Source organism: Oceanospirillum sanctuarii (genome assembly GCF_002150805.1).
GTDB classification, from domain to species: Bacteria; Pseudomonadota; Gammaproteobacteria; order Pseudomonadales; family Halomonadaceae; genus Oceanospirillum; species Oceanospirillum sanctuarii.
Window position 1 is genome coordinate 57,672 of the sequence record NZ_MTBA01000014.1, and the last position, 57,671, is coordinate 115,342.

At 51.9% G+C, this 57,671-nt stretch carries 42 protein-coding genes (2 of these 42 cut by a window edge); 28 read left to right on the forward strand and 14 right to left on the reverse strand.

The window, feature by feature from the left end; translation table 11 throughout:
- Together BV405_RS17000 and BV405_RS17005 are read left to right on the forward strand one after the other, a co-directional pair.
- Positions 1–1,013 carry the 3' portion of a Na+/H+ antiporter NhaC family protein gene (locus BV405_RS17000; protein ID WP_086482086.1) on the forward strand. 490 nt of this gene lie to the left of the window's left edge, so the window shows 1,013 of its 1,503 coding nt (coding positions 491–1,503); its start codon lies off the left edge, out of view; the stop codon is at positions 1,011–1,013.
- A gap of 311 nt (positions 1,014–1,324) precedes the next feature.
- The gene (locus BV405_RS17005; protein WP_086482087.1) at positions 1,325–2,284 is read left to right on the forward strand and encodes a DMT family transporter; all 960 of its coding nucleotides are present in this window, start codon (positions 1,325–1,327) and stop codon (positions 2,282–2,284) included.
- 146 nt (positions 2,285–2,430) lie between these two features.
- Here BV405_RS17005 and BV405_RS18050 read toward each other — a convergent pair whose 3' ends face one another.
- Both BV405_RS18050 and BV405_RS17015 read right to left on the reverse strand, forming a co-directional pair.
- A complete protein-coding gene (locus BV405_RS18050) occupies positions 2,431–4,437 on the reverse strand; it encodes a methyl-accepting chemotaxis protein (protein ID WP_086482088.1) in 2,007 nt (668 codons plus the stop codon).
- 161 nt (positions 4,438–4,598) lie between these two features.
- Positions 4,599–5,105, reverse strand: coding sequence for a cysteine hydrolase family protein (locus BV405_RS17015; protein WP_086482089.1), 507 nt, complete (start codon positions 5,103–5,105; stop codon positions 4,599–4,601).
- Positions 5,106–5,300: 195 nt separating this feature from the next.
- On the opposite strand from BV405_RS17015, the gene BV405_RS17020 reads away from it, so the two are divergent.
- Entirely contained in the window at positions 5,301–6,236 is a 936-nt protein-coding gene (locus BV405_RS17020) for a GlxA family transcriptional regulator (protein WP_245832367.1), read from the forward strand.
- A 24-nt stretch (positions 6,237–6,260) separates the two neighbouring features.
- Here BV405_RS17020 and BV405_RS17025 read toward each other — a convergent pair whose 3' ends face one another.
- From BV405_RS17025 to BV405_RS17040, 4 genes are all read right to left on the reverse strand, one after another.
- Positions 6,261–6,788 carry a hypothetical protein gene (locus BV405_RS17025; RefSeq protein WP_086482090.1) on the reverse strand — a complete coding sequence of 176 codons (528 nt, stop codon included), beginning with the start codon at positions 6,786–6,788 and terminating at the stop codon, positions 6,261–6,263.
- A 184-nt stretch (positions 6,789–6,972) separates the two neighbouring features.
- On the reverse strand, positions 6,973–7,779 hold the full coding sequence (locus tag BV405_RS17030) for a LuxR C-terminal-related transcriptional regulator (protein ID WP_086482091.1): 807 nt from the start codon (positions 7,777–7,779) through the stop codon (positions 6,973–6,975).
- Between the two features lie 222 nt (positions 7,780–8,001).
- The gene (locus BV405_RS17035) at positions 8,002–9,378 is read right to left on the reverse strand and encodes an aspartate aminotransferase family protein (protein WP_086482092.1); all 1,377 of its coding nucleotides are present in this window, start codon (positions 9,376–9,378) and stop codon (positions 8,002–8,004) included.
- Between the two features lie 611 nt (positions 9,379–9,989).
- A complete protein-coding gene (locus BV405_RS17040; protein WP_086482093.1) occupies positions 9,990–10,706 on the reverse strand; it encodes a GntR family transcriptional regulator in 717 nt (238 codons plus the stop codon).
- 428 nt (positions 10,707–11,134) lie between these two features.
- Here BV405_RS17040 and BV405_RS17045 point away from each other — a divergent pair, with 428 nt between their 5' ends.
- From BV405_RS17045 to BV405_RS17085, 9 genes are all read left to right on the forward strand, one after another.
- Positions 11,135–12,508 (forward strand): glutamine synthetase family protein, encoded by a 1,374-nt coding sequence (locus BV405_RS17045; RefSeq protein ID WP_086482094.1) that lies wholly within the window; start codon positions 11,135–11,137, stop codon positions 12,506–12,508.
- A 211-nt stretch (positions 12,509–12,719) separates the two neighbouring features.
- Positions 12,720–13,811 carry a polyamine ABC transporter substrate-binding protein gene (locus BV405_RS17050; RefSeq protein WP_086482095.1) on the forward strand — a complete coding sequence of 364 codons (1,092 nt, stop codon included), beginning with the start codon at positions 12,720–12,722 and terminating at the stop codon, positions 13,809–13,811.
- Positions 13,812–13,882: 71 nt separating this feature from the next.
- On the forward strand, positions 13,883–15,049 hold the full coding sequence (locus tag BV405_RS17055) for an ABC transporter ATP-binding protein (RefSeq protein ID WP_086482096.1): 1,167 nt from the start codon (positions 13,883–13,885) through the stop codon (positions 15,047–15,049).
- On the forward strand, positions 15,046–15,999 hold the full coding sequence (locus BV405_RS17060; protein WP_086482097.1) for an ABC transporter permease subunit: 954 nt from the start codon (positions 15,046–15,048) through the stop codon (positions 15,997–15,999). Before BV405_RS17055 ends, BV405_RS17060 begins: the two co-directional genes overlap by 4 nt.
- Positions 15,999–16,817 (forward strand): ABC transporter permease subunit, encoded by an 819-nt coding sequence (locus BV405_RS17065; RefSeq protein WP_086482098.1) that lies wholly within the window; start codon positions 15,999–16,001, stop codon positions 16,815–16,817. Before BV405_RS17060 ends, BV405_RS17065 begins: the two co-directional genes overlap by 1 nt.
- Positions 16,818–17,086: 269 nt before the next feature.
- A complete protein-coding gene (locus BV405_RS17070; protein ID WP_086482099.1) occupies positions 17,087–17,815 on the forward strand; it encodes a glutamine amidotransferase-related protein in 729 nt (242 codons plus the stop codon).
- A 177-nt stretch (positions 17,816–17,992) separates the two neighbouring features.
- Positions 17,993–20,029, forward strand: coding sequence for a methyl-accepting chemotaxis protein (locus tag BV405_RS17075; RefSeq protein WP_086482100.1), 2,037 nt, complete (start codon positions 17,993–17,995; stop codon positions 20,027–20,029).
- An 85-nt stretch (positions 20,030–20,114) separates the two neighbouring features.
- Positions 20,115–20,852, forward strand: a complete 738-nt coding sequence (locus tag BV405_RS17080) for a type 1 glutamine amidotransferase (RefSeq protein WP_217895696.1) — start codon at positions 20,115–20,117, stop codon at positions 20,850–20,852.
- 230 nt (positions 20,853–21,082) lie between these two features.
- Positions 21,083–22,495: an aldehyde dehydrogenase family protein gene (locus BV405_RS17085; RefSeq protein ID WP_245832369.1), complete on the forward strand. Its 1,413-nt coding sequence runs from the start codon at positions 21,083–21,085 to the stop codon at positions 22,493–22,495.
- Between the two features lie 115 nt (positions 22,496–22,610).
- Here the strand turns inward: BV405_RS17085 and BV405_RS17090 are convergent, their stop codons facing one another.
- From BV405_RS17090 to torR, 3 genes are all read right to left on the reverse strand, one after another.
- Entirely contained in the window at positions 22,611–23,033 is a 423-nt protein-coding gene (locus BV405_RS17090; RefSeq protein WP_086482101.1) for a hypothetical protein, read from the reverse strand.
- A gap of 105 nt (positions 23,034–23,138) precedes the next feature.
- A complete protein-coding gene (locus BV405_RS17095; RefSeq protein WP_086482102.1) occupies positions 23,139–29,747 on the reverse strand; it encodes an AAA family ATPase in 6,609 nt (2,202 codons plus the stop codon).
- A 3-nt stretch (positions 29,748–29,750) separates the two neighbouring features.
- Complete coding sequence (torR, locus tag BV405_RS17100) at positions 29,751–30,503, reverse strand: two-component system response regulator TorR (RefSeq protein WP_086482103.1); 753 nt, start codon at positions 30,501–30,503, stop codon at positions 29,751–29,753.
- Positions 30,504–30,837: 334 nt separating this feature from the next.
- Here torR and peaA point away from each other — a divergent pair, with 334 nt between their 5' ends.
- The 7 genes from peaA to qhpG all read left to right on the forward strand — a co-directional run bounded on the left by peaA (position 30,838) and on the right by qhpG (position 39,510).
- The gene (peaA, locus tag BV405_RS17105) at positions 30,838–32,436 is read left to right on the forward strand and encodes a quinohemoprotein amine dehydrogenase subunit alpha (RefSeq protein ID WP_245832370.1); all 1,599 of its coding nucleotides are present in this window, start codon (positions 30,838–30,840) and stop codon (positions 32,434–32,436) included.
- 83 nt (positions 32,437–32,519) lie between these two features.
- Entirely contained in the window at positions 32,520–33,953 is a 1,434-nt protein-coding gene (peaB, locus tag BV405_RS17110; protein WP_086482104.1) for a quinohemoprotein amine dehydrogenase maturation protein, read from the forward strand.
- Complete coding sequence (qhpC, locus tag BV405_RS17115) at positions 33,950–34,270, forward strand: quinohemoprotein amine dehydrogenase subunit gamma (protein ID WP_086482105.1); 321 nt, start codon at positions 33,950–33,952, stop codon at positions 34,268–34,270. The genes peaB and qhpC overlap by 4 nt, the downstream gene beginning before the upstream one ends.
- A gap of 47 nt (positions 34,271–34,317) precedes the next feature.
- On the forward strand, positions 34,318–35,487 hold the full coding sequence (peaD, locus tag BV405_RS17120) for a quinohemoprotein amine dehydrogenase subunit beta (protein ID WP_086482138.1): 1,170 nt from the start codon (positions 34,318–34,320) through the stop codon (positions 35,485–35,487).
- A 132-nt stretch (positions 35,488–35,619) separates the two neighbouring features.
- Positions 35,620–37,401, forward strand: a complete 1,782-nt coding sequence (locus BV405_RS17125; RefSeq protein ID WP_086482106.1) for an ABC transporter ATP-binding protein — start codon at positions 35,620–35,622, stop codon at positions 37,399–37,401.
- Positions 37,394–38,134 carry a subtilisin-like serine protease QhpE gene (qhpE, locus tag BV405_RS17130; RefSeq protein ID WP_245832372.1) on the forward strand — a complete coding sequence of 247 codons (741 nt, stop codon included), beginning with the start codon at positions 37,394–37,396 and terminating at the stop codon, positions 38,132–38,134. Before BV405_RS17125 ends, qhpE begins: the two co-directional genes overlap by 8 nt.
- A gap of 2 nt (positions 38,135–38,136) precedes the next feature.
- Positions 38,137–39,510: a flavin-dependent monooxygenase QhpG gene (gene qhpG / locus BV405_RS17135; protein WP_086482108.1), complete on the forward strand. Its 1,374-nt coding sequence runs from the start codon at positions 38,137–38,139 to the stop codon at positions 39,508–39,510.
- Positions 39,511–39,601: 91 nt separating this feature from the next.
- Here the strand turns inward: qhpG and BV405_RS17140 are convergent, their stop codons facing one another.
- Positions 39,602–40,324: a hypothetical protein gene (locus tag BV405_RS17140; protein ID WP_086482109.1), complete on the reverse strand. Its 723-nt coding sequence runs from the start codon at positions 40,322–40,324 to the stop codon at positions 39,602–39,604.
- A 503-nt stretch (positions 40,325–40,827) separates the two neighbouring features.
- Here BV405_RS17140 and BV405_RS17145 point away from each other — a divergent pair.
- Complete coding sequence (locus BV405_RS17145; RefSeq protein WP_176330209.1) at positions 40,828–42,873, forward strand: methyl-accepting chemotaxis protein; 2,046 nt, start codon at positions 40,828–40,830, stop codon at positions 42,871–42,873.
- A gap of 186 nt (positions 42,874–43,059) precedes the next feature.
- On the opposite strand, the gene BV405_RS17150 is transcribed toward BV405_RS17145, so the two are convergent.
- Together BV405_RS17150 and BV405_RS17155 are read right to left on the reverse strand one after the other, a co-directional pair.
- Positions 43,060–44,175 (reverse strand): polyamine ABC transporter substrate-binding protein, encoded by a 1,116-nt coding sequence (locus BV405_RS17150; RefSeq protein WP_217895697.1) that lies wholly within the window; start codon positions 44,173–44,175, stop codon positions 43,060–43,062.
- A gap of 312 nt (positions 44,176–44,487) precedes the next feature.
- Positions 44,488–45,834 carry a glutamine synthetase family protein gene (locus tag BV405_RS17155; protein ID WP_086482111.1) on the reverse strand — a complete coding sequence of 449 codons (1,347 nt, stop codon included), beginning with the start codon at positions 45,832–45,834 and terminating at the stop codon, positions 44,488–44,490.
- 586 nt (positions 45,835–46,420) lie between these two features.
- Between BV405_RS17155 and BV405_RS17160 the strand changes: the two genes are divergently transcribed.
- From BV405_RS17160 to BV405_RS17180, 5 genes are all read left to right on the forward strand, one after another.
- The gene (locus BV405_RS17160) at positions 46,421–47,719 is read left to right on the forward strand and encodes an NAD(P)/FAD-dependent oxidoreductase (protein WP_086482140.1); all 1,299 of its coding nucleotides are present in this window, start codon (positions 46,421–46,423) and stop codon (positions 47,717–47,719) included.
- 211 nt (positions 47,720–47,930) lie between these two features.
- Complete coding sequence (locus BV405_RS17165) at positions 47,931–48,614, forward strand: TetR/AcrR family transcriptional regulator (RefSeq protein ID WP_086482112.1); 684 nt, start codon at positions 47,931–47,933, stop codon at positions 48,612–48,614.
- A gap of 137 nt (positions 48,615–48,751) precedes the next feature.
- Positions 48,752–49,147 (forward strand): cupin domain-containing protein, encoded by a 396-nt coding sequence (locus tag BV405_RS17170; RefSeq protein ID WP_086482113.1) that lies wholly within the window; start codon positions 48,752–48,754, stop codon positions 49,145–49,147.
- A gap of 309 nt (positions 49,148–49,456) precedes the next feature.
- Complete coding sequence (locus BV405_RS17175) at positions 49,457–53,281, forward strand: ATP-binding protein (protein WP_176330210.1); 3,825 nt, start codon at positions 49,457–49,459, stop codon at positions 53,279–53,281.
- 30 nt (positions 53,282–53,311) lie between these two features.
- Positions 53,312–54,406 carry a response regulator gene (locus BV405_RS17180; RefSeq protein ID WP_086482115.1) on the forward strand — a complete coding sequence of 365 codons (1,095 nt, stop codon included), beginning with the start codon at positions 53,312–53,314 and terminating at the stop codon, positions 54,404–54,406.
- A 198-nt stretch (positions 54,407–54,604) separates the two neighbouring features.
- Here the strand turns inward: BV405_RS17180 and BV405_RS17185 are convergent, their stop codons facing one another.
- A complete protein-coding gene (locus tag BV405_RS17185; RefSeq protein WP_086482116.1) occupies positions 54,605–55,753 on the reverse strand; it encodes a Na/Pi symporter in 1,149 nt (382 codons plus the stop codon).
- 306 nt (positions 55,754–56,059) lie between these two features.
- Here BV405_RS17185 and BV405_RS17190 point away from each other — a divergent pair, with 306 nt between their 5' ends.
- The 3 genes from BV405_RS17190 to BV405_RS18060 are packed head-to-tail and all read left to right on the forward strand — an operon-like array spanning position 56,060 to position 57,251.
- Positions 56,060–56,608, forward strand: a complete 549-nt coding sequence (locus tag BV405_RS17190; RefSeq protein ID WP_176330211.1) for a TetR/AcrR family transcriptional regulator — start codon at positions 56,060–56,062, stop codon at positions 56,606–56,608.
- A 51-nt stretch (positions 56,609–56,659) separates the two neighbouring features.
- Positions 56,660–56,992 (forward strand): DUF2867 domain-containing protein, encoded by a 333-nt coding sequence (locus BV405_RS18055; RefSeq protein ID WP_086482118.1) that lies wholly within the window; start codon positions 56,660–56,662, stop codon positions 56,990–56,992.
- Positions 56,993–57,020: 28 nt separating this feature from the next.
- On the forward strand, positions 57,021–57,251 hold the full coding sequence (locus BV405_RS18060) for a DUF2867 domain-containing protein (RefSeq protein ID WP_086482119.1): 231 nt from the start codon (positions 57,021–57,023) through the stop codon (positions 57,249–57,251).
- Positions 57,252–57,287: 36 nt separating this feature from the next.
- Here BV405_RS18060 and BV405_RS17205 read toward each other — a convergent pair whose 3' ends face one another.
- Positions 57,288–57,671, reverse strand: the 3' end of a protein-coding gene (locus BV405_RS17205; RefSeq protein ID WP_086482120.1) for an MBL fold metallo-hydrolase. 618 nt of this gene lie beyond the right edge of the window; 384 of the gene's 1,002 nt are visible here — the last part of the coding sequence; its start codon lies beyond the right edge, outside the window; it ends in the stop codon at positions 57,288–57,290.

Consider the following 57,671-nt stretch of genomic DNA (forward strand, 5'->3'; position numbering starts at 1 on the left):
ATCTGAACTCTCTGGCGGTTTCCTCTTCCATGAAGAGTCTGACGGACCGCTACAAAATCTCCCGCGAAAAACTGGCCTTCCTGGTGGACTCCACCGCTGCTCCTGTTTGTATTCTGGTTCCTATCTCCACCTGGGCGGTTTATTTCGCTGCGCTGCTGGAAGAGAACGGTGCTGCCGCTGATGGCAAAGGCATGTCTCTGTACATGGAAGCGATCCCATACATGGCTTATGGCTGGGTTGCTCTGCTGGTGGTTTTCCTGGTGGCTTCCGGTCTGCTGGGCGATCTGGGCGCGATGAAAGACGCTGAAGCCCGTGCTCAGAACGGTCAGCCTGTTCCTGAGGGTATCGAACAGGACGGTTTTGATACTGCTCACGTTAAAGCGGTTAAGCCGATTGTGGGTCTGTTCAACTTTATGGCTCCGATGGCGGTTCTGGTCGCGGCAAGTGTTTACTACGAGATCGACCTGCTGCTGGGTGCTCTGGTGGCATCTACCTTTACTATCGTTCTGTACTACTGGCAGAACCTGATGAATTTCACCCAGCTGGTGGAATCCATGGTGGATGGTTTCCGCGTCATGCTGCACCCGATCGCAACTGTTTGTGCGGGCTTTATGCTGAAAGAAGTGAATGATCAGCTGGGCATGACCACCTACATCATCGAAGCTCTGTCTCCGATTCTGACACCTGAGCTGATGCCTGCTCTGATCTTTGCTGCGATGGCTGCGGTTGTATTCTCCACCGGTTCCAGCTGGGGCGTGTACATCATCACCTTGCCAATTGTTGTACCTATGGCGATGACCATGGATGTAAATATGGCGCTGGTGGTGGGTGCTCTGCTGTCCTCTTCTGCTTTTGGTAGCCACGCCTGTTTCTTCAGTGATTCTACTGTGCTGTCTGCGCAGGGTTCCGGCTGTACCCCAATGCAGCACGCGATTACACAGATCCCTTACACCGTGATCGGTGCGGTTCTGTCCTTTATCAGCTTCATCATTCTGGGGTTCTGGTTGGCTTAAGCGCTTGATCAATAGCGAACGGCTAACAGGAATACCGGGCGCGTAACCCACTGCAATGCCTCACTGAGGCGGTTGCGCCAGCCCCTTAACCCGGCTGAAAAAGCACAAAGAAACCCCTGATCCGGCAACGGATCGGGGGTTTTTCGGGTTAAAGGGTTTCATCACGGGAGGGCATAAAGCGCCTCCCGCTATAACTCAAAAAGGCTTAGCACGACTTTATTTGCACTGATGTTTATAGCGGCATTTCGTGTAAGGAGCCCGTGCGGAGATAGGCCGTGAGCTGCAAGAGCTCATCAATAAGGAAGATAATAATGACAATACGTTCGCCGAAACTGGCGTTTTTTCTGGTCTTTATGATCAGTTTTATCTGGGGAACCGAGTTTGTACTGATCGATCTGGCGGTCGCCGAAGTACCGACTCATACCTTTAACGCGGTTCGCTTTGCGATTGCTGCGCTGTCACTGGTGCCTCTCTTGTATTTCAGCAAGGAGAAGGTGCGTCCTGATCAGATTAAAAAACTGCTGCTGACCGCTCCGGTATTGGGAGCCATGCTCTTTATCGGCTTCTATGCACAAACCGAAGGTCTGCGTTTTACCACGGTATCCAATGCGGGCTTTATTACCGCGTTAAGCGTGCCCCTTGTGCCTGTACTGGGTTTTCTGATCTTCCGTCAGAAAGTCCGTCTGATGGTGGGGCTGGGGGTTGCTCTGGCGACTCTGGGGCTTTATCTGCTGACCATGGGCGGCTCAGCCTATGTCTTTAACAAGGGCGATCTGCTGGTGCTGATTTGTGCCTTTGGCTTTGCGGCTCATATTGTGCTGACCGGCCGTTGGGTTGGCGGTATGCCGGTGATTACGCTAAGTATTATCCAGCTGTTGGCGGTATCGCTTTACAGCGTAATCGGTGCCGCCATTGGTGAGCACCCGATCTTCTATTACGCCGGAACCGAGCCAATCACGGGTTGGGAGCTGTTTAGTAAACCCATCGTAATTGTTGCCATTCTGGTCGCATCCACGCTGGGTACTGCCTATGCCGTTTGGGCGCAGTCTGCTTGTCAGAAACTCCTGCCGCCGCACAAGGTTGCACTGGTATTCGCACTGGAACCGATTTTTGCTCATATCACCGCCTGGATTGTTCTGAGTGAGCATCTGGGAATCATGGGGCTGATAGGTGCCGCCTGTATTGTGATCGCTATGGTGATCTCTGAACTGGGTGATGATGAACATCAGCCGGAGATTCAGGCGCTGGATCAGACGGCTGCGCCTCACTGATCGCCCTGAGTGTCAGCCGATATCAATGAACAGCTGTTTCATCCAAAAATTCAGCCCTAAAAAAACCGAAGCCTGTATCAACAGGCTTCGGTTTTTTGTTTTGGACTTGTCACGGGAAGCTTATGGTTACTGACTAACCTTGTTTGTCAGTACTCGCTTAATGCTTTCAGGTGATGGATCGACTCAACCTCTTCATCGATCTCTTCCAGACGCTTGGCCAGATCATTCATGTGCTCAATATTGGTACTTACCTCCGCACCGGTGCGGGTGGAGGAGGCGACCATGCTGTCGATATCTTCGCTCAGTTCGGCAGAACCTGAGGCGATCTCCTCAACAAACTGGCTGGTGCGGTCAATAGTGCCCTTGATGCTGATAATGGAACCAGACACATTGTTGATGGTTTTTCCGGTTTCATCGACGCTCTTCTGGGTATTTTGCGACAGATTACGTACTTCATCGGCAACCACGGCAAAGCCCCGTCCGGCATCACCGGCACGGGCCGCTTCAATAGCAGCGTTCAGGGCCAGCAGGCTGGTCTGGTCGGCGATGTCCGAGATCACATTCAGCACCGACATCACCTCATCCGCGTTGTTCTGCAGAATATCGACATCAGAACGCAACTGAACCCGGTCGGTTTCCTGTTCCCGAATCAGAGTGTTGAAGTGGTTAAATCGGTGCTGCACATCGCTCAGCACCTCGCGGGAGGTTTCTGTGTAGTTTTGCAGGGAGTCGAAGCCGCCCATGATGGAGTTAACCAGAGGTTTGTACTCCGCCATACGGTCGATCAGCGTTGCCTGCAGTTGGTTGATCTGACGCAGGCTGTTCAGGCGGGACTCCATAAAGTACATGCGGAAATGGCTGTAATACTGTGGGAAGTTGTCCGCGTATTCATCATTAAAGCGATCACCTGCCTCCAGTTGGTAGAAGAAGATCGCTGTCAGGGTTTGGTTCATGTGAACCCCCAGCAGCTCACCAAAGGTGGAGAAACCTGCCGCAGGGATCTGACTGAAGCTGGAGACCTTATTCAGTTCCGAGGCGTTGTTGAGGCGGCGCAGAATACAGTCATTGGCCAGCATAGCGACCGGTGCCGGTTTGTTAGCGGCGTACTGGCGGTATTCCTGATCGGTCTGACCGGCAAAGCCGTTGGCCTTAACCAGATGCAGGGTGTCGCCAAAGTGCAGATCGCAGAAGAAGGAGATCACACCTGCCGCCTGATCGATGCCTGCCACCGAACGCACAAACAGCTCGCCGCCGATCTCAACACCGAAAGAGTGACCGACAAGGTGCTGATCTAGATCAGAGGGTGAGCAGCGGAAATGCCCGCAGAGTGCATCCACCAGCGAGATAGCCCTGTTTTCCCCCTGACGCATCACGCTCTGAACACTGCGGGTGTGGGCATCTGCTTCAATGATCGTAAAGCTGGTACCGGTTTTCTGGAAGTTGTGGCTCTTAAAGATGCCGTAACGCACCTGAGGTTTCAGTTTGCAGAAGAGGATCAGCGCCTTGCTATCGACAATTTGCTGACCATCAAAAACCGCTGCCTGTTGGAAATCCAGCTTGCCACCGGCAGAGCCACCGACAAAGTAGCAGGGCAGTTTGTTACTGGCGTAAAGCGCCTGCATAAAGAAGTTTTCGCTGGCGGTCAGACCATCAAAGAAGGTCAGTGCCAGCGTATCCTGTGAACGCACATCGAAAGGCAGGTTGATGCGCTGAATCTCCTGCTCAATCTTCTGAGTACGCTGCTGTTCGTTCATCTGAATCTGGCCGCGCTTAATATCGTCACAGTGCAGATTCACGCTGCGTAGCTCAACGGCGTCAAACAACTCATGGCTGAAACTCTGCAGCACTATGTTGTCCCACTGTCCGTCTGCACTGTGGTAGAGGCTTTGGCCGCAGGAGCTGAGTTCGCCAGCGGTCATAATGGCCACAAACTCTTTGGCGAATGGCATCGCCTGCTTCAGGCTGCGGGCGGTTTGTTCGAAGGGAAGCCAGGGGGAGATAAAAGCGATAACCAGTGCGGAGCCGCCACCGTTAAAAGCCAGTTGCTCCAGTGTCTGAGCATTGGCCTGACTCTGACGGATATTGATCACTTTGACCGGTGCTTCAAAGTGCTTCTGACTGCCTGTTGATTTGCTTTTTTTATTCCAGAACATCGTTGAATCCCCCTGCGTATTTCAGCGATTGGGAAAATCATACATTTGAAATTCAGGAAAATTTCACTGGGGTGTACGCAAGTATGAGAAAACAATGCTGAAGTATGAGCCTGATACTTGCCAGGCTCGTACAAAGGGACTTTTAGCCTGGTAGGCTGGGTTCAGATTTCAGCGGTATCCATCAATCGGGTACGAACAGAAAGACCGTTAATCGCGATCCCGTGAATCATGGCATCAACCGTGGTGCAGGCATCCTTTAAAACGCTGATCTGGTAGCCTTCTGCCATTTTCGACAGGGCGGTATGGGTGATGCAGTTCTGGGTCATCATGCCGCAAAGCAACAGCTCCTTTACTCTGAGATCAGTTAGCAGACCGGACAGCGGCGTCTGCTCAAAACTGTCGGCAAAGTGCTTGGTGATAACAGGGGCATTGGGAGCCAGTTTCTGAATCTCCGGGTGAATATCAGCGCCTTCGGTTCCGGGATTAAAGAAGGGGCTGTTTTCGTTACCTTCATGACGGATCAGAATCACAGGGATCGATTTTTCCTGCGCCTGTGTGATGGCGGCTTTCATCTTTTCCAGAATCACATCTGTATTCCAGAGTGGGTACTTACCGTCGGGGAAGTAATCGTTCTGCGGGTCGATAACCAAAAGGGCTTGTTCAGACATGGTGCTCTCCGTCCTTCTTTCTTAATTGAGTCTTTTGCTCGCTATTCTGAAAATCAGTTCTTGCCGTTAAAGCGATGAAAGTAAGTTTAGGATTTTGCAATTAGCCTGATCAGTGTCTGAATTGACAGATTTAAGGTTAAATATGACATTCTGCTTTTGGTCTTATCTTTGTCCCGCTGAAAACGAGGTGTTGCTGTGGTATCCGTTGCCATTCTTGTTTATCCCGATAGCTTGAAGTCTGCCGTTTATGGTTTGCAGGAGATGTTTATTCTCGCCAATCGTGTTGCTGGCGAGTTGGGGCAGCAGGTAGCGTTTGAACCACAGCTGATCCGTTTTGATGAGCAAGGCTTCAATGCTGATGAGGCGATACTGAGTCAGGGGTTTCAGGTGGTGATTTTACCTCCGGGACAGCGCAGTGAGTTCTATCGTGAGCCGCCTGCAGCACTAACCGATTGGATCCAGCAGCAGGCAGATAGCAAGAGCCTGATCTGCTCTGCCTGCGCCGGGAGCTTTATTCTGGCGGCAACCGGATTGCTTAATGGCAGGCGTGCGACCACTCACTGGGGCTTTGAGAGCCTGTTCCGGCAACAACATCCTGAGGTGACTCTCGATCTGGATCAGATCATTGTTGATGAGGGATCACTGGTCACTGCCGGTGGCATGATGTCCTGGCTAGATCTGGGTTTTGAAGTGATCTCACGGTTTACCGAACCCGGGGTTGTGCCTTTATTGGGGAAATATCTGGTGGTGGATACCGGACGCAGGGCGCAGAGTTTTTATCGTCGCTTCCGACCGGATCTGCAGCATGGGGATGAGGTGATCGTATCGGCTCAGGAGAAAATTGCGGAGCAATTCCCCGCATTACCATCTGTTGCCGAGCTGGCGCAGCAGGTGCATCTGGGGGAGCGCACCTTTCTGCGCCGTTTTGAAAAAGCCACCGGACTAAAACCAAAAAACTATATGCAGCGCTTTGCCATTCAAAAAGCCTGCGATCTGTTGGAAGAGAGCCGGGTTCCCTTCGAAACCATCGCCCGGGATGTCGGCTACGAAGATGCCGGAGCCTGCCGCAAACTCTTTGTCCGTATCATGGGGTTAACCCCGGGGGAGTTCCGGCAGCGTTTCAGGGAGTAGTCTTAAGCTGGCTTTTAGGCAGGCTCAGAAGCGGACTTTATAAGTAAGTAGTGCACCGCCATCCAGAGTGGGTTGCATGAACAGAGAAGGCGGTTCGTCATCTGACATCCAGTCAATAGCGGCAAGACCAACGATAGCCAGGTGCCATGCGATCATATTGTTAGTAAACACTTCGTCTTTGCTGACCTTATCTTCATCCAGAGATATGTTGTAAAAAGCGATGCTTTCCCCGATCAGAAGACTCCCCCAAAACTGATGGTCACTGGTGGAGTTGACGGCTCCTAAGGGGAAAAGCAGAGCGGCAACTACCCCATAGGTGTTGGGCGATTCTGATGCCAGCCAGGCATTCGTTGCGATAAGCCCTTCAGCAAGGCCTATATAGAAAAGGGTTTCTCCGACCGTCAGCTCATTCTGTTCAGAATCTTTTGTTGTCAGATTGCTTTCAAAAGAGTCAGGGTAGTCATTGGAAAACGGGTATTGAGTGACTGTACCTGATGCCAAAACGCTGGATGCGGAAAAAAACAGAAATAGGGACAGAATGAGTGGTTTCACTGAATGCCTCCAGGCAAAAGAATCTTTTTATTATCAATTGCTTTTGCCCGAATGTCAGTCCTGAGCGCTCATTTTTGGTGCGTGGAAGGGTTTCAGAGGTTGATTGAAAAGGACGGGCATCCTTGCCCTGGACACTATAGAGAAAACGAGACTTCACTTTCCAGGCTATTAACTTTCTAGGCTATTAACTTTCAAGACTATTCAGGTGGCTCAGGAACAGGGTAAAGATTTCCGACTGAGTCGAGGTGTTCAGGCGGCTGTGAATGTTCTTACGGTGAACTTTAACGGTGCCGACACTGATGCTGAGAATATCAGCGATCGCTTTTGAGGAGTGCCCTTGCAGGATCAGACCGAGAATCTCCTGCTCACGCTGAGTCAGTACGCCGCTGGCGAAGGTTTTCAGCGCCTGTTTGATCGGGCCTGCGGACTTCTCATACTGTACAAATTCGCCGGATTGCGCCTGCCAGAACTGCTGGATCAGAGCTTCAATCACCGGGAAGATACTTTTCAGACGGTTCAGCTCAGCACGGGTGATGGTGCCCAGTGCTGTTTTGCGTCCCAAAGCGATGGCACAAGTCGTGTTCTGGGTCAGAGGGATCGTGAGATTCACCTCATCGACTAAGTCGAATTTACGGTAGCAGGACTGGTAGTACTCGGTCTGGTCAAAGGAATCCGGTGCGATATCCACCAGACGGGAGACGTTCGCGCCCATACCGCCACTGATGCTGTTGAACAGAGGATCAAGGATATAAGCCTTTTCGATATAAGCCTTCAGTGTCGGGCTGTGCTCTGCAGGATCTTTGGGATGCAGAATAATCGGCTTTAAAGACTTTTTATAAGTCACGACCAGAATGGTGTCGAAATTACAGTGGTTGCTGAGCACCTCTTCAAGTACCGGCATAAAGCTGGGAACCTTGATATGGTGGATCAGCGATGCGATATCCCTTGCACAGGTGGGCGATATAAGCTCCGGATGATTCTTGGTTTGCATGGGGGATGTCACTCCGGTTGCAGCAGTGTGTAATGTGGGGTCGGTTTGTCTTGTCGGTCTGGTTTGGCTTGTAGTGTCAGACGCTGTAGCTGAGAAAAACCTGCTTCTGATTATCCGGTTTGGTTGGATTAATTGCATGGTTTTATTGTTGTTTTTATGGGTTTGAATTGTATTTTTATGAGATCGCCCGGGCAGTTGTCCGGGCGATCTTATTTCAGGCGCTTACAGCTGATTCACAGATTCCAGTGTCAGATCCAGACACTGTTTCGCTTTGGCGCACAGCTCATCCACTTCTTCACGGGTGATCACCAGAGGTGGTGACAGAACCATACGGCTGCCTACGGCGCGCATGATCAGACCATTGTTGAAGCAGTGCTCACGGCAGATGTAGCCCACATCGATATCAGATGGGAACAGCTCTTTAGTGGCTTTGTCTTTCACCAGTGCGAAACCAGCAATCAGACCCACACCGTTGATATGACCCACCAGTGGGTGATCCTGCAGGGTTTCACGCAGTTTCTCCTGGAAGTATGGGCCGATATCGTTAGCCACGTACTCAACGATGTTCTCTTTCTTCATCAGTTCGATGTTAGCCAGAGCAACCGCTGCAGCAGCCGGGTGACCGGAGTAGGTGAAGCCGTGGTTGAAGTCTTCGCCCATAGTATCCAGCGCTTTAGCGATACGATCGCCCACTGCAACTGCAGAGATTGGCAGGTAACCGGAAGACAGACCTTTCGCCATGGACATGATGTCCGGGTTGATATCCAGAGTCTGGGAACCGAACCAGCTACCGGTACGACCGAAGCCACAGATCACTTCGTCAGCTGCCAGCAGAATGTCGTACTTCTTACAGATCTTCTGAATTTCAGACCAGTAGTTCGCTGGTGGCATAATAACACCACCTGCACCCTGAATCGGCTCACCGATAAAGGCCGCAACATTGTCCGGGCCTACTTCAAGAATGCGCTCTTCCAGTGCTTTAGCACAGGCCAGACCGAACTCTTCTTCGGTCATATCGCCACCTTCACCGTACCAGTAAGGCTGACGGATATGCTCAATGCCACCCACCATAGGGATGCCTTGCTTGTGCATACCGCTCATACCGCCAAGGCTTGCACCACCCACAGTACTGCCGTGGTAAGCATTTTCACGGCTGATCAGGATGTTTTTGTACGGCTTACCCTGAGACGCCCAGTAAGTACGGGTCAGACGGATAATGGTATCAACCGCTTCAGAGCCTGAGTTCGCGAAGAAGATGCGGTTCAGATCACCCGGAGTTACCTCAGCAATAGCCTGAGCCAGTTTTGCCGCCGGTACGTGAGTGGTCTGGAAGAAAGTGTTGTAGAACGGCAGGGTTTTCATCTGCTCGTAGGCAGCGTCGATCAGTTCCTGACGACCATAACCCATGTTCACACACCAAAGGCCAGCCATGCCGTCCAGCATCTTCTTGCCTTCACTGTCCCACAGGTAAACACCCTCTGCTTTAGTGATAACACGGGCACCTTTCTTGTTCAGAGCGCCGGTATCGGTAAATGGGTGCAGGTGGTGTTTCGCGTCCAGTGCCTGCCACTCTAGGGTGTTGTTGTTTTCAGCAGCCATTTGCTAATCCTCTGGTTATTGCGCGGTAACGGCATCCTGCGGTAGCTGCGGATGCTGTTGAACTGAGCTTATGAATTCTTAATAAAGCTTTGCACGATCAAAGTTGGTCAATTGAAGCTGATCGCGAAAGCATATTTTGTGATCAATATTTGGGGTTTAACCCAAGGTGTCTTAATCAACTTGATTGCATTTTGTGATCACAAAAAAGAAAAGTCAAACAATCTGGTATTAAATTTTGATCACAAAAGAAGTGGTTTTGGCTAACCTGCTGATTTTTATGGGGTTATCTCGCGAGTGGTGTTTTAGCGAAATTACCCGTGATTCAGGGATGTTGATGCTTTCTGCGGTAATTGAGCCGTCAGATCGCTTTTAAAATGTGATCACAAAAATAGAGAGGGTTTGGTTTGCTGCCAGGAGTTGAAATAGGAAGGGGAGTCAGTGTTTTTCTAACCTTATGATTTTGAAGGTTAAATTTTGGTCTTAACGGTTGGTTGTAGCAGCTGGTTTTAGTGGTTGGCAAATGGTGTTGCTAAAACTGTTGGTAAGGGGAGGTGATGAGCCGGAGTGGCTCATCACCTCTTTTTTTGTGCAGGGCTTTTTCGGTTTGCCCCTTAAATCGCGTCAGCAGCGGCCTGCTCGATAAAGTTGTACAAAAGCTCCGGCGTACCGGCAAAAGCAAAACCTTCACGAATATCTGATGCAATGGCCATCTGCAATGCCAAAGCGTCTTTCTTAGTAATCGCTTCCAAGGCTTCATTATGGCGATCAATGGTGTAGTGCTCTTTGAGGCGGGAGTTGGCCAGCTTCATAAAGGGCCCCAGCTGCAACCACAAACTCTCAATCAAAGGCAGGGTAACCTGATGGGGGTTGGCGGTGTAGAGTCTGCGGTGGAAGCGCTGGTTGCGGATGGTGATCTGCTCCAGGTCGCCATTGTCCTGTGCCTCATCAATCTCTTTATCCAGTGCGATCAGCTCTGCCAGCTTTTCATTATCGATATAGGGCAGGGCGCGGGCTGCCGCGTGGGACTCAAGGTTGATGCGGGCTTCGCATAGTTCGCTGAACTTCATCGCCGTCATCTTGGGTACGATCACACGACGATTCCCCTGAATCTCCAGCGCATTTTCTGCTGCCAACTGGCGCAGGGCTTCACGAACCGGCATAGGGCTGACATCCAGTATGGTGGCCAGCTCCCGTATGGTCAGAGCACGGCCTGGGAGTATCTGGCCGTTCATTACTGCGTTACGCAAAGTGCTATATACCCACTGGGTGATAGTTACAGCTTCGTCGCGCTTGGTTAATGTAATTTGTATCGGTGATTTCTTGTCCATTATTGGCCGCCTGATCCCGTATCTGTTCAAGACTCTGCTTGTTTGTTGTTTTTCTGAATGGAGTGTTTGGACATCGTCCCGGCTTCGCCAAATCCGGAGCAGTAATAATGCCGGATTAGCCCTGCATTTTGCAGGGGCAGGGTATCACAAAAAAGGTGCAATCCCGGGTTTGTGATCACCAATTTGGTGCGAAATAAAATCTTTAATCGGATTGATTGACCGGGTTATTTATTTGTGATCATATCAATACCACGAAATGTGATCACAAATAAATAAAAGTTTACCTGATGCAGGTCACACTGCCTTTAATTAGAGGGCTGGCATCAGGGGGTAGCTAAGCTGAATTTATTTGGCCGGATGACAACCTCAAACCTGGGTTCAGGTCATCGGTAAGCGTTTCGAAAAAGTTTTATAAGAGAGATAAAAAAATGTCTGCAAATTTTAATGGCGATATCAAAAGCTTCGTACCGACCAGTGCTGAGCACAACGAGTTCGATCTGTTCATCACTGATCTGAACGGTAACCTGCGCGGAAAACGTATGCCGGGCAGCGCTCAGAAAAAAGTATTCAAAGAGGGCGTTAAGCTACCGCGCTCTGTAATCGGCTTCGACCACTGGGGCGATGACGTACTGGAAAACGGTCTGGTATTTGAGACCGGTGACAGCGACGGTATCTGCATGCCGGTTCACCCTGAGCCAGTGAATGTGCCTTGGGCTGAAGCGCCACGTAACCAGATTCTGGCAATGATGTTTGATCCCGATGGCAAGCCGTTTGATGCGGACCCGCGTCAGATTCTGCTGAACATTGTTGCACGCTTTAAAGAGCTGGGCCTGACCCCGGTTATGGCTACCGAGCTTGAGTTCTATCTGCTGGACGGCAAGTCCGAAAAACGTCAGGTCCCAGAGCCACCGGTTCTGGCTGAAGGCCACGGTCGTCGTCTGTACGACACTGACTGCTACTCCATCGAAGAGATGGATGGTCTGGCTTCCTTCTTTGGTGAAGTACGTAGCGCCTGTATCGAACAGGGCATTCCGGCTGACACCATTATCTCCGAATTAGGCCCCGGCCAGTTTGAAATCAACCTGATGCACGTTGCTGATCCGGCTCTGGCTGGCGATCACGCCAACCTGTTCAAGCGTCTGGTGAAAGGTGTGGCCCGTAAGCACGACTTCGGTGCGACCTTTATGGCTAAGCCTTATGCCGACAAGAGCGGTAACGGTTTCCACGTTCACTTCAGTCTGATCGATGAAAACGGCAACAACGTGTTTGACGATGGCACTGATGCCGGTTCTGACCTGCTGCGCCACGCCATCGCCGGTCTGATGGAAACCATGGCCGACAGCATGCTGATCTTCGCGCCGCACCTGAACTCTTACCGTCGTTTTGCAGCCGGTGCACACGCGCCTACCTTTGCAAGCTGGGGTTACGAGAACCGTACCGTAGCACTGCGTGTACCTGAGAGTGAGCCGGTAGCCCGTCGTATCGAACACCGTGTATCCGGTGCAGATGCGAACCCATACCTGGTGCTGGCTTCTGTTCTTGCCGGTGCTCTGTACGGTATCGAGAACAAACTGCAGCCACCTTCCCCGATTGAAGGTGATGCTTATGCCGAAGCAGAAGAGCGTGATCTGCCGCGTCTGCCGACCCGTTGGGATGATGCCACTGAAGCTCTGAAAGAGAGTGAAGTGCTGAAAGAGTACATGGGTGAATCCTTTGTACGTGTGTTCTCCGCTGCCAAAGAGCAGGAACAACGCAAGATTCAGAGCCGCATTTCCGATGTGGAATATGAGGCATACCTGTAAGCCGTCTGAACCGGTCTGCAGGGAATTAACGTGATTAAGGTCGCCGATGACATCTTGGGATGCCATCGGTGACGGTAAACGAATTCAGACCGGAAGATCTCCGGATCTCCCGGCTGGAAAATTTAGGAATACGAATGAAATAACCCGTAATACACACTAGAAAAATAAATGCACGACACCTTGATCGGACGTGCTTTCAGAGGAACTGAACATGACAATAAAAAAAGCCCTAACCCTTTCTGTATGCTCTGTACTGTTAGCCGGTAACGCGGTTGCCAGTGACAAAGTTCTGAACATCTATAACTGGTCTGACTACATTGAGCCGGAAGCTGTTTCGCGCTTTGAAAAAGAGACAGGCATCAAGGTTAACTACGATGTTTATGACAGTAACGAGGTTTTGGAAGCCAAGCTGATGGCGGGTGGTTCCGGTTACGACCTGGTCGTACCAACCGGTGCTTTCCTGGAGCGTCAGCTGCAGGCCGGTATCTACAGCAAAATCGACAAATCCAAGCTGACCAACCTGGCGAATCTGGACGCTGCTCTGGTTGAGAAGATTTCCAAGCATGACGAAGGCAACCTGCACAATGTGCCTTACGCATGGGGAACTATCGGTCTGGGTTACAATGTTGATGCTGTAAAAGCCCGTTTGGGTGATATGGAATTTGATACTCTGGATCTGATTTTTAACCCGGAAGTAACCGCTAAACTGAAAGACTGCGGTATTGGTGTACTGGATTCACCGGCGGAAGTGATGTCTATCGCACAAAACTACGCAGGTGTTGATCCGAACTCTGAAAGCAAAGCAGACCTGAAAAAAGGTGCTGAGGTGCTGGAAAAAGTTCGTGGTGACTACAAGTACTTCCACTCCGGTAAATACATCTCAGATCTGGCTAATGGCGATGTGTGTGTCGCACTGGGCTACAACGGTGACATCCTGCAGGCTCAGAGCCGTGCAGAGGAAGCTGGTCAGGGCGTAAACATCAGCTACGCGATCCCGAAAGAGGGTACGCTGATCTGGTTCGACCTGATGGCAATTCCTGCTGATGCACCGCATCCGGAAGCTGCACACAAATTTATTGATTATGTTCTGAAAGGCGAAACGGCAGCGGGTATCTCCAACTACGTTTACTACGCCGTTCCTAACAAAGCAGCTGAGCCTCTGCTGAACGAAGATGTGATCTCCAACCCTGGAATCTATCCTTCTGACGCGGTTAAAGCCAAGCTGTTTGCTCAGAAAGCGCACACTGCAAGATTCGACCGTCTGTTAACCCGTACCTGGGTCAATATTAAAACAGGCCGGTAAAGGTCAGAGGCCTTCCGCCTTTGTGGCGGGAGGCCTTGAACAATAACAATATTAAAAGAGTCGAGTGTTTTATGACTTCTCCGCAACATATAGATCCTAGCCAAATCAGCGAACAGGCGACCATCAAGGTTCCTAACTGGAAAAGTGATGCCAAGCCGTTTGTTCAGATCGAAAACATTACAAAAAAATTCGACGATTTTACCGCGGTAGACAACATCTCGCTGGATATCTACAAAAACGAACTCTTCTGTTTGCTGGGTGGCTCAGGCTCTGGCAAAAGTACGCTGCTGCGCATGCTGGCAGGTTTTGAAGCGCCGACCAGTGGTCGCATTCTGATCGACGGCGTGGACATGGCAGGCATTCAGCCATGGAACCGTCCGGTTAATATGATGTTCCAGTCTTACGCACTCTTTCCTCACCTGACCGTCGCGGAGAACGTGGCATTCGGTCTGAAGCGTGAAGGTGTTCGCGGAGCTGAAGTTAAAAAACGTGTTGCCGAAATGTTGGATCTGGTTCAGCTGGGTCATCTGGGCAAACGTAAACCGAATCAACTGTCCGGTGGTCAGCGTCAGCGTGTGGCTTTGGCCCGCTCTCTGATCAAACGCCCGAAACTGTTACTGCTTGATGAGCCTCTGGGCGCTCTGGACAAAAAGCTGCGTGAAGAAACGCAGTTCGAACTGATCAACATTCAGGATGAGCTGGGTGTGACCTTTGTTGTGGTAACCCACGACCAGGAGGAAGCGATGACGCTGGCCTCCCGCATCGGTGTAATGAATCACGGCGTTATCGTACAAACCGATGAACCTCAGGATGTTTACGAATATCCGAACAGCCGTTTTGTGGCGGAATTTATCGGCTCGGTGAACCTGTTCGAAGGTCAGGTTACCGTTGATGAGCCGGATACTGTGTGTGTGACCTCACCGGAAGCCGGTGCAGAACTTTGCGTAAACCACGGCATCAGCTGTGCGCCAAATCAGGACGTTCACGTTGCCGTTCGTCCGGAGAAGATCCGTGTTACGGAAAACCGTCCGGATCAGAAATACAATTGCGTACAGGGCACCATTCTGGACATCGCCTACATGGGCAGCCTGTCGGTATTCAAAGTGAAGTTGGCCAGTGGCAAAGAGGTTCGTGTAACCCAGCCTAACACCAACCGTGAATCCGGTGGCCGCTTCACCTGGGACGACAACGTCTATCTGTCGTGGGATATGGACAGCTGTGTGGTGTTAACGTCATGAGTACTTCCAAGATTGCGTGGATCAATGATTCCTACGGGAAGATGACGAAGTACAACTTTTTCAGCCGGGTAAACTGGGGACGCTTCTCTGTTGTTTCCGTGCCTTACCTGTGGCTGGCAATCTTCTTCTTCATCCCGTTTGTGGTGGTGTTCAAAATCTCTCTGTCTGAGGCGGCCATTGCGGTTCCGCCTTATACACCGATTCTGGACTGGAACCTCGAAGAAGCCTACGTCACCTTAAAGCTCAGCCTGAGTAACTATCTCTTCCTGCTGGAAGATGATTTCTACCTCAGCGCTTACCTGAGCTCCATCAAGGTAGCGGCGATCTCGACCTTCTTTACCCTGCTGGTGGCGTTCCCGATCGCTTACCTGATGGCTCGTAGTGAAGGTTCTATGCGTGCCCTGCTGTTGGCTCTGGTGATTCTGCCTTTCTGGACCTCTTTCCTGCTGCGTGTTTACGCCTGGATGGGACTGCTGAAAAAGAACGGTCTGATCAACGAGACACTGATGAGCATGGGGCTGATCGATCAGCCGCTGATCATGATGCAGACCGACTTCGCGGTTTATATCGGTATCGTTTATACCTACCTGCCCTTTATGGTGCTGCCGCTGTACAGCGCACTGGAAAAAATGGATATGACCCTGCTGGAAGCGGCAGAAGATCTGGGCGCACGCCCTTATCAGAGCTTCTTCCTGATCACCCTGCCTCTGGCGATGCCGGGTGTGATTGCTGGCTGTCTGCTGGTGTTTATCCCGGCGGTGGGTGAGTTCGTGATTCCGGCTCTGTTGGGTGGTTCCGACACCCTGATGATTGGCCGTGTGCTCTGGGATGAGTTCTTCCTGAACCGTGACTGGCCGATGGCATCTGCTGTAGCCGTAGTAATGCTGATTATTCTGGTACTGCCGATCATGCTGATCCGCAACAGCCAGGGCAAAGAGGGGGCCGTATAATGAAACGCCGTTCACTATTTCTGAATACAAGTGCGGGTCTGGGTTTTCTCTTTCTCTACGCTCCGATTATCGCGCTGATCGTTTACAGCTTTAACGCCTCCAAACTGGTAACGGTTTGGGGTGGCTGGTCGCTGAAATGGTACGTGGAGCTGTTCAATAACGAACAGATTATCGATGCGGCTCTGCTCAGCTTTGAGATCGCCTTTATCACCGCCACGTTGGCGGTGGTGCTGGGCACCATGGCAGGTTTTGTCCTGAGTCGCTTCGGGCCGTTCCGCGGCAAGATGATTCTGTCCGGCTGGATCTCCGCACCTCTGGTAATGCCGGAAGTGATCACAGGTCTGTCTCTGCTGCTGCTGTTTGTGGCGATGGAATCGGCCTTTGGCTGGCCGGCAGGACGTGGCACCGGCACCATCATTATCGCGCATACCACCTTCTGTATGGCGTATGTGGCGGTGATCGTGCAGGCACGTTTGTCCTCTATGGATGAGTCTCTGGAAGAAGCGGCGATGGATCTGGGCGCTAAGCCATCCTCCCTGTTCTTCCTGGTGACACTGCCTCTGATCTCTCCGGCGATTATCTCCGGTTGGCTGCTGTCCTTTACCCTGTCTCTGGACGATCTGGTTATCGCCAGCTTCGTATCTGGCCCGGGTAACAGCACCCTGCCAATGGTGATCTTCTCCAAAGTACGTCTGGGTGTAACCCCGGAAGTGAATGCTCTGGCAACCCTGATGATTCTGGTGGTTGCGCTGGGCGTGATCGGAGCCATGTACCAGATGCGCCGTCAGGCTCGTCTGCTGGCTCAGCCGGATAACTGATAACGGCTTTCGGCAGATAATGACGAGTGCTGTCGTCCGAAAATAACAGCGTTTTCGTCTGAAAATAGCAGTGCTTTGCCGGATCGGGTTGCGTTGAACCTCATCCGGCAGACAAGACCTTATTCTGCGTTACTTTTATCCATGATTTATTTCAGGCATCTGCTTTCCCCTGTTTTTAAGGGGAGGCGGATGTCAGGGGTTGTTTCGGCCTTTTTACGCCGGAATCCCCCTTTTATTACTGCAACAATACAGCCCAACAGGTGCTTAAAATGAAAATTGGTATTTTGGCGACCGGTATTACGCCAGATGAGTTACTGAACGAGTATGGTTCTTACGCGGACATGTTTGTACAGCTGTTCCAACAGTCTGGTCACAGCTTTGAATATCAGGTTTTTGATGTCCGTGAAGGCCGCTTCCCGGGTGGTGCGACTGACTGTGACGGCTGGATCATCACAGGCTCCAAGTTCAACGTGTATCAGAACCTGCCATGGATGCAGCAGCTGAAAGAACTGATTCTTGAAATCCACGCGGCGAACCGTCCTATGGTGGGTATCTGCTTCGGTCACCAGATCGTTGCTGACGCTTTCGGTGGTCGTGTTGATAAATACGCCGGTGGTTGGGGTGTGGGTCTGCACAGCTACGAAGTGAAGCCTGCGTTTGATTTCCTGAAAGGTGCTCCTTCCTCGTTCTGCATCAGCGCGATGCACCAGGATCAGGTGCTGTCTCTGCCTGATAATGCTCAGGTATTCGCTTCCTCGGATTTCTGCAGCTTTGCGGGTCTGGTTTACGACGACCGTATCCTGACGTTCCAGGCGCACCCGGAATTCAATATAAGCTACGAAAATCAGCTGATCTCCCTGCGTAAGGGGGCTGTGATCCCGGATGAAACCGCAGAGCTGGGTCTGGCGACGGTTAACGAGAAAGACGCTCAGACCGATTCTGTGATGGTGGCGCACTGGATGGCAGACTTCCTGACCAAGCGTGCTCCTCAGGCCTGATCAGGCTGTAAACCAACGGGGCAGTCGTGACTGTTCCGTTGGCACACGATAATAATAAGGCGGTAACCGCCACGTTCCTCTGAAAAACTAACTTCCAATAATAACGATCCGGCATCCCCCCATATTGTCGGCAAACCCTATTCTGGGCAGCGTTTGTGCTGCACGAGGTAAACGAATATGCCAGTTACTGCATCCATGGCATCGACTCCTTCTGCCGCTGAAAACCGTGGCTTTTCCCGTTTCGCGTCCCTTTCTGTCAGTCAGCGAATTACCCTGACCCTCGGGCTGATATTGCTGCTCTTTATGCTGACCTCTGCCAGTGCTTACTACAGTTTTAACTCCGTCGGTCGCGATGTGGGTGTTGTCGTCAATAAGGCTTCGCCACGGGTTTATCTGAGTGGCAATCTGCGGGGCAATCTGGCCGAAACCAAATACCTGTTACTTCAGCTACTCTCCGGGCAGCAGGCCGATAAAACCGTTATTGAAAACCGTCTTAATGCTCTGGGGCAGGAGTTTGAACAGGACTTCGGCCAGCTGAAAACCCTTGGCGTGAAAGGTGTTGCTGAGGCGGAACAGCTGAGCGCTGAGATCTTCCGTTTGGCTGCCCGCATGGTTCAGGCACAGGTGACTTATCATCATGGGCTGGAGATTGTTGAAGCCCAGAGTCGTGATTTTAAATACCTCACTTCTGAGATGGGCTACACCCTCGAAGACCTGCTGTTTGAAGAATACCGTTACGAATACCTGTCGCTTCTGAAACCGATTCGTGACGATATCGCCTTTATGAATACCGGCGTGCGTGAGTTGCTGCAGATGAGCGACTATCAGGCAGCTCAGGCCGCAGCTGTTGATATTGAACGTAAACTGGCTTCCATCGACAAAGCGATCGCCAAAACACCGGCACTGGATAAAGAGGTCGCCACCATCCTGAACGAAACCTGGCAGCCCTACAAAGAGCAACTTGTTCAGCCTGAACTCAGCATGCAGCAGCATCTGGCAGCGCTGAAAGCGATGCAGGAATCGGAACAGCTGCTGAGTCAGATCGAACAGCTGGTTGCCCAGAGTGAACAACAGATCGCTACCTTTATTCAAACCGCCCGTGAACAGGCGGGGAGTGCAACCGCCAGCACGCTGGAAACTCTGGCTCAGGGCAAAAGCATTATTGTGATAGGTGCACTGGCAGCTATGTTGCTGTCACTGGTGCTGGGTATTCGCCTGATCCGTTATCTGCAGAAAGCTCTGGCGCGTCTTGTAGGTGCGATTGGTCGTATTGCCGAAGGGGATCTGACCACCCGTGTTCCTGTGGAAGGTAACGACGAGATTACTCAGGTTGCGGTCAGTACCAACACACTGGCGCAGCATCTGCACGATTTGGTAGATCAGATCAGCCATACCGTTCAGTCAGTGCATGAAGCGGCTCAGATCAGCCAGACCATCGGTGAGCAAACCCTGACCGGTGCCGAGCAGCAGAGCACCCAGACCAACCGTCTGGCTGCGACCGCTAGCGAGATGGAGGCCAGTGCCCGTGAAGTGGCGGAACATGCCGAACAAACCCGGGTTAGTGCCCAGCAGGCCGAAGAGGTGCTGCACTCCAGTCATCATGATCTGGAAGAGAGTCGTCAGGCGATTGCTCATCTTGCGGATCAGGTTCAGGTCTCCATGCAGCAGGTTGCCGATCTTAAAGAGCGCAGCGATGGCATCAGTGATGTGATCGATGTGATTCGCTCCGTAGCTGAACAAACTAACCTTCTGGCGCTTAACGCCGCTATCGAGGCAGCCCGTGCCGGTGAAGCAGGGCGTGGCTTTGCGGTAGTGGCTGATGAGGTGCGTTCTCTGGCCTCCCGTACACAGGAATCTGTGGGTGAGATCGAAAACATCATCCTGCGTCTGCAGGAAGGTGCTCAGGAAGCCGCCAGCACCCTGTCCGGTTGCAGTGAAGAAGCGACTCAGTACAGTCAGCAGCTGAATACCAGCCTTGAAGCGCTGCATCAGGTGAGTGATACCGTGCACTCCATGAGTCAGATGAATGCGCAGGTGGCCACCGCGACCGATCAGCAGAGCGTCACCGTGGCGGATATCAGCCACAGTCTGAGTGAGATTCACACCATTACCACCCAGACCACCGATGGTGCGGAGCGTTCTTCTCACCAGAGTGAGCGCCTGCTGATCCTGTCGGATAATCTGGCCGGGCTGACTGCGCGTTTTAAAGTTTAAAGATTTTGGTATTTGAGGTTCCGTATTTGAGAATGTGGTTGTTCAGATACCGACATTGAGTAACAGGCAGAAGGAAACACCCTCCATGATCAAACTGGGGATCTTAATTACCGACACCGGCCCACAAGCACTGCTGCAGCAGCACGGCACTTTCGCCGACCTGTTCGAGCGCCTGCTGAATGCTACCGATGTCGCTTTTGCCTACCGTCGCTACTCGGTGATTGATGGCGAGTTTCCCGTCAGCACCGACGAATGCGATGCCTGGCTGATCACAGGCTCAGTACATGGGGTTTATGATGATCTGCCGTGGATGGGGCCGCTAAAGGTTCTGATCCGCACCCTGCATGAAGAGAAACGCCCGTTAGTGGGTATCTGCTTTGGCCATCAGATCATCGCTGAAGCCCTTGGGGGACGGGTAGAAAAGTTTGATGGCGGTTGGAATCTGGGCATTAAGCAGTATCAGGTCAGCGAGCAGTTACCCTGTTTTACCGGTGATGGTAACAGCGAGTCGGTTACAGCGTTCGCCATTAACGCCATCCATCAGGATCAGGTGCTGGATATTCCCAAGGATTGTCGGGTGTTTGCCAGCGCCCCCCGTTGCGCCAATGCAGGTCTTGTCTGGGGTGAGCATATCCTGACATTTCAGGGACACCCTGAGTTTCATCGCCAGTATGAGGACGATCTTCTGCGGGCAGATCTGGGCGTGGTTTTCCCGGATGAAGAACTGCAACCGGCCCTTAACGGCCTTGCGGCAGATGCACTGGATGACGCCCAGGCAGGGCAGTGGATCGCCCGCTTTATTCAGCAGGCGGTGAGTCGTTAATTTCTGATTGTTCCCTCTTATAACGCCAGCTTCTGTTTTCAACAGTAAGCTGGCGTTTAGCTTTCTGCCGCGTCATAAATCACTGTCAGCCCATCCTGTTACATCTCATTTACGTCTCTGCACAAGTCCGCACATTTACCTGAAATCTGATTTACATGATCGGTATAGCCTAGTTTGGAATCGAAAAATGCCTGCGACAGATGGGCGCTGTTCAAACAAGGATAATAAAAATGACAACCAATCTAGATATGTTGATCAAAGGCGAAAAAGTAACCGGGCAAGCGGCTGCTTTTGATGTACTGAACCCAGCTACCGAAGAAGTGGTAGCAAGCTGCCATGCAGCAAGTGAAGCTCAGCTGAATGATGCCGTAAGCGCTGCGCAGGAAGCATTCAAAAGCTGGCAGTACTCCACAGATGACGATCGCAAAGCGATGCTGCACCAGATTGCTGACAAGATCGAAGCCAATGCCGCAGAGCTGGCAGAGATCGTTGTTAAGGAGCAGGGCAAGCCGATGTTTCTGGCGCAGGCAGAAGTAGGTGGCGCAGTCGCCTGGACCCGTTATGCCGCAGAGCTGGATATTCCGGTAGAGGTGATTGAAGACACCGATACCAAACGTATTGAAGTACAACACAAGCCGCTGGGCGTTGTCGGTTCCATCACCCCGTGGAACTGGCCGCTGATGATCGCTATCTGGCATATCGCGCCTGCCCTGCGTGCCGGTAACACCGTGGTATGTAAGCCATCTGAGCTGACGCCACTGAACACCCTGAAACTGATCGAACTGATGAATGAAGTGCTGCCAGCGGGCGTTGTGAACGTGGTGCTGGGTGGTGGTGAGATCGGTGGTGCTATGAGTGAGCATCAGGGCATCAACAAGATTATCTTTACCGGTTCGACCCCAACCGGTCAGAAAATTATGCGCAGTGCCGCCTCTAATCTGAAGCGTTTGACGCTGGAACTGGGCGGTAACGATGCGGGTATTATCCTGCCGGATTCCAATATTGCTGCTATTGCTGAAGGTATCTTCCAGACCGCTTTCCTGAATATGGGACAGACCTGTGCGGCGCTGAAACGTCTCTACGTTCACGACAGTCAGTACGATGAAGTGTGTCAGGCACTTACCACGATCTGTGAAGCTCAGTCCGTGGGTAACGGCCTGCATGAAGGCACAACCTTCGGCCCGGTTCAGAATGTGATGCAGCTGAACAAGGTTGTTGAGCTGGTGGAAGATGCCAAGCAGAACGGCGCGAAAGTGTTGTGTGGTGGTGCTAAAACCGAAGGTGTCGGATACTTCTTCCCGCCAACGATTATTGCAGACGTGACCAATGGCATGCGTATTGTCGATGAAGAGCAGTTCGGCCCGGTACTGCCGGTGATTCGCTACAGCGATGTGGATCAGGCGGTAGAGATGGCTAACAGCAGCTCTGTGGGTCTGGGTGGTTCTGTCTGGTCAACGGATGTTGCTAAAGCGCAGCAGATCGCTCAGAAACTGGAGTGTGGAACGGCTTGGGTGAATGGTCACGCAGAGGTACTACCGCATGCGCCGTTCGGTGGCTGCAAAATGTCTGGTTTCGGCGTGGAGTTTGGACAGGCGGGTCTGCTGGAGTACACCCAGCCGCAAACGATCAATATCAACAAGTAAGGTTTTACTTGGAAAGAATTCCGGCATCTGCTGTGGGTCAGCAGATGCTGGTTTAATCCCTGGCTTCTTGTTTTGCCACATTGGCCATCTCACTGAGATGGCCTTTTTTCTTTCTTTACTGGCCAAATCTTTGTTCGCAAGCAGGGCAGGTATATTTTCCAAATTTTCGGAATCTGCCTGTGACTTCAGTTAATAACGAGAGATGGTTATTTGAAGAGTAACAATTGGAGCAAAATGGGCCTTCAGCTTTACCATCTTGAGGTTCAGCAAGGTAATAATACCCATCTCTAAAGACGACCTCATCTTGTCTTGCCAGGGCAGATTGAAGCTCCTTGATTTTTTGCTTTAATTCAAGATTTTCGTCCTGAGCTTCGACTAACTGAATTTTTACCTCTGACATAGCTTCTAGCAATTCAGCGATTTTGAGTTTTATTTCAGCATCCTTTATTGCCGAAGTAGCACCTTTGAGCTCTTTCGCTAAATCTATAGCGACTTTAATTGAAGTTATTCCTGCTGAAATAGCACCTAGGTCTGGCATTGACTGTTACTCCTTGTATGTTTGATCCTGCGAATAGACTAATGCTTATTGAGGCCTATAAGTAGGTGGAAATAGCGAAAGGCTCACTAGATAGCATCTAACTTATCAGTAAGTATTCTTGGTGCAAGCCTGCAACTGCTCCGAACTCCGCTGATACAGCTCCCTTAACAGGTCGATCTCTGGCCGCCAGTCAGAACTCTCTTCCTGAATCCGCTGTTCCAAGACCTTAAATTCTACCTGCAGGCGTTTTAAGCCGAAGTTAGCGCAGGAACCTGCCAGCCGATGGCAGAGGCCTGCGGCGGTGGCGTTGTCGCCAGCATTAAGGCTTGCGGTCAGTTCCGCAAACAACCGTGCGTACTGTTCGTGAAAGCCTGCAACCAGTTCCCGGAACTGGTTGCTGCCGAGCATACTGATATGCTGCTCGATCACCTCAGGGGCGAGTAGGTCTGATTCTGCCTGATCTGCAGCCGGTTGATCAGAGACTGGTTGATGAGGCATAGCTTGATCCACCGGATCGGCAGCACCGCCTTCCAGTCCGAAACGGCTCTCCAGCAGGCGAACCAGCTGATCATATTGCAGGGGTTTAGCCAGTACGCCATCGATATCCCCTTGCTGATAACGCTGCTGTTCCGAAGAGGTCAGCGCTGCGGTCAGGGCAACAATCGGCACGGCAGCTTTTGCTGGATTCGGATGCTGGCGCATGCGCCGTGATGTCTCAACACCATCCATATCCGGCAGGTGAATATCCATCAGCACCAGATCGTAATCATGGTCGTGGTGCAGGGAGAGGGCGGTAAAGCCATCATAGGCCACATCAACACGGTGACCATCGCTTTGCAGCAGACCAGCAGCGACCCGCTGATTGATCTCGGTATCTTCCACCAGCAGGATGCTAAGGGGCGCTAACTTAGGTGGTCGGTTCTGTTGAGTCGACCGCTTGGCAGATAGAGCAGAAACCTCAGATTCCACACGCGGATAGCTAAGTTCCACCCAGAAGGTTGAGCCTTTCAGCGGCTCACTCTCAAAGCCGATGCTGCCGCCCTGCAGCTCCGTCAGCTGTTTACAGATCGAGAGACCCAGTCCTGTGCCGCCATAGCGACGGGTGACACTGTTATCCGCCTGACTGAAATGCTGGAAGATTCTGCCGTGAAAATCCGGTGCAATACCGATGCCGGTATCCTGAATCTCAAAGCGCAGGCTGGATAACGCATCCGGGGCAAGCACCCGCAGAGTCACGCCGCCGCGCTCGGTAAACTTGATCGCATTGGTGCATAGGTTGAGCAGAATCTGACAAAGGGCACGTTTATCGCCCATCAGCCCTTGGCCGGATGCCATAAGCCGTTGGCTTGCCGGATCAGGCTGCAGATCAAAGTTCAGACCTTTCTCATCCGCCATAGGGCGAATAACGGCGCTCACTTCATTCAGCGCCTGTTGCAACCGGAACGGGTGCGGATCAAGAGCCAGCTGTCCGGCTTCCGCTTTAGTGAAGTCGAGTACATCATTCAGAATCGCCAGCAGGGATTGTCCCGAGGTGTAGATGGTTTGCAGTTGTGCCTGCTGATCTGCGGTCAGTTCTCCCCGCATCAGCAGCTGAGCCATCCCCAGAATACCGTTCATGGGTGTGCGGATCTCGTGGCTCATGGTGGCCATAAACTGAGATTTGGCTTCGCTGGCAGCTTCGGCTTTCTGGCGGGCGAGGGTGGCTTCCAGTCGCGCCTGTTCCGCCTGCTCTCTGTGTTTGCGCTCGCTGATATCGGTGACCGATCCCTCGTAGTAGAGAATCTCGCCATCCTCATTGGTGACCCGCCGTGCGGAGATGGCAACATCTACCTCTGTCAGATCCCGCTTCAGCCAGACCGCTTCCATACTGTGAATCCGGTTATCCCGCTGCAACAGGGCAGTAAAGTGCTTCAGCTGATCCGTTTCCTGAAAGCAGTCATCCCGTACATTGCTGCGTTCTGCCAGAAAATCCGCCGGACAACTGAAGCCCAACAGGGCACAGAAGGCTGGGTTTACCGATAAAAACTCCCCCCGTGCTGTTGTGCGGAAGATCCCTTCAACGGCGTTTTCAAACAGGGAACGGAACTCCTGTTCGGATTCTTTCAGGCTCTGGTAGAGCTTGGCGTTTTCGATGGAGATCGCTGATTGTGCCGCCAGAATGCGCAGGGTTTCCAGATTCTCTTTGGTGAAGACATCGGTGCTTTCCCGGTTCTCCAGATAGAGAATGGCGGTCAGATTACCGTGGTAAAGAATCGGCATACAGAGCAGAGAACGGGGTTGGTTTTCCCTCAGATAGGGATCGTACATAAACATCTCATGTTCCAGCGCGTTGCTGAGTACCACCGTCTCCTTGGTGCGGTAGACGTAATGCACGATATTCACCGGCAGCTTGCTCTGTTCCTCTTCAAGACGCAGGCCGGAGAAAAAGCGGGGCGTTTCGTGAAGATCCGCTTCTGCTTCGATAAAGAGTTCATCCTCATGGCGCAGCGCCAGAATCGCCCGCTGGCCACCGGCATTCTCCATCGCCAGGGAGATCAGCCGACCCAGCAGACTGGTGAGTTCGATCTCATCGGCGATGGCGTGGGAGGCCTGAATCACGGAGGAGATATCCAGAATCTGGTTCTGACGATCACCGGTGACCGGCTTAACCGGCTGCACCGGTACTTCAGACAAGCGCTCCGGGCTTGCCAGTTGGTGCTGACGGCTCAGGTGATCCGCCTTGGCCTGCGCGCCCAAACGCTGATACAGCTTCAGGGCGTGATGCAGATAGGTTTCGGCAATGACCGGCTTCTGCCAGCTTTTGTAGAGGCGTGCCGCCAGCTCGTAACTGAGGGCTTTGTCCAAAGGCACACCGGCACTTTCTGCGGCAACAATCGCTTGCTCATACAGATCCATCGCTCGTTTATAACGCTTTTGCACCCGCGCCAGTTCCGCCTTGATCAGCAGCTGGCGATGCTTGTGGTTTTCCGGGCAGTGTTTCGCCCAGAAACTGACCTTTTTCAGATAGCCCAGAACCCGACTGAAACGTCTTTGCTGCACCAGAACACCGGAGCTGGGCACCAGTGCCAGATGAGTCAGGGCGGCAATAAAGTAGAGCCAGGAAGAGGTGTAGGTGGCGCTGATCGAGGCGATATCCTCTTCGCAGGCTTTGCAGTGATACTCCGCTTCCTCAAGCTGACCGAACAGATAGCAGAGCAGGGCTTTGTAGAAGTGGTGCAGACAGACCGCTGTTCTGTGGTGGTTGCGGGTGTGCAACTCCAGCATGGCGGTTTCCTGATTGTAACGACCGTTCAGCTCGGTAGGGTTGCGGCTGGCACCTCTCAGGTTGTCCAGTGTCTGCAGAGCGTAGCGGGAGTAATATTCCGACTGCTTCTGGCCGTTAGCGATGATCTGCTGCAGGTAGCGATCCAGTTTGGGATGAATCTCATCCAGATTCTCCGCCAGTGGTAGCTGATACTGAATAAAGCTGGCGATGCAGTAGGTGCTCCACTCCACATCACCGCACTCAAGACCGCTCTGATAACCCAGTTCCAGCGAGGGCAGGGTGTTGCTCAAAGGCTCTTTCCAGTGGCGCACGTAGGTATCAAACAGGGAGAGTGTTTTGTGATGTGTCAGCCGTGATGAGCGCTTCTTGTCGATCTCAAGGGCAACCTTACCCAGCTCGTAACCCTGCTGAATACGGTTGTACTGACCGCAGAGCACGCCGCCGTAGCCAGCAAGCGCCTGAGCGGAGGCGTTACTGAGGCCGTAGCTCAGGGTCAGCTGTACCTGACGCGCCATGACAATAGGGCGCAGGCCGGAGCTTGAGAACTTAATCGCCCCGAACATACTCGCCATAATCGGTAGCGCCGCCTGAATATTGGCGTCTTCCAGCTCTGCAAGTTCCGGAATGCTGGTTAAAGGCTGCTTACGCAGTTGCAGCTGGGATTGCAGATCCGCCAGCCAAAGCTTTTTACGATCCGGGTTGCGGGGCAGTTCGACCCCCAGCAAAGCCAGCACCTCATAAGCGGTATCCAGCGCCTGATCAAACTGGTTCAGGGAGATATGTGCCTGAATCTGTAACTCGTAGGCTCGCACCTTATCCAGCAGAGGCACATCGGATTCCAGCACCTCGCGGATATGCTGCTGCATGGTGATAAAGTCCGACAGGATATAAGCGGCTTCTGCGGCGTAGTTACTGAGAGTGAGCCTGAGCGATTGGCTTTTATCTGCTGTTTGGGTATGACCAGCGGCCAGCTGATCCAACAGCGACAGCCCCTGTCGGAAATACTCAGCAGCGGAGCCGAAGGCGGCAGCACTGCGGGATTGTTCACCAGCACGAAGATTCATCTCCACCAGCTCAAGCTGGCGCTCGGGGGAGAGATGTTCGTGCGCCATATTGAGATGGTTGGTGATCTCAAATAAGCGGCGGTATTGCTCCTGTTCCGATAAACCCTGCTGCAGGAGTTCACCCACTTCTAAGTGCAGCTTTCCCCTTTCCTGATCCTGAATCAGACTGTAGGCCGCCTGCTGAACCCGGTCGTGTACAAAGCGGTACTGAATCCCCTCGGCGTTGATATCACTGCTGATGCGGTAGTTATCATTCAGGGGAATGATCAGGCGCTCAGCTAACGCAGGCCAGAGATCTGTTGCGGTATCACCGGGTGTTGCCCGATTCACAATGGCAAGGGTTCTCAGGCTGAAGGGGTTACCGATGCAGGAGGCCAGTCGCAGAATTTTCTGGGTAGCGGGATCAAGCTGCTGAATCTTATTCACCATCAGCCCGACGACATCATCGGACATCTCCTGGGCTTTAAGTGCGGCCTTGTCCCAGTGCCAGCCGTTCTGATCGGAGTGGATCAGACCTTCATCCTGCAGGGTGGTGAGAAACTGACTCAGGAAGAAAGGATTACCCTGAGTTTTCAGCAGGCAGATGGTCGCCAGCTCATGACAGCGCTCCACCGGATAGCTGAGGGTGTCGGACAGAAAGGCTTTAATCTGCGCCAGATTCAGTGGCTCCAGATGCAGCTCTGTTAGGTGCCGTTTAACATGGGAGGGACCGGACAGCCCTGAGCGCTGTTTATCAGATAGCCCTGAGCGGCTTTTATTAGCAAGCCTCAGCTTATCCAGCAGCAACTGCAGTGGCTGGTTTGCGGCCAGCTCTTCATCCCGATAACTGCCGATCAGTAGCAGATGATTCAGACCGGAATCCTTGCCGGTTTCGCTGCCGTATTGCGCCTTGGTCAGAGCTTCCAGCAGTTCAATAGAGGAGGGGTCTGCCCAGTGCAGATCATCCAGAAACATCACCAGGGGGCTCTCTTCGCTGGCAAAGGCGCGCAGCAAGCGCATAAACATGCGGGAGAAGCGGTTTTTCTCCTCAGCCGGAGCCAGCCTTGGCGCTTCCGGTTGTGGCCCGATAATCAGTTCCAGTTCCGGAATCAGATGGATCAGTACCTGTGCGCTGTGTCCCAGAGCTTCGATGATCAGAGAGCGGGAGTGGTTAACTCTTGATTTAGGCTCTGTCAGCAGCTGGCGAATAAAACTCTGCAGCGCCTGTACGATGGCGGCATAGGGGCGGTTATGGCCGAACTGACCAAACTTACCGCTGATAAAATGGCCTTTCTGCTCGTTCACCGTCTGACGAATCTCATGCACCAGACTGGATTTGCCGACACCTGCATAGCCCGAGATCAGCACAATACCGCCCTGACCTGAGGCGGTTTCATCGTAACGCTCGTTCAGCTGGCGGATAAACTCATGGCGGCCATAAAGCTTCTGGGGCAGCACAAAGCGCTCCGGCAGGTCGTGGCTGGCCAGCATAAAGTTCTCAACCTGCTGCTTCTCCTGCCACTGCTGCAGACAGGTTTTCAGGTCGAAGCTGATGCCGTGGCTGGACTGGTAACGCTGGTCAGCATCTTTCGCCACTAGCTTGAGTACGATCTGTGACAGCGCCTCCGGCAGGCGGGGATTGATCTCCAGTGGTGACGGCGGTTGCTTGGCGATATGGCGGTGGATCAGTTCCAGCGGGTCCTGCGCGGAAAGCTTGCCCTGAAACGGCTGACGACCGGTAAAGAGTTCATACAGAGTAACCCCAAGGCTGTAGAAGTCGGTGCGGTAGTCGATGCTGCGGTTGATACGACCGGTTTGTTCCGGTGCGATATAGGGCAGCATGGCGGGTTTGATGCGGCTGTGCTGCCAGCTGATCTGTTCCCGCTGCAGGCGGCTGGCGCGGGTAAAGTCGATCAGCTCAATCCGGTTCAGCATGGGATTCAGCAGAATATTGTCCGGGCTGATCTGCTTATGGATTATCTGCTGCTGATGCAGACGGCCTAATGCTTCTGTGATCTGGATGGCGATGGGCAACCACTGATGCCATTCCAGCTTGCGGTTCTGTTGCAGCGCCCGCAAAGATAAACCGCCGTGATCGGCAAAAAGACCAAACGTATCGGGGGATGAAGAGCTGTTACTTTGCGAGCCAGAAGTAGAACCAGTGCCTGCTGAATGCTGCTCATCCCGATAGAAACCCAGCGGGCGGGTGATGCCTTCAAGAGCCAGATCCCGCAGAATATCCTGCTCATGAATCAGCAGCTGTTCCGCTTCCTGTCGTTCGCTGTCGGAAAGACCGGAAGCGATACGTTTCACAATGACCGGTTGCTGATCCTGATGGCGAATCCCCCGGCTGACGGTAAAGCTCTGCCCCTGATGCAGGGTGCTGACCAGCTGAATGCCCTTCAAGAATTAGCCCATCTTTCCGGCAAACATATAACCTGCGCCGTGGGCTGTCAGAATAAAGTGAGGATCTGAGGGATTATCCCCCAGCTTGCGCCGCAAACGGCCGATCATCACATCCACGGATCTGTCGTTGGGTGTCCATTCACGGCCGTGTACGGTATCGATCAGCTGATCCCGGGAGAGTACCTGTCCGGGGTGCTTCAGCAGGGCGTGCAGCAGTCGGTACTCCCCTTCCGGCAGACGCTCTTTATTGCCTTCCGGGCTTTGCAGCTGGCGCTTGTTGCCATCCATCACCCAGCCTTCAAACTGAATCAGAATCCGCTCTTTCGGGGTGTTGGTATCCTGTTCCGGAGCTTTCAACCGCCAGAGAAGGTTTTTCACCCGCACGATAAGTTCCCGGGCGTTAAAGGGCTTGGCGACGTAGTCATCGGCACCCATCTCAAGGCCGACAATACGGTCGATATCATCAGCTTTGCTGGATACCAGAATAATGCCAACACGGGAGGTGGCGCGTAGTTCGCGGGTGAGAGTCAGACCGTCTTTACCGGGCAGATTGATATCCAGCAGTACCAGATCGATCTTCTGCTCGATGACGCGGTCGGTCAGGTCGTCGGCCTGTTCCGTTTCGCTGACCTGATAGCCTTCGTTGCGGAAGTAGCTGACCAGCAGTGAGCGGGAGGCCTGATCATCTTCAACCACCAGAATATGGTATTGGCTCTGGGGTTTTGTCGCCGAGCAGTTTTGGGGCTTTATTGTCATTTTAGTAGCTTCGTTATTCTTCTTTTGAGCCTGAGTCTAGCAAACATCCCTAAGGGACACCAAATAGGCAGGTTTAGCGCTTGCTTAGGTTTTATCCTTTCAAATCATGCGGTTATAAATATTTATTTAAAATATTTGTTATCTGTTACATCTGGCTACAACTTCCTACATTTGATGAAAACTCTGTTTACACCCGGGGAGTAACTTACCTAAAGCAGAGAATTCGACTCGGCTGTTTTGCTTTCAGTCTTTTGCCCTTCTGAGTGGCGCTTGTGCAGCATCACTCAGAAGGGCCAAAAAAACGATGAGCTTGAGTAGATAATAATAAGTAGGAGTGTTGCCCTTGAAGAAGAATAAGATAACCCGTGCGCTTCTGGGCGCCGGTGCTTTGACTCTGATGAGTCTGTCACCGGCACAGGCTCAGGACGCCGACGGCGCATCCATTATTCGTGAGCGCTGTACCGCCTGTCACATCGATTCCGGTGACGCGGACAAGCCGTTCTCACGAATCAGCGAGCAGAGGAAAACCCCGGAAGGTTGGATGATGACTATCAGCCGTATGCAGAAGCTTCGTGGTGCTGTGATTCCGGCGGATGAGAAGCGCGCTCTGGTGAAGTATCTGGCGGACAATCAGGGTTTGGCTCCGGCTGAAACTGAGGGGCTGCGCTACGTGCTGGAGAAAGAGCCGAACGTGCTGGAATCCTTCGATCCCCTGATTCAGGAAACCTGTGTCCGTTGTCACTCCGGTGCCCGTATCGCCCTGCAGCGTCGTACCGAAGAGGAGTGGAAGTGGCTGGTACATTTCCACATGGGACAGCAGCCAACGGCTGAACTGCACGCTGGTGCCCGTGACCGTGACTGGTTTGGTATCGCGCTGAATCAGGTGGCTCCTAAGCTGGGTCAGGATTATGCGCTGAATACTCAACAGTGGAGCCAGTGGCAGGCGGCGACCAAGCAGCCGTTAAACGGCAGTTGGGCGATGTCCGGCTTCCTGCCTCAGAAGGGCAACTTCAATGCTGATGTGGTTGTCACCCAAACCGATAAAGATCACTACGAGCTGACCCTGAACGGCCAGTACGAAGATGGCTCCAAGCTGTCCGGTAGTGGTAAAGCCGTGGTCTACACCGGCTACGAATGGCGTGCTTCAGTCACCGTTGATGGTGTGAAGATGCGTCAGGTACTGGCAGCCTCTGCCGATGGCAAAACCCTTACCGGTCGTATGTTTGAGCGCGACGCGGATGTGATGGGTGGCCCGGTAACAGCGGTTAAAGCCAATGCCATCACCAAAATCTCTCCTTCCTATATCAAGCAGGGTGAACGCAAGCTGATCACCATCTCCGGCAACCAACTTAAGGGCAGTGTGGCTCTGGGTTCCGGTGTGAAAGTGATCCGTGTTGAATCCCGCGATAACAATCATCTGACCGTGCTGGTGGAAGCGAGTCGTTCCGCTGCTGTTGGCAGCCGCAATGTGCAGGTGGGTAAAACTTCCTCCAAAGCTGCGTTGGCGGTTTATGACCAGCTGGCCCGTGTTGAGATCACTCCGGTTGAATCGATCGCCCGTGTTGGCGGCGGTGGAGGTCTGATTCCTAAGCAGAAGTCCTGGTATCGCGCGGTAGGTTACGCCGCAGGTCAGGATGGTAAGCCGGGAACAGCAGATGATCTGCGTCTGGGCTACATGCCTGCGACCTGGTCTCTGAAGCCATTCGATGAGATTGCCGAACATGATGACGACATCAGGTACGCCGGCACCATCGACAGCCGCGGCATCTTCACCCCGGGTGATGCCGGTCCGAATCCGGATCGCAAAATGTCCACCAACAACGTAGGTAATTTGGCGGTGGTAGGCACCGTTCAGGATGGTCAGCAGACCGTCTCTGCCCAGACCCACCTGCTGGTGACGGTACAGAAATTTGTTCAGGCTCTGATCGACTAATCCGATCCGGGCAGTGATACACCTCAGAACAGAAGCACCTCCGGCAACTGGCCGGAGGTGGGATAACAATAAGTGAGGTCAACATGGGTTCCTTATCCCTGGTTAAACCCAATCTGCATCTGGTGGATGTGGAAACGCGCAAAATGCTGTTTCACATTCCCACAAGCAGCCTGTTTGAACTTGAAGGCCTTAGCCGCGAGCTGATCGAGCTGTTCGCGGATCAGGAGAATGTCACTGCAGGCATGATCCGTGATCGCTTTCGGGGTCGCTACGCCGCTGATGATGTCATGGAAACCATCGAAGAACTGAAGGCGCTGAAAGTGCTTTCCGATGGTGGTGTTGTTCAGATCAACCATGAGCCGCAGCAGGTGAAACAGTTCCCGCTGACAACCATCGTATTGAACACCAATACCGGTTGTAACCTGAGCTGCACCTACTGCTACAAGGAAGATCTGACCACGCCGTCCAAGGGCGACAAGATGTCGGTGGAAACGGCGATCAAATCGGTTGAGATGCTGCTGGAAGAATCCCCGGATCAGCGTCAGTACAACGTGGTCTTTTTTGGTGGTGAGCCGCTGACCAATATGCCCCTGATCCGCGAGGTGGTGGCCTATTGCGAAGCCCGCTTTGCGGAGCTGGAAGCCGAGGTGAGTTTCACCATGACCACCAACGCCACCCTGCTGACGGATGATCTGGTGGAGTGGTTTAACGACCATAAATTCGGTCTGACCATCTCCATGGATGGCCCTAAGGCGATGCACGATAAAAACCGCATCACCGTGGGCGGACAGGGAACCTATGATGTGGTGAAGAAGAAGGTGGGGCAGTTGCTGGCCCGCTACGATTCCCGTCCGGTGGGCTGTCGGGTCACCCTGACCCATGGCATTACCGATGTGGAAGCGATCTTCGACCACCTGCACCATGATCTGGGCTTTGCCGAGGTGGGCTTTGGCCCTGTGACCTCCGGTGATATCAGCGCCTTTAACCTGAATGCTGATGAGATGAAAACCGTGTTTGAAGGTATGAAGCGTCTGGGACGTGAATACCTGAAAGCGGCGCTCAATCATCAGAACTTTGGTTTCGGCAATATGCACCAGCTGATGACGGATCTGCACGAAGGCAACAAAAAGCAGCTGCCGTGCGGTGCCGGTGTCGCCCTGTTAGCGGTGGACACCAAAGGTGGGATCAATCTTTGTCACCGCTTTACCGGATCTGAACTGCCAACCTTTGGCGATGTGGATGCCGGTATCAACAAACCTCAGTTATCCGCTTTTGTGGAGCAGCGTCTCGACCGGACAGATACCGGTTGTGAGACCTGCCGAATCCGCAATATCTGTTCCGGCGGTTGTTATCACGAAAGTTATGCCAAATACGGCGATGCGAGCACCCCGTCCTATCACTACTGTGATCTGTTGCGTGACTGGGTGGATTTCGGTGTGGATGTCTACACCCGCATCATGCTGGAGAACCCAGCGTTCTTTGATACGTATGTATCTCCAAGAAGGAATTCCCGATGAAACATCTCAAATCATTTAACAAGAAAGCAAAAATGCTCGACCGCACTGTTTCTCCGGAGCAGGTGGAAGATGTTGTAGCGATGCAATCTATCGTGGGTTGTACCTCGGTTAACGATCCGGGCTGGGAAGTTGACCCCTTCGGTGGTCTGGGCTCCTTGTGCCAGCCGATGGAAGCGGATCTGTACGGTTGTGCCGATGCCTGCTGGTGGCCAGCTCAGGTGCCGGACACCATGAGCTCGCACCCGAACTGGTCGCAGGATGTGGTTAAGGCCGACGAAGACTGGCGCAAACTGGACAGCATTTTCCCGGAAGAATAAGCGATCCCCTCGGGGAATGACCGAAGTGGATTGTGGAGAATAACAAGATGATAAAACCCGTATTTTCAAGACTGACAGGTGCGGTACGCACCGCTGCACTGGGCGCTGTTCTGGGTGCCGGTGCGGTTTTAACCGGCTGTGCCGGAATGCCTGGAATGGACAGCGCAGGTAAAACAGAGATGAAGGCCGGTGGCCATGAGTACATGCTGACGGTAACCCGCCCGAATAAGCTGCATGTGGTCGATACCGAAACCGACAAGCTGCTGCACAGCTGTGATGTACCGGGCACTTTTGGTAACGGTTCTATTGCGATCTCGCCGGATGGCCGTACCGCTTACGTGCTGTCGAACATGATGGAAGATGTGTACGGCATCGACATCACCAACTGTGAGATCACCTTCGCGGCGAAGCAGTCCTACGCCAATATTCAGGTGAAGACCTTTATCTCGCTGGCGGTGAGTGCAGATGGTAAAGAGCTGTACACGGTTCAAAACCCGGTGCGTAAACATATCGACCGTTTTGAAACCATGCCGCCACGACTTGCGGTGTATAACACCAATGCTGGTTTGAATGCCAAGCCGGATCGTACCTTCCCGGTGGATCGTCGTATCACCAAGATCGCCGCGATGGAAAATGGCGAAGTGATTCTGGGTGGTGGCGATATTAAAGCGATCAACCCGGATAACGGTGAAACCCGTCTGATTACACCGCTGCAAAACTGGGAGCGGGCACCGGACAAGTGGGTTCCACCGGATGCTTTTGCGATGCACAGCATGGGTGAGCACGTTGGCGAGTTCATCATGCCGTACTTCACCATTCGCTGGAACGGTGAGCCGGGTGATGAATCCAAGGCGGATTTCCTTTGGGGTCATGTGCGCATCGACCTGAAAAATGGCGATCTGGAATCCATCGAGACGGTGCCGTTTGAGTTTATCGTCTTTAACTGGGTGACCGACCCGAACAACAAGGATGTGATGTTTGGCTCTTTCAACCAGCTGTCCAAACATAACGTGAAAACCGGTGAGACTCTGGGTGTTCACGGTATGGATCACACCTACTACAACATCAATATGACTCAGGATGGTCAGAAGATTTACGTAGGCGGTGCCGGTAACACCATTTCGATTCATGAGCCGGATGGCCTGAAACGAATCGGTTATCTGCAGATGCCGGGGGATATGTCCACCTCAGACCTGCGTTTGGCGGTGCTGAAATAAGCCGCAACCCTGATGCCGGAGAAGCTTTTGCTTCTCCGGCGTTTTGCTTTTTGTGGTAGGTTCGTGGTGAGTGTAACCACAACGATAAGAAATAATGACCCAGCCCGATTGGTCTCTGATCAGGAATACTGAATGATCCGTTGGATAACCCGAATTATTGATACATCCGGTTCTGTCGCTGACGAAGGCCCCATGCTGTCGTCTGGTGCTCAGCGCAACCATGAAACCAGTTTGCGCTGGTTGTTCAGCTTTATTCGTCCTCAGAGAAAGGCGATTACGGGTTTGCTGGGGCTGTCCCTGCTGGCCACGGCAATGGTGCTGCTGCAACCCTGGTTGACCAAACTCCTGATCGACAACGGCCTTCTGGCCAAAGATTACGGCGTGCTGCTGCAGATAGCAGGCGCTATGATGTTGGTGGGTATTTTCAACACCTTGCTGTCCGGTTTTAATCGTTATTGTCATACCCGTCTGTCCGGACAGGTTCTGTTTGCTCTGCGGGAAGATCTGTACGGTCATCTGCAGAAGCTGTCTCCCGCGTTTTATTCCCGCCGCCGCATCGGTGATCTGATGTCCCGTCTGGATGGCGATGTCGCCCAGATTCAACGCTTTGCGGTGGATGCGCTCTTTGCTTCTGTCTCCGGCATTCTGGGGCTTTTGGGCGCGCTGGTGATGATGCTGATGTTGTCCTGGGAGCTGTCCCTGATCGCACTGGTACTGGTGCCCCTTGAGATTCTCTGGCTGCGCTGGATGCGGCGTAAAGTCGAGCATCATACCCGACGTTTGCGGGAGCGCTCGGCAGATCTGTCAGCTTTTCTGGTGGAAACCCTGCCTGCGATGAAGTTTATCCAGTCTGTCGGGCAGGAGGGCGCAGAAGGTCGCAAACTGCAGGGGCTGAGTTCAGGCTATCTGGACCAGCTGCTGAAACTTCAGGTGGTGGAGTTTTTCACCCAGGCGATTCCCACCACGCTGGTTTCTATCTCCCGTGCCGGTGTTTTTCTGTTGGGTGGCTACTGGGTGATTCAGGGCGACTGGCAGCTGGGGGCGCTGATCGCGTTCTCGACCTATCTCGGCATGGCTATTGGCCCGGTGCAGAGTCTTTTGGGCCTGTATGTTTCCCTGCAGCGTATGGTGGTGAGTCTGGATCGAGTGATGGAGCTGCGCTCAGAGCCAGTATCCGTTGCCAAGGATGACAACGCTGAAGAGCTGCCTGCTTATGTGGGAGCGCTGCGTTTTGATAATGTCAGTTTCAGCCATCAGGGGCGACCGAATAAGGTGCTTGATGGCGTGAGCTTTAATCTTGCAAGCGGCCAGAAAGCCGCCATCGTCGGTGCTTCCGGTTCCGGAAAATCCACCCTGATCGATCTGCTGCACCGTCATTATGATCCGGGTGAAGGCGCAATTTTTTATCACGGTGTTGACCTTAAACACTGTGACCTGTCGGAACTGAGGCGCCGCATCGCCGTGGTCAGTCAGGATATCGTGCTTTTTCGTGGCAGCCTGACAGATAACATCCGCTATGCGAATCCGTCAGCCTCTGATGAGCAGGTAAAAGCCGCCGCGATTCAGGCGCAACTGGGAGCACTGATCGCCCAGCTGCCGGAAGGGCTGGCAACACCCCTTGGGGAGCGCGGCCAGCAGCTGTCCGGTGGTCAGAAGCAACGTATTGCCATCGCACGCGCTCTGCTGCAACAGCCGGATATTCTGGTGATGGATGAGGCGACCTCCGCCGTGGATGCGGAGACAGAGCGGGAGATTATTCAGCAGGTGGATCGCTTGTTTGCCGATCGTACCCGTATTCTGATCAGTCACCGTGCCAGCACCTTGCAGGAGGCGGATGTTTATCTGCACCTAAAAGAGGGTCGTATTCGGGTGTCGGATCAGCTTGAGGAACCGGAGGCGAGCAACGATGACTAGAGCTTCAATGCCTTCTGATCTTCGCAAGCCTTCTGGTCTTAAGCGAGGCATCCGAATCGGTATCGTCGATAGCGGATTTCTTGCCCCTCAGGGGAATCATGTCACCGACAGTGCAGCCTTTGTGATTCGGGATCAGGCGCTCTGGCAGGAAGAGGTAATACCGGATCAGTTAGGTCATGGCTCCCGGGTGTTGGAGGTGATCCGGCATCAGGTGCCGATGGCTTCTTTCTATTGCGCTCAGGTGTTTCAGCAGAGCTTTTCCACCACCACCTTGCAGCTGTCTGCCGCCATCGACTGGCTGGTGGAGCAGGAGGTGGATCTGATCAATCTGAGCCTTGGTGTACGTCAGGACAAACCGGAACTGGCGGATTCTGTGCTGAAGGCTCTGCGATCAGGCGTGTTGCTGACGGCGGCTAATCCGGCTCAGGGCGCGGCGGTCTATCCGGCGGCGTATCCCGGTGTTTTCCGTATGACGGGGGATGCCCGTTGCGAAAGCCACGAGTGGTCTTATCTGGAAACTGCCCAAGGGGATTTTGGCGGCCATGTGAAAAGTCTTGATGGTCAGCAGTCCGGTGCCAGTATGGGCACCGCATGGATGACCGGGCATATCGGCCAGTTGATGGTGAACCGGCCGGAGACGATATCCCGTCTGCGTCCTTCTCAGGTGCGGGAGCTGCTGAGAGAAAGCGCGGCTTATCTGGGGCCGGAGCGCAAAACAGAGCAAGGGTTGTAGCTATGACGCAGATTCTGATTCTGGGTGGTGGTCCTGCTGGCGGTGCGGTGGCGTTAGGCATGAAGGCGCTGGGTTACGACGTGACGCTGGTAACCGAAGCCCGACCCTTTGATGCGGTGGAAGGAATTTCGGATCGGGTGATTCAGGGGCTGCGTCATGCAGGGTTTCATGAGGCTCTGACCTGTCTGCCACAACCTTCAGCCCGTTCGGCTCACTGGAATGGTGAGACGAACAGCGCCAATACCGAATCCCTGATCGAACGCAAAAAGCTGGATGCGGGGATTCTTCAGGATCTGGAAGCGGCAGGTGTGCATGTAATTCGCCAGCGGGTGCGTCAGGTTCAGGGGCTGGTTGCACTGAACGATGAATCTACCGCTTCTGTGCAGGTGATGCAGGATAACGGTGACACCCTTTCAGCAGACTTTGTGGTTGAGGCTCGCGGTCGGGCAGCGCCTCAGGCGGACTTTGCCCGAAGTCGGGGGCCGCAAACCCTGTCTTTGCTGCAGTATTGGCAGAGTGGTAGTGGGGCTGAATCCGTTAGCGAACGCCGCTCCATGGCGATCAGCCTGCCGGATGGCTGGGCGTGGATGGCGATGCTGGAAGATGGTCGCCGGTATCTGCAACTGACCCTTGATGTCTCTGCAGCGGAGCTTCCCGCCAAGCAACAACTGGCGGAGTATTGCCAGCAGCGCTTTCTCGCGATTTCTGAGGCTGAGGCGTTTACACAGAATGCCAAGCCAGTAGGCGTGCCCCATGGCCGTATCAGTACGCCTGTGCTGGTGGAAGAGTGTATCGGCCGTAACTGGATTCGTGTGGGTGATGCCGCCATGGCGGTTGATCCGCTATCCGGTAACGGTATCTTTCAGGCGCTGTCATCGGCGCTGCAGGCACCTGCGGTGATCAATACCCTGATTCGTCAGCCTGCAGATGCTGAACTTGCGGCGCGCTTTTATCGGGACAGGGTCGAAGGGCTGTTTTATCGCTTTGCCCGCATCGGACGGGACTTTTATCAGCTGGAAGAACGCTGGCAGGACGCGCCCTTCTGGCAGAATCGCTGCCAGTGGCCGGATGCTGAAGCCATGCACAAGACAGTGCGTTTTGATCAGCTGAGTGTTGGGATGATGCCCGTAGTGGCCGATGGCCTGATCGCAGAACAGGAAGTGGTGATCACACCGGATCAGCCGTTAGGTATCTGGCATCTGGCGGGAATCCCGCTGGCTCCCGTGGTGAACAAAGCCAAGCAACTGGCAAATCGGCAAGCCTTTGATATCTGGTTTACTGATCAGCAAAACTGCCAATCCGTCGGGATTCAGAATCCCACTCAGCTTAATGCCATTCGCGGGTGGCTGAGATCCGTTGGGTTTGGGGGATCGTAGCCGTTAGATGAGTGCATAAACTGAAAACGCCAGCTTCTGTTTTTAGCAGTTAGCTGGCGTTTTGGTTTGAAGTCGGTATCTGAAAGGGATTTTAACTACCCGCACCTCTTAGTTGAAACGGTGAACCACCGGGAATCAGGCGCTTGCCGGTTAAGCCGTTAAACTCAGCCTGCGCTGCTGCCACACAAAACTCATTCAGGGCAGTGTAGTACTGAGCCTTGGCGCTGGAGAGGCGGCGCAGGTAGATCTCGTACTTACGCTTGGCTTCTTTGCCGGTGCGGCTCATGTTGATCTGTTCGCGCAGGTCTTTCAGGTAGGTCAGCAGTTCCTGAACTTCTTCAAATGCGCGCTCATTGTCTTTCAGGACTTCCTGATAGCGGCGGTTTTCGCTGCGTACCAAGTCGCGGATATCTGCTGAACGGGTATTGCGTGGCGCGTCTTTAGTCAGGGAGATCATAATCGCCGGATACTGATCGGTTTCTATGCCGCGCTTGGAAGGAATACCGATACGGAAGCGAGCTGGGTTGAGGATATCCTGAGTGAATTTTTCAGCGGTGGTCAGCTGGTAGAGTTCACCGTGGAAGGCTTCGCGGGTTTCGATCTTGTTGTGCAGAAGTTGCTGGTGCAGTTGCAGGGCTTTCTGGGTCTGATCACGAAGGCGGTTCGCTTCGGTTTCCAGTGGATCAGCGCTTTGGGAGTAAAACTCGGTTGCGCTCTTAACTGCTGCATGGGCATTGTTTGCCAGCATCACCATACCGGTTGCCATCAAAGCGATCAGTATCAGAGAGCGCATAAGTGAGAACAAAGTCGTCATGGTGGTTTTCCTCGTTGTGCTTTCCCTTGCGGAACCTGACGCTTGGACATCCTGTCTTCGCCGCAGCCCTTGGCTGCCGTGGGGTTCCGAATGGTTGATATGGATGGAATCAATAAGGTTTTAATTTAAGCACAGGGCGGAAAATCCACTGTTGAGGTTTTGTAAAGGCTGTGTAGGGAAGTGCAACAGTGTTTTGTTGGTCGGTTTGACGGAGATGTTTTAGCGATAGGTAGGGATGAATTTTGGGTATCAAAAAATGGATATAAAACCGGCAATAAATGAAAACGGACTTTGTATGCGAAAAGGGTTGCTTAGCAGTTGTGATATTAGAGCATTTGTAACTAAACGTAAGGATTATGGTTAATTTGTGTAACTGATATATGATTCGCGGTTTCGTGGAAGCTCTATAGCTGTTTCCTCTCTTTTTAAATTTAGCTCCTGAGACGCGAAGCCAGAACAATCGGATTGTTCGTACGGCAATGCGACTCAACCAGAGGTTATCAATGAAAATTGCGACTAAGTTGGGTGGCGGGTATTTACTCATCCTGACGACGGTATTGATGTGTGGTGCTGCAGGTGTTTTCGGTATCACGAAACTCTCAGAACAGTTGGACTTTATTACAGGGCCTGCTTGGGATGCTGCAGACGGTGCTATGGAGGGATCCATTGGTATTGAGGCTGAAATGCTGGGTGTAGCCCAGCTGATCACAGGGCAGGCGGAACCGGATAAAGCGAAGAGCATCATCAACGAAGCAAAAGCGTCTTCTGAGGATGCGCTGGGGCGAATGGTGGCCTCAGGCTTATTGTCTGGCGGTGATATTGCTGATCTGAAAGATAGTCAAAGTACTTTTTACAAGCAGCAAACCCGGCTGATCGATAGCTATGAGAGTTTTAAAGAAGCCGATCAGCGCTTACGAAAAAACTTTAATGAGTTTCAGGAACTGATGGTTCAGGCGGAAGAGTTGGGTGATTCTGCTGTGGAAGCTTTGGAGAGTAACCCTGATGCCCTTATTAGCTGGAATACCGGTATTGAGGAAAAATGGAGTGCGGCAGATGGCGGTATGGAGAGCCAAATCGAACTCTTGACCCGCTTCTATAACTACCAGCGTTTGGTGGGGCTGACGGGGCATGTTTCCCGTTCAGAAGAGCAGCAGATTATTAAAAAACTGGATGGCGCATTAACTGCGCTGAAAGAGAAAGGTTTGCAGATTGGCCTGCACCCGCTCTTTATTGCGGAGAATGTTAAGGTCGGAGTATTTGAAGGCCAGAGCTATGCGGTGGCAATCGACAAAGCCGTTGGCCAGCATGAGATAGACTTTAAGGCTGCTGTTAAGGCGTTTTTTGCATTCCGGGAAGATATCTCCACATATTATTCTGCTTCAGATGCGTTGTTGGACACGGTAGAGCAGATTGAGGAAAAAGCAGATCAAACTGTTGAAGGTCAGTTGCCGGAAGTATTGGCGACTAAAAAGTTTGTTTTCACTCTGATGTTATTGGTGACTCTGTTGAGTGTTATCAGTGTGGTAGCGCTGATGTATTTTGTGGTTCAGGGGATAATTAAGCCGGTTAAGGAGATGTCCCGAGTAAGTCAGCAGATCGCTGATGGTAATCTGAATGTCTCCCTTAGCGAACAAAGAAGTGCCAGTGACGATGAGCTGGGTGTTCTGAGCGGTAATATGTTGCGCATGACACGTCAGCTGCACGATACCATTTCTGAAGTAGCGGTAACTTCCGAGATGCTCTCGTCTCAGGCGCTTCAATTGTCAGCTGTTGATGAAGAAACGCGAGCGAGCGTGGTTGAGCAGCAAATGCGTACGGCGCAGGTTGCGTCAGCAGTTACTGAAATGTCGGTTGCGAGCAAAGAGGTAACGGCTAATGCCTCTATGGTTCGTAACTCGGTTAATGAGGTGCTGGAACTGGCGAACAGCGGAAAATCAGTTGTCGAATCCAATATTGTTGTGATCAATCGTTTGGCGGAGAAGGTAAGTGATACTGCTGAAGTTGTTGGTCATTTGGCGGACGACAGTGAGAAAATTGGAACTGTCTTGGATGTTATCCGTGGCATTGCTGAGCAAACCAATTTGTTGGCGCTGAACGCAGCTATTGAGGCAGCAAGGGCTGGTGAGCAGGGGCGGGGGTTTGCTGTTGTTGCTGATGAGGTTCGTACACTGGCGCAGAGAACCCAGGAATCTACAGAGGAGATTCAGTCGGTTATTGAGGGGCTGCAATTGCGAACCAAGGGGGCATTTGATGCGATGGAAGGCAGTAAGCAGCAGGTGATCGATTGTACGGGCCAGGCTCGGGAGACAGAAGCTTCCCTGAGAAAGATTACTGGCGAAATGGAAAATATTGCGATGACAGTGAATCAGATTGCTGCTGCTATGATTCAGCAGGACAGTACTGCTGATGAGATTACCCAGAATGTTGTCGGCATTGACCACGAGGCGCAGAAAACAGTGTCAGTGGTTAATCTCTCATCCGGAGCAAGTTCGGAATTGGCGGATAAGGCGGTTCGCCTTCGGTCACTGGTGTCGGCTTATCAGGTCTGATCATATCCATTTCTAAAGCCGCGTAGTAAACAAAAAGCCCCGCTCTTGTTTCCAGGAGCGGGGCTTTTCTGTCTTTCTTCGTTGAAAGTCGCAATCAAGTGCCGAGCCGTGACGCCAGCAGCACTTTTTACCTGAAGCAGCTTACCTAAAGCAACTTACAGGTGACCCTTTCAGGTCAGTGCGTGATTAGCGGCCGGTTTTGATATCGGTCCACAGGCGGTTACGCACTTTCAGAACTGCCATAGACGGTTTGTCAGTCATGTACAGTTTGGCTTTGGTTTCATCATCCGGATAGATGGCAGCATCGCCTACGATCTCAGGATCAACCAGTGCGGTTGCGTCTTTGTTCGGGTTTGCATACCAAACGTAGTCGGTGATCTCGGCGATGATGTCAGGACGCATCAGGAAGTTGATGAACTTGTGTGCGTTGTCTGCATTTTTCGAGTCAGCCGGAATCAGCAGCATATCGAACCAGATCTCGGTGCCTTCTTTCGGGATGGTGTACAGCACTTCTACACCGTTACCGGCTTCTTCAGCACGGGCAGCCGCCTGGAAAACATCACCGGAGTAACCTACGGCCACACAGCTGTCGCCGTTAGCCAGATCGTTTACGTACTGAGACGAGGTGAACTGCTTCACGTATGGGCGAACAGAGGTCAGCAGTTTGGCTGCCGGTGCGCTCATTTTGTAGTCGCTACGCTTGCTGCTGGTTGGGTTTTTACCCAGATAGTTCAGGGCAAAAGGAATCATTTCATCGGCAGAATCCAGGAAAGTAACGCCACATTCCTGCAGTTTCTCGATGTTTTCCGGTTTAAAGATCAGATCCCAGCTATCTACCGGTGCATCTTCACCCAGCGCTTTTTTAACCAGTTCCGGGTTGTAACCGATGCCTGTCGTACCCCACAGGTAAGGCACACCGTACTGATTGCCCGGATCTTTTTTGCTCAGGGTTTTCATCAGCGAAGGATCAAGGTGGGTCATGTTTGGTAACTGACCTTTGTCCAGCTTCATAAAGATGCCGGCTTTGATCTGCAGCTCCATAAAGTGTGAGCTTGGAACCACCAGATCGTAACCTGAGTTACCTGCCAGAAGTTTGGCTTCCAGAATTTCGTTGCTGTCGTAAACGTCGTAGTTCACCTTGATGCCGGTTTCTTTTTCAAACTTGGCGATGGTGTCTTCGGCGATATAGTCCGACCAGTTATAGAAATTCAGCACTTCTTCTGCCTGTGCCGTCGCAGCGGTAAAGGCCAGAGTCAGGGCTGAGAGGGTCAGCTTGAGACGGGGCATTATCGTTTTTTTCATCAGCTTTCCTTTCCTGTTTTTTTCTTTAATTTTTAGCGTTAGGGCGCTTTGTTTGTACTGGATCTTAATCATTCAGAAACAAAGGCTTAGGTCGCATTTTCCCCTAAAGGAACTGTATCGGGATAAAGCCCGCCACAGGGCGGATTTTTTCAGTTTTAAACGGCACTGAAAAGGCTTTAACCCTTTGAATCTTTTGTTTTTATTGATCCGCTGTTTGATATCTGTGGGTTGTTCGTCAGATATCGGTTTGCTGCAAGCCGGATAACGGCTGAAGCCTGATGGTTATCAGGCTTCAGAGGTGTTTAATCTGGCTCATACATTCAGCAGCAGGTATTCACGTTCCCAGGAGCTGATCACCTTGTTGAAGGTTTCAAACTCGGCACGTTTCACACCTATGTAGGCATCTACAAACTGGCAGCCGAAGATTTCGCGCAGTTCCGGGCAGTTCTCCAGCAGACGCAGACCTTCTTCAAGAGTACGGGCTACTTCTACCTGATCACCTTCTTCTGCTGCGGCATCGGTTGTTGGCTTGCTTGGCTCCAGCTTCTGTTTCAGACCCAGATAACCACAGGCAAGGCTTGCAGCGATTGCCAGGTACGGGTTGCAGTCTGCACCCGGGAAGCGGTTTTCGATACGGGTCGCCACTGGCGGTGCTTCCGGAGCACGCAGACCTGTGGTGCGGTTATCGATACCCCACTTGGTGTTCACCGGTGCAGACATATCCGGCGTAAAGCGGCGGTAGGAGTTCACGTTCGGCGCGTAGAAGCTGATCGCGTTTGGCGTGTACTTCTGCAGGCCGCCCAGATAGTGATAGAACTCCTGGCTGAACTTCTCGCCATCTTTACCGGCAAAGATATTCTCGCCGGTTTCGATGTTGATCAGACTCTGGTGCAGGTGCATGGAACTGCCCGGTTCTTCTTCCATCGGCTTAGCCATAAAGGTGGCATAAGCGCCGTGCTTCATGGCGGCTTCACGCAGGGTACGTTTGAAGACAAATACCTGATCTGCCAGTTTCAGCGGGTCACCGTGCAGGAAATTAATCTCCATCTGCGCAGCGCCGGTTTCGTGGATCAGGGTGTCCACGTCCAGACCCTGAGCTTCACAGTAGTCGTACAGGGTATCAATCAGCGGATCGAACTCGTTAACCGCATCAATACTGTAGGACTGACGGGCGGTTTCACGACGACCGGAGCGGCCGATGGCTGGCTTCAGGTGGTAATCCGGGTCGATGTTTTTCTGTACCAGATAGAACTCAACTTCTGGTGCGATAACCGGTTTGAGGCCTTCTTTTTCAAAAAGGGCCAGCACTTTGCGCAGGATAGAACGGCTGGAAAGCGGGTGCAGTTCACCATCAAAGGTGTAGCAGTCGTTGATCACCTGAGCCGTTGGCTCGTTGGCCCAAGGCACGACGCGTAGCGTGTCCGGGTCCGGCTGCAGCAGCATATCTTTGTCGGCAGCATCAACGATGTCGAAGTGGTTTGCTGCCCAGTCGCCGGTCACTGTCTGTACCAGCAGAGTTTCCGGGATGCGGCCACCTTGTTCGTCGAGGAATTTCTGGGGTGGGTAAAACTTACCACGGGCGTTACCGGTCATGTCCGGCAGGGTGGATTCAACTTCTGAGATTGCGTTCTCTTTGAGAAACCTGGCTACGGCTTCCATAACTCACCTTCACATTTTTTTGGGTGGCAGATTCAGCTTAATGACAGCTTAGGTCTGTTATAGCTAAGCCGCTTATTGCTGTCTGCTGCTTTTATTAGTCGCTTATCATTTTTGTTGCGCTTTATCTGTCTGCGTTTACCGCTGCAGGCAGATAAGAAACAGATGGCTGTTATCGGTCTGATGCTTTTATCCCTTACTGGCGATTGTAAACATCCGGTGTTGTGTGGCCTGTCAGGCTGATTATTGACTGACCGATAGTGATAAACCGAATCATGTTTCGGTTTCTAGGCTAGGTGAAAAGAAAATCTAAAGCAACAGAAAGTTTCTCTAAAAAAGTTAAAAAGATTTTTCGGATCTCTGAAAAGCCCATAAAAACAGGCTTGTTACTGGAAATTATTAGAAGTATTATTCGGTTTGTTGTGGGGTTTGTTATCCCTTTAAGACTTTTTGGTTGAACTGATTTAGAGCGGAAAGTTAGCGAAAACCTTTTTTGTGCACTTTTCTGAAGCGGCAAAAAAGTGAGCGCCGGTGGCTTATGTTCAAAAAAGTTCAGTGAAAGCAGGGGAATGTTTTGGAGATTGAAACTATGACTCAGGGTTACACGCCCTCTTACTATGCGGACAGCGCAAACCCCAAGCCGGATTATCCAGTTTTGACCGGAGAGGTTCAGACCGATATCTGTATCGTGGGTGCGGGCTTTACCGGTCTGTCTGCGGCTTTGCATCTGGCGGAACAGGGTTATCAGGTTGCTGTGCTGGAAGCGGAGCGTATCGGCTGGGGGGCATCCGGTCGTAACGGCGGTCAGGTTTGTCAGGGCCATAACATGGGCCATGAGGATCTGGAGAAGAAGGTCGGCAAGGCCGGTGCCGATATGCTGTGGCAGATGTCTCTGGAATCTGTGGATCTGGTGAAAGAGCTGGTGGCCAAGCATGAGATCGACTGTGATCTGAAAAGCGGTGTTCTGCACGTAGCAGCCAAGCCATCCCATAACGCCCATATCAAAGAGACCGTTGAGTACAAAAACAAGGTACTCAACTACGATGCCCTCAAGTATGTGGAGCCGGAAGAGGTTTCCAATATGTTGGGCTGCGAGCGCTTCGGTGCCGGTGAATACTGGACTGAAGGTGCCCACCTGCATCCTCTGAACTATGCGTTGGGTCTTGCCGCAGCGGCAGAAAAAGCCGGTGTTCAGTTTTTTGAAAACAGCCGTGTCAGCCATTACGAGCGCCGCCAGACCACCGCCGGTAAAGGCGTTGAGGTTTTTGGTGAGCAGGGTTCGGTAAAAGCTAAATATGTGCTGCTGGCCTGTAACGGCTATCTGGGCAAGCTGGAACCGCGCATTGCGGGCAAGATCATGCCCATCAATAACTTTATTCTGGCGACTGAGCCGCTGGATGAAGCCACCTGCCGTCGTATCAACCGTGATGATGTTGCCGTGGCGGATTCCCGCTTTGTCATCAACTACTTCAAGTTGTCCGGTGATAACCGTCTTTTGTGGGGTGGGGGCGAAAACTATTCCTCAAAATTCCCGAAAGATATCGGCAGTTTTGTGCGTCCTTATATGCTGGAGTACTACCCGGAATTGAAGGATGTGAAGATCGATTACGGCTGGGGCGGCACCCTGGCGATCACTCTGAATCGTATGCCGCACTTCGAGCGTATTGATGAAGTGATCTATGTGGCACAGGGCTATTCCGGTCACGGTGTGGCGCTGGCGACACTGGGCGGCAAGCTGATGGCAGAGGCGATCAGTGGCAGCGCCGAACGCTTCGACCTCTTTTCCAAAGTACCAACGCCTACTTTCCCCGGTGGCACCCTGTTACGTTGGCCGGGACTGGTGGCGGGCATGCTGTTCTATTCCCTGCGTGATCGCCTGGGACGTTAACAAAGCCCAGCTGTGTAACGACGAAGAAAGATTAAGAACAAAGCGAACCCATAAGAACTCAACCGACAGAAAGGACAATCAAAGAGGAAACAAGCAAGCTGTACGCTAAACAGATAACGGCTTAAAAGATCACCGCTAGGCAAACTCCGGCGCATCCGTATAATGCGCCCAGATCAGGTAAACAAACAGGCAGAACAGGTGAATTTATTCGATGAAGGATACCAAGGCAGACTCTAAAGCACAGGTGGTTTCTGAGGCGGTGCGCCGCAAGAAGCAGACCCAGAGTCTGGAACCCCGGAATGCTCCGGTTCAGGACAGATCCAAGCAACGCTCCCGTCAGATCATCGATGCAACCGGTGAACTGCTTGAAGAGGTGGGTTTGGATGATCTGAACACCATACTGATCGCCAAAGCGGTTGGTATCTCGGTGGGTTCTCTGTATCACTACTTTCCGAATAAACACGCCATTCTGCACGCCATGGGCACCCGCTGGCTGGAGCAGGTAGAAGCCGCACTGGATGAGATCGCCAGCTGGCCGGTGGAAACCATGCCCTTGTCAGAGCTTCTGCCAAAGATGCTCAAGATTAAGCTGGGTGTTTACCGTCGTCAGAAAGCGATTCTGACTCTGGTGCAGGCGATGTTCTCTGTGCCGGAGCTGCGAGAACTGGACGAACGCCATGACGAGCTGGAGATCAGCCGTATGGCCGAGGTGTTCCGTCGTATGGGGATTAATCGCCATGTGCGGGAGCGCGAGCGTCTGGGACGTCTCTATCTGGAAGTGACCCACAGCGTCTTTCTGGTGGTGGTTAACCAGAAGGGTGACCGTGCCAAGCGCACCCTGGCGGATCTGGAATCCATGCTGAATAACCTCTTGCTGGGTTATCTGCCGGAATAGTTCTTTCAGAAGTTCTGAATCTGTTTTAACGGCTTTTATGAAAGCTCTGTTTAGTGCTGCAGTTTGCTACCTCTTAACGGTCTTTTGTCTGTCGGTTTAACCCCTTTAATGACTGCAAAAGAAATAGAGTAGTAACCATGACACAAGTACAAAATCCTTCATCTCAGGTTCAAAAACTAAAGCGCATCCGCAGCGAACACAAAGCTGCTGAAGGTGCGGATACACCCATCAGTCTGGACCGTGTGATCTCCGGAAAGCCGATGGAGAGCGTGGAAAACCTCTTCACCAACAGCAAAGAAAACTTCTTCTGTGGTGTCTGGTCTTCTACCGAAGGTAAATGGAACCTGAACTACACCGAAGACGAGTTCTGCTATCTGATCTCCGGCCGTGCGGTACTGACCGATGAAGAAGGTCATCAGGAGGTTCTGAGTGCCGGTGATGCCTTCGTGATTCCTGCAGGCTATAAAGGCAGCTGGGAAACCATCGGCCACGCGAAAAAGTTCTATGCGATTTATGAAGAGAGCGAAGGTTGATTATCAGTTGATGTTTCACTGATCCGTTTACCAAAAGCGGATATTCAAGAGCCCGGTCAGGCAGTGCCTGACCGGGCTTTTTTTTGTCTATGCTTTCGTTTTGATTGTGGCCTTAAGTTTTTCTTAAGAAAATTTTGCTAGATTTTTGGGTTGCTCAATGTGGTTTTGTTAGATTAAGCCCCTAAGAAAAGTATGTTTTTTGGTTTTAGTATCTTGTGTTTTGTCAATAATGCTCTAAATTAGTGCGTAATATCTAACATTTATATTGAATGAATGTTATTATCGGAATGTGTTTCCCGGAGTACATTCATGAGCCTTAAGCTAAAACTTGTAGCCCCTCTTATTGTGATTACTTTGGTTATTCTTGGCGGTAACCATTGGATTCTCTTTCCCAAAGTTGAGCACTTTCTTGAAAACCAGTTTTTACAAAGCCAGCACAAAACTGTTGCGGTTGTTGCAGAGATTGCGGGCCACTATCTGATTGATGATCCAGATCGGAATCGGCTGGATCGCCTGGTTCAGGAGAAGCTTCTTAAAAACGATGACTGGGATCGTGTAGAGATTCTGTTTGGCAAACAGAAGCTCACTTACCAGCGAGAGAAACCTTTGCGTCCAACCGTTGGCGCACTTCTCTGGGTGCATGAGTCCTTTATGAATAATGGTGAAGTTCGTGCTGATATTCGGGTATTGGTCAATCAATACCGGGTGATTCAGCAGGAAAAGCGGCTTACAAAACTGGTTTATCTGTCTTTTATTGTCATGTTGATTCTTCTGTTTTTTATCGCATGGCTTCAGTCGATATTTGTTACCCAGCCCTTAGGTAAGTTATCGCATGCTGTATCAAGAATTGCAGATGGCGACTTCGATGTTCCTGTCAGCGATAAAGGACGGGATGAGATAGGAGCGTTAAGCCGAAATTTCAGTTCTATGAGGGAGAGCCTTAAAGGCTATCGCTCACGTCTGCTTAATGAATGGAAGCAAGTTCAGAATGTGTTTGAAAATGCCCAAAGTGCCATTTTGACGGTCAATTTATTGGGGGAAATTATTGCCAGCAATAAGGCTGCAGCTCGTATGTTTGCGCTGGATGCTGACAAGATGCTGTATCGCAATGTTCATGATTTTATCCCCGCACTGGATCTTAAAGAGTTCTTTATGATGCCTCTCAAGGAGGTCAGCATCGCCTTTAATACGACTTGCATTCGGGGAGGGCGAGAGGAGTTTATCTCTGAGGTTTCTGCCAGCAGCTATGTCTCTAATGGTGAGCTGCAGGTTGCTATTGTGATTCGTGATATCGATACCGAAGTCATGTCGCTGAAGGAGGTTCGCCGTAAGCAGGGGCAGATCAAGCTGATTAACAAAGCGCACGAAATCTTTATTCAGGATAAAGATCCTCAGCATATCTTCATGGCGGTATTACCCGATCTTTTAGAAATTACCGGCAGTCGGATCGGCTTTGTCGGTGAGTTTGTTACTTCTGAGAACACCAATTACCTGTCTGTATATGCTGCGAACTGTTCCGAGCAGTCCGACCGACTGGATAACTTTTTCCTACGTTATCTGCACCAGAGAATTTATCTCGATAATCCCGAAAGTTTCTTTACCCGGGTATCCAAAGGTGAGGTGGTGCTGAGCAATAGTTCGTCCCGGAAAACTCAGCACATTGAGGATCATCCAGAAATTAACTGTTTTGTGGGCCTGCCGATCCGATTTGGTAATCAGGTGATTGGCATGATAGGTCTGGCAAATGCTACGTCTGGCTATAGTGACCTCATTGTGGATCACCTAGCCCCATTAAACAGTACCTATGGACAGATTATTGATGCTGTTCGAAAAGAGCGGTATCGGGCTGATCAGGAACAGGAACTCTGGGCGGCCAAAGAAGCAGCTGAGGAGGCAAACAAAGCGAAAAGCCGTTTTTTGGCGACCATGAGTCATGAGATCCGAACCCCGATGAATGGCGTTTTAGGGATGCTGCACCTGTTGAGCCGATCAAAGTTGGATAAGCGTCAGCAGGGGTACGTTGATACTGCTTGTAGCTCTGGTGAGATTCTTCTGGCGTTGATTAATGACGTTCTCGACTTTTCCAAAATGGAGGCGGACAAGTTAGAACTCGAAACTCTCGACTTCAATGTTCAGAGTATGGCGGAAAATGTTCTGGGTATGTTGCTGAAACCCGCAGCTGAGAAACAGGTGCGTTTGGTTAATGATGTCCAAATCAATATACCGGCTCTGGTAAAAGGCGACAAAAACCGGTTAAAGCAGGTCGTCTCCAATTTGCTCAGTAACGCAGTGAAATTCACCGAAAAAGGTGAAGTTATTCTGCATGCGCACTATCAACGTGGAAATCTCACGATCTCTGTAAAAGACACAGGGATCGGCATTCCTGAGGAAAAACAGTGTCGTCTTTTTGAAGCATTTGTCCAGGTTGATAGCTCACATACCCGCAGGTTCGGTGGAACAGGCCTTGGGTTAGCTATATCCCAGCGTCTTGTTCAGGCGATGGGAGGTTTAATTCAGGTAAAAAGTGAAGAAGGAATAGGCTCTGAATTCTACTTCACGATTCCATTGGAAGAGATTGAAAGTGCTAAGGATCAGGCATTCGCGGCTGAAATTGCTGAGCGGCGGGTCGGTATTATCAGCAATAATCTTGTTGTTACGGATATTCTGCATTGCAAGTTGCTATCTATGGGGGTTAGGGACGTCTTTCATCTGGACAGCAATCGTTTTCTGTCAGAGCGCGTTCGTTACCTGCAATCAGAGGGAGAGCCCCTGACCTTGATTCTGGATGGTATCAGTGTCCGTCAGAACAATGAGCTTCAGCTATTCCAGCAGGTCGATCTTGAGGCTTTGAATATACGTCTGATACTAATCGACTGTCTTTATGCTCCATTGGATGAGATTCGCGCAGATCTGGTTATCAATGCTCCTGTTCGTAACTCTGAGCTGATAGCGGCAGTTAGTCAGTCGGCTACGGGAGAGATCAGTCAGGATGAAGTGACCCATGAAGTTTCTTTCCCCGAGTTGAAGGGAATACGTGTTTTGGTCGCGGAGGACAATGTAGTGAATCAGGACGTCGCCCGGGCTGTGTTATCTGAATTTGGTGTTGAGCCTTACGTGGTTAACAACGGTGCGGAAGCTCTTGAACTGGTTCAGCAACTGTCGATTGACCTGGTTTTTATGGATATCCATATGCCGCTAATGGATGGTTTGGAGGCGACCCGTTCAATTCGTCAGTTGGGAGGCCGTTACGAACATCTGCCAATTATTGCGATGACGGCTAATGCTCTTTCCGGCGATGACAGAGCGAGCTTTGACGCCGGAATGAATGGCCATCTGACCAAACCGATTAATCCTCAACTGGTTTGGGAAACGCTCAATCATTGGTGTCAGGCTTCAGCTACTGAGAGTCGATCTTGGCTAGGTGATGGTTCTGTTTCTGAGGCGAGTCGTACTTTGGTCTGTAATCCAGCTTCAGACGCATCTGACGACACTTATGAGGCCCTATCTCGTCTTGCGTCGGGTTCTTTGCCTGCCAGCGTAGCTGGTTTGGATATTAAAGATGGTCTGGACAGGGTGATGGGCAATCAGAAACTGTATCTGGCAATCCTGAGTTCGTTCAGGGATAGCTTTTATGACTCTGTTGATCTTCTGGGGCAGGCTCGGAATGACAATCAATGGCATGAGCTGCAGCGCCTTTCTCATACCTTCAAAGGCAGTTGCGCCAATATAGGTGCTATTGATGCCTCTTGTTCAGCAGCATTGCTGGAAAAGTCCCTTAAAGCTGGTGGGCAGGCCGACACTTACGAGCTAACCGAGGATCTGCAAGGGCAGCTATCGACCCTGCTGGAAAGTATCAGTCTGCTGTTAACCCATTACACCCCCAAAATTGATCCCATGGCAGAGCGTCAGATTGAGGTTGGCGATCCGGAGTTGCTGCGGCAAATCCGGGAGCTGGAAGACCTGATTGTAAGTGATTATGGCGGCACCATGACTGCCCTGGGCAGGTTGCTTGAGGAGAAAACGGAGCACAAAACAGAGCTTAAAAACATTTACGAGACCTTAGGGCAGTTTGATCTCATACGTTCCAGACAGGCGCTGACCGCTTTTCGTGAGCGATTGGCTGAAAACGCATAGGCAGAATTAAGTTAGGTAGGGCAAGAATTGATGGAAAAGAATCGAGTATTGATTGTTGATGACTCCGTTCAGGATATTGCTGTGGTCATGGGAGTGCTTTCTGTGAACTACGCGGTGCAGGTTGCTACCAGCGGTTTAAATGCGTTGGAGCAAGCGAAGGGAGCATATACGCCTGATGTAGTTTTACTGGATGTCAGTATGCCTGAGATGGATGGATATGAGGTTTGCCGCCGTTTCAAAGAAGATGATGAGCTGAAAGATATCGATATCATCTTTGTCTCTGCAAATGACTCTATCGAAGAAAAACTGAAGGGATACGATGTTGGAGGTCTGGATTACGTTACCAAGCCAGTAAGACCTGAAGAGCTGGTACGTAAGATTGAGTTAGCGATCCAAAGTAAGCAGCAGCGTAACTCAATTCTGGAAGAGAAAAACTACGCTTTCAATACCGCGATGACCGCCATGTCGACCGCGGGAGAGCTAGGTGTGGTGATGGATTTCTTCCGCAAATTGTCCACGGTTGAGAATCATCAGCAGCTGGCAGAACAGATTGCTCAATCTTTGCGCCAATATGATCTGAAAACCGTTATCCGGCTGAAAGCTAGTGATGAGGATCTTTATCTGGATTCCGAAGGTGCGCCGGCTCAGCTGGCAAAAGAGCTACTGACCAAGGTTGCTGAATCCGGGCGCATCATTGAGTGGAAAGAACGTGCGGTGTTCAACTTTGGCTCTATCTCTGTTCTGATCAAAAACATGCCGGAGGATGCCGACCTTAGGGGGCGCTATCGTGACACCGTAGCCATGGTTATTGAAGGTGCGACCACCAAACTGGAAGTCTTAAACCGTGATGTTCAGCTGGGACAGCTGATACGGGATGCTCAGCAGGCATTAACAGAAGTCGATCAGGAGCAGCTTGTTCATAAGCAGCAGACCCAAAAGTTGGTTGAGAGTCTGACACAGGATCTTGAGCGTTCATTTCTGGCCTGGGAGCTGACTGAAACTCAGGAAGATACTCTGATGGATATGGTGAATAACACCATTGATAAGTCTGTTTTGCACTTTGAAGCTGGTGAAGAGATTGATCTTAAGATGCGTTCGGTGCTGGATCGTCTGATCCATATCTGAGGACACTGTTTTCCTCGAGTGCTTACTCGCTTTGCCTCGCTTGCGGGGCTTTTTTCTGCTTGCTGCTTTGTTAGGCTGGGCTGATTATCACCTGACTCTTAAGGCTGTAAATTTTAAAACTGTATTTCTAAACCAATAACCAAATGAAAAAGGCCGCTATCAAAGCGGCCTTTTCTGTTTCTGTGTTCTGCCTATGACTTAGGCTGTTGCGTAGATCAGCGAGCCTGGCAGGAAGAAGAATACAGCGGAAACATAACCAAATGCGATGCGACGTTTTACGGCTGCCAGTTCTGCCAGTTTCTCCGCCAGTACCAGTGGCAGGTTGCGCAGGAAAGGAAGGCCGAAGATGGTGATCACCGCCAGCAGGTTGTAGCTCAGGTGAACCAGTGCAATCTGCAGAGCAAAGATTGCCATCTCACCACTGACAGCAGTTGCAGCCAGCAGCGCTGTAATACAGGTGCCGATATTCGCGCCCAGTGTAAACGGGTAGATATCTTTCAGTTTCAGTACGCCAGTGCCTACTAATGGAACCATCAGGCTGGTAGTGGTGGAAGAAGATTGAACCAGCACAGTTACGATACTGCCGGATGCGATACCGCTTAGCGGGCCGCGACCGATAGCGCCGTGCAGCATCTCTTTAGCACGACCCACCAGCGCTTTCTTCAGCAGTTTACCTACGTAGGCCACGGAGAAGATGATCAGAGCGATGCCCAGAACGATCATAGCGATACCGCTGGTTGGCTCAGGCAGTGCTGAGAAAAGATCTTTGGCAGTCCCCGTCACCGGCTTAATCAGCGGCTTGATAAAGTTCATGCTCTTCATGCTCAGAGACTCACCACCCACCAGCAGTGCAGCCAGGTAAGCACTGATTTTTTCCAGCATGCCGAACATCAGTTCCAGTGGCAGGAAGATGATTACCGCCATCAGGTTAAAGAAGTCATGCACGGTTGCAGCGGCGAAAGCGCGGCGGAACTCTTCACGGTTACGGATGTGACCCAGACTCACCAGAGTATTGGTGATGGTCGTGCCGATGTTGGCACCCATAATCATAGGGATCGCCATGGACACAGGCAGGCCGCCAGCGACAAGGCCGACAATAATCGAGGTTACGGTACTGGAGGACTGAATCAGTGCGGTAGCTACCGTGCCGATCATCAGGCCAACGAGTGGGTTGGAGGCAAATTCAAACAGTTCTTTTGCGTGGCCTGCGGTAGCCCATTTAAAGCCGGTTCCGATCATGCCAACGGCAACCAGCAGCAGGTAGATCAGGGCGACAATGCCTGCCCAGCGGAGAAGGTTCTGTTGTGTTGCTTTTGTAGGTGGAGGTGTTGATGCTGCTGTGTTCATAACGAAGTCCTGACACAAACCTGATAATTGGGAAGCGGATGCTTAAACATCCGTGCTAATAATTTTTGATGGGGGCATTATCAGCAGGCTTTATGACGGCAATGTTACAGCTGACATATTTTTGACACGATTTTGAAACACCTTTGAAACCCTATGGAAATATTTCTGAACAGCTTACTTTAGAGCCGATAGCTGGCTGGGTTGGTTAAACGGGTTAATAGTGAAAGTCTGATTCAACAACTTCTGGTCAAAGATTAAAACATACTATACCGTATGGTATGTTTTGGGCTAAAGGATACATGCCGGATGAAAATGCTGAAAGATGACTGGCTGGCGCTGGGTTTGGAATTGCTGGTGGAATCTGGCGTAGCGCAGGTAAAAATTGATCCTCTGTGCCAGCGGGCGGGGGCGACAAAAGGCTCGTTTTACCATCACTTTAAGAACCGTGAGGTATTTCTGACCGAGCTTTTAAGCTACTGGCAGCAGCATTACAGCCAGCAGCTGATCGACAAGGTGCAAAGCCTGCCTGAGTGGCAGCAACGCCGTAACCGCTTGCTGGATCTGATCGATGATGAGACGCTGGCGATAGAAACCGCGGTGCGCAACTGGGCGTGGCTTGATCCGCAGGCGAAAGCGGCGGTACAGGAGGCCGATCAGATTCGGCTGGATTATCTGGCTGGTCAATGTGCTTCTATGCTGCCGCAAGATAAGCAGGACAAAGCGGGTCTGTTGGCGGGCATTCTCTACTGGAAGTTTGTCGGCTGTGTGCAGGCGGGAGATCAGGTAAGCCGCCTGCAGTGGAAACAGATGGATGACCTGATGGCAGAGATGATTGAAGGTTGGGCGCTTGCCTAGCCCTCAAAAAAAGTTTTAAAGCCAGATTCGCTAAAAACAGGGAGTACGACCATGGAAGGCAGTGAACAAAACGCACAACAAAACAGTGGGCAAAACGCCGTTTCTACCCAGCAGAAAGACACCCTTGTGATCCCAAAGGGCAAAGTAATTTCCTGTCCGTTACCCGCAAGTTGCAGCCTGCATGAAAAAGCAAAAGGTCGGGGTTATGAGGACGCTTTTGCCTTCCGGCTGGAAGATGACACTCAGGATGCCCGTAGTGTGTATATCGCAATCTTCGGGCAGTTGCCGAAGCCGGTGCGTTTTATGATCAGCTTGCGTAATAAACTTGTGGGTTTATTCGGCTTCGAAACCAGCCCGGAAGGCATGACCATTACCGCCGAGTAAGATAAAAGAAGGTGCTGAGGCCGGTGCCATGACCATCCTGAAAGCCACTTCGGAGGAGGTGATCGTTGGCTCAGAGGAGCGGCACATGGCGGTCTGGTTATCGCTGCAGAAACATCCGGACAACCTTTACACCCTAAGTACCCGGGTAAACCTGCATACCGGCATAGGGCGCGCCTACATGCAGGTGATCAAACCCTTTCACTGCAAGATTGCGGTTTACAGCATCGAGTCGGCCTTTAAAGCAGGCCGACTCTCCTAAGCTCGTCTCATTGCGGTAGCAATCAAAAAGCAATGACTAAAGCGGTTGGTGACCGACCTGCACCTTGATTTGCGGGTGTCGTTTCGCCAGCTGCTGCAGCCACTCAAGACTTTCCCGGTTAGCCTCCTGATTGCTGGAGAACTGACCCGGCTCCACATTATGCTGCCAGCCCCAGTTGGTGTGGCAAGTATCGCCGGTTAACAGTACCCAGCCGAATTCAGAGCGTATCAGATAGGCGGTAGAACCTGCGGTATGCCCCGGTGTATGCAGGGCAAAGGCGCTGCCATCTCCAAAGATATCCAGAATCTTCCCCTGCCACTCTCTTAATGCCGGACGCTGATCCAGCAGAGTATCCGTTGTGCCATTAGTGGCTGCGTAAAGGAAATACTCCTCGGCGGCTTCACCCTTACCGGTATAGAG

Coding starts and splice junctions, on each gene's coding strand:
- BV405_RS17005 (WP_086482087.1), top strand. CDS start 1,325: ATGACAATACGTTCGCCGAAACTGGCGTTTTTTCTGGTCTTTATGATC.
- BV405_RS18050 (WP_086482088.1), bottom strand. CDS start 4,437: ATGTTCTGGAATAAAAAAAGCAAATCAACAGGCAGTCAGAAGCACTTT.
- BV405_RS17015 (WP_086482089.1), bottom strand. CDS start 5,105: ATGTCTGAACAAGCCCTTTTGGTTATCGACCCGCAGAACGATTACTTC.
- BV405_RS17030 (WP_086482091.1), bottom strand. CDS start 7,779: ATGCAAACCAAGAATCATCCGGAGCTTATATCGCCCACCTGTGCAAGG.
- BV405_RS17035 (WP_086482092.1), bottom strand. CDS start 9,378: ATGGCTGCTGAAAACAACAACACCCTAGAGTGGCAGGCACTGGACGCG.
- BV405_RS17040 (WP_086482093.1), bottom strand. CDS start 10,706: ATGGACAAGAAATCACCGATACAAATTACATTAACCAAGCGCGACGAA.
- BV405_RS17045 (WP_086482094.1), top strand. CDS start 11,135: ATGTCTGCAAATTTTAATGGCGATATCAAAAGCTTCGTACCGACCAGT.
- BV405_RS17050 (WP_086482095.1), top strand. CDS start 12,720: ATGACAATAAAAAAAGCCCTAACCCTTTCTGTATGCTCTGTACTGTTA.
- BV405_RS17055 (WP_086482096.1), top strand. CDS start 13,883: ATGACTTCTCCGCAACATATAGATCCTAGCCAAATCAGCGAACAGGCG.
- BV405_RS17060 (WP_086482097.1), top strand. CDS start 15,046: ATGAGTACTTCCAAGATTGCGTGGATCAATGATTCCTACGGGAAGATG.
- BV405_RS17065 (WP_086482098.1), top strand. CDS start 15,999: ATGAAACGCCGTTCACTATTTCTGAATACAAGTGCGGGTCTGGGTTTT.
- BV405_RS17070 (WP_086482099.1), top strand. CDS start 17,087: ATGAAAATTGGTATTTTGGCGACCGGTATTACGCCAGATGAGTTACTG.
- BV405_RS17075 (WP_086482100.1), top strand. CDS start 17,993: ATGCCAGTTACTGCATCCATGGCATCGACTCCTTCTGCCGCTGAAAAC.
- BV405_RS17080 (WP_217895696.1), top strand. CDS start 20,115: ATGATCAAACTGGGGATCTTAATTACCGACACCGGCCCACAAGCACTG.
- BV405_RS17085 (WP_245832369.1), top strand. CDS start 21,083: ATGACAACCAATCTAGATATGTTGATCAAAGGCGAAAAAGTAACCGGG.
- BV405_RS17090 (WP_086482101.1), bottom strand. CDS start 23,033: ATGCCAGACCTAGGTGCTATTTCAGCAGGAATAACTTCAATTAAAGTC.
- torR (WP_086482103.1), bottom strand. CDS start 30,503: ATGACAATAAAGCCCCAAAACTGCTCGGCGACAAAACCCCAGAGCCAA.
- peaB (WP_086482104.1), top strand. CDS start 32,520: ATGGGTTCCTTATCCCTGGTTAAACCCAATCTGCATCTGGTGGATGTG.
- qhpC (WP_086482105.1), top strand. CDS start 33,950: ATGAAACATCTCAAATCATTTAACAAGAAAGCAAAAATGCTCGACCGC.
- peaD (WP_086482138.1), top strand. CDS start 34,318: ATGATAAAACCCGTATTTTCAAGACTGACAGGTGCGGTACGCACCGCT.
- BV405_RS17125 (WP_086482106.1), top strand. CDS start 35,620: ATGATCCGTTGGATAACCCGAATTATTGATACATCCGGTTCTGTCGCT.
- qhpE (WP_245832372.1), top strand. CDS start 37,394: ATGACTAGAGCTTCAATGCCTTCTGATCTTCGCAAGCCTTCTGGTCTT.
- qhpG (WP_086482108.1), top strand. CDS start 38,137: ATGACGCAGATTCTGATTCTGGGTGGTGGTCCTGCTGGCGGTGCGGTG.
- BV405_RS17140 (WP_086482109.1), bottom strand. CDS start 40,324: ATGACGACTTTGTTCTCACTTATGCGCTCTCTGATACTGATCGCTTTG.
- BV405_RS17145 (WP_176330209.1), top strand. CDS start 40,828: ATGAAAATTGCGACTAAGTTGGGTGGCGGGTATTTACTCATCCTGACG.
- BV405_RS17150 (WP_217895697.1), bottom strand. CDS start 44,175: ATGAAAAAAACGATAATGCCCCGTCTCAAGCTGACCCTCTCAGCCCTG.
- BV405_RS17155 (WP_086482111.1), bottom strand. CDS start 45,834: ATGGAAGCCGTAGCCAGGTTTCTCAAAGAGAACGCAATCTCAGAAGTT.
- BV405_RS17160 (WP_086482140.1), top strand. CDS start 46,421: ATGACTCAGGGTTACACGCCCTCTTACTATGCGGACAGCGCAAACCCC.
- BV405_RS17165 (WP_086482112.1), top strand. CDS start 47,931: ATGAAGGATACCAAGGCAGACTCTAAAGCACAGGTGGTTTCTGAGGCG.
- BV405_RS17170 (WP_086482113.1), top strand. CDS start 48,752: ATGACACAAGTACAAAATCCTTCATCTCAGGTTCAAAAACTAAAGCGC.
- BV405_RS17175 (WP_176330210.1), top strand. CDS start 49,457: ATGAGCCTTAAGCTAAAACTTGTAGCCCCTCTTATTGTGATTACTTTG.
- BV405_RS17180 (WP_086482115.1), top strand. CDS start 53,312: ATGGAAAAGAATCGAGTATTGATTGTTGATGACTCCGTTCAGGATATT.
- BV405_RS17185 (WP_086482116.1), bottom strand. CDS start 55,753: ATGAACACAGCAGCATCAACACCTCCACCTACAAAAGCAACACAACAG.
- BV405_RS17190 (WP_176330211.1), top strand. CDS start 56,060: ATGAAAATGCTGAAAGATGACTGGCTGGCGCTGGGTTTGGAATTGCTG.
- BV405_RS18055 (WP_086482118.1), top strand. CDS start 56,660: ATGGAAGGCAGTGAACAAAACGCACAACAAAACAGTGGGCAAAACGCC.
- BV405_RS18060 (WP_086482119.1), top strand. CDS start 57,021: ATGACCATCCTGAAAGCCACTTCGGAGGAGGTGATCGTTGGCTCAGAG.